This is a genomic window from Helicobacter sp. TUL, assembly GCF_002287135.1.
Lineage (GTDB): Bacteria > Campylobacterota > Campylobacteria > Campylobacterales > Helicobacteraceae > Helicobacter_F.
In genome coordinates, this window is sequence record NZ_NESU01000008.1 from 1 (window position 1) to 57,671 (window position 57,671).

Consider the following 57,671-nt stretch of genomic DNA (forward strand, 5'->3'; position numbering starts at 1 on the left):
TGTGCGGATACGCAGTGTTGGGATTGTAAGGCTTATAAGCTTTTTGCTTAGCTTTACACAAGCAAAGCTATATAATATACAAGCAAGCAAAATAAGTATCACAGGATAGTCTTGCCACATAATTTTTAGGACTGCTAGTGTATCATCATCTTTGAGACCAAAAATAAAAACATCAATTTTTGTATGATATGTCTTGTAATAATAAAAATTCCCAATAGCACTAAAACATACAAGGAAACTTATAAGCGCGATATAACCTAAGATAATGGTATGTCCTATATTTCTTTTAGTAGTATGAGACATATTGTGTTTGGAGCATTTTGTGTTTATAAACGATACAATTTGCACAGCATATATGAGTAGCAAAAGAGCAGCCATACCCATGCAGACTATACGAAAATCAAGTCTACTACCCATTTCATGCATAATCCATATATCTTGCATTACAGCTTGTGGGACAAAGACTACTTGCATGATTACACGCATAGCCAAAAAGCTAAGCATATAAATACACACAAGACCACAAACTACAAGAAGTGCATTACTTCCTTGCAATGTTTGGTGTGTGCTAGGTTTCATTGCACACATTCTTTGTATGTTTGCTTATCTGTAGGGTAGAGTATCCTACCACAATGTGGACATGTAATAATAGAATTTTCATCACAAAGCACTTCAGCATATGTGCGATCATTTAATCGTATAAAACAACCACCACACGCTTGTTTAAATACAGGCACTACACTTGTATTTTTTGCCCAACGACGAATCTTCTCATAAAAGGCAATGCTTTTCATATCTGATTGTGCAATGATGTTTTGTTTTTGTTTAAAGATTTCTTGTTGTTCTTGTTTGATAGATTCTATTGCACTTTTTGTAGATTGTTCTAATTCTGCAATAACAGAATCTAGTTTTATACTATCTTCTTGTAATTGTGCAATTTGTTCATGTTTTGCTTTTTGGATTGTTTGGAGTCGTTGGATTTGTTCATTGGCAAGTGTAAGATTTTCTTTTGCAATGTCTTCTTCTACACTTAATGCACGCAATTCTTTTTCATTACGCACTTCTTGTTGTTTTTTGCTAATATCTTCTAATCGTGTAGCATTATCATGAATAAGACGATCATTTTGTTGGATTTCATACTGAAGTTGTGTGCTTTCTTCTTGTAGTGTTTGTATGGTATGTAGTAGAGAATTCTTTTGTGCTATGTTAGCATCTAATTCTTTACGCACTTCTGTAATCTTTGGTTCTAAGCCATCAATTTGCTTATCAAGATTTGCGATTTGGATAAGTGATTGTAAATGTTTATTCATTGAAAGTCCTTTGTGTTAAATGTGTGCAATAGGATTTTTATAGTCTGTAATTATAGCTTGATATTGAGAGGATTTTAAGAGTGAATCAAGGATTTTAGTGAAATATTTTTCACTCTCATAATGTGGAATGTCTATGAGGCTAAGCCCAAGTGATTTGGCAATCATTGCATCATGGTATTTGAGATCGCCACTAATAAGCAGGCTATTTGGGAGGTTGAGACTTGCAATGTTGGAAATTTCGCTAAACCCACTGCCACAAATGACAAAAATATGTTCGATATATTCACTTGCTTGAGTTATGCGGAGGGTTTCTAAATGAAGCTTAGCTTTGATAGATTGAGCAAGGTCGCTAAAGCGTGTTTTTTGTATGCTACCAGAGCAGTATAAGTCGTGTTGGTTGAAATCTGAAAATCCTAGAATCTTTTGCGTAAAGTATTCATTAAGGTGGCTTTTATCAAAGTTTGTGTGCATAGCGATTAACGCACAATTTTTGGCAATAAGTTCTTGTGCAATATTGCAAGGATATGTAGCGACATTAAAATTTTTGATAGGCTTAAAAAAAAGTGGGTGGTGCGTGATGATAAGGCTATTGTTTTTCACAGATTGTGCAAGTTCAAGCGTTGCTTCAAGGGCGATGTAAATATCGCTAAATTCTTGTGAAAATGAGCCTAGATTTAGCCCAGAATTATCCCAAGATTCTTGTGTGTTAAATGGTGAGGTAAAATCGCACACATAATACAAATATGCCACGCTGTGTCTGTTGTGATTGGTGTTGTTTTGAGTTTGTGTGGTTGTATTCATATAAGTTCCTTTAGTGTTTTATTCGTGCTCTAAGTCATCAAGTATTTCTTCTTTATGCTCTGCGTTTTCTGCTTCTTGTTGGTTTTGCATAAGCCAAGAAATTTTATAGATTTTGCTTACTGCTTTGATGATCTCTTTGCCCATATTACTAGCAAATGCGATGTCATTGAGTAGTGAAGTAGCATAGTTTGCTGAAACTTTATCTTCTATGATGATTTTTTCTACCCTATTGAGTGCGCGTTTATCAAATTGCTTGAGGGCTTTTCGCTCTTGTTTTAGAATCTCAACAATCTTTTGATACTCAACAGATTCTAAAAATTTTAGCGATTCGATTTTTGCAAGAAGTTGGGCAATTTGGATTCGGATAAGGTTGTATTCTTGTGCGATATGAGGATTAGGACTTGTGGCATTTTTTTTGAGATTTTTTTCCAAAAGAATCATATTTTTGGTAGCTTCGGCGAGATTTCTTGCGCTGACATTGGCTTCATTGCTAATCTTTATAAAACTTTCTTGGTTTATATGTGTTTGGGCTTTGGTGCTAAAGTCAATGATTGCATCAAAGAGAACCTTTACTCTGTGGTGATACAAATCATTGACATTGCTTTGATCGCTATACCATTTTTTGGCTAGTAGCGTATCTTTTGGGAGATTGGCGCAAATATCTGATCGTGAAAATCCCAAAGAATGTGCAATAACACTAAAGACATTATCATAGAGGTGTTTTACTTCATTGATAAGTGCTTGGGTTGCTGTCATTGGGTAGTCGATGATATTTGGATTAAGGTAAATAGGTGCGTCCATATCCGCAGGTTTTTTGCTTTTTATAAATGTGTTGGCAAACTTTACAAACACTTGAATATAGGGCGTCATAATAAAAACCGCAAGGGCATTATAAAATGTATGAAAAACCGCAATTTTTAGGGCATAATCTTGATCGCTTATGCCACTAAGATCACTTATGAGATTCACAATGCTTTTGAAATAGGACAAAAAGATAAGCGAGATGAGTGCAATAATGAGATTAAAAATCGTATTGGTGATTGCAAGTTTTTTGCCCTCTAGATTCGAGCCAAAAGACGCAACAAGTGCTGTAACAACACCACCAACATTTGTGCCTATCACAAGTCCTAATGCATTATCGTATGTGATTGTCCCTGTGCTAAGGGCAGAGATGATGATAGTGAGTGTCGCAAAACTTGATTGCACAATAGAAGTGATAATAATCCCAGCCATAACAAAAATAAAGAGATCTTTTGGGCTACCACTTCCATATGCGCTTAGATCAAGTGCGTCTTTGTAGCCTTCAAAGCCACTTTTGATATACGCGATACCCAAGAAAAAAAAGCCAATCCCAGCAAAAATATGCCCTAAAGACTTGATATTTTTGTCCTTTTGAAAAACAAGCATAATGGCAAGAACAATAAGAGGCATAGCAATGGTTGCAATATCCATTTTCATACCAACCCCAGCAATGATCCAGCCACCTGTAGTCGTGCCTAGATTTGCCCCAAAGACAATGCCAATGGCTTGAGCAAGACTGATTAACCCAGCAGACAAAAATGAAATAGAAATGATTGTAACAAGTGTGGAGCTTTGCATAAGGATTGTTGTAACAATCCCAAAGAGTAGGGCTTTTATCTTGCTATTAGTCCATTTGGTAAGAATATTTTCTAAGATTCCACCGCTAAAGCCTTTAAAGCCATTTTCCAAAAAAATCATACCAAACAAAAACACCCCAATCCCTGCAAAAATCTCTGTCAAAGAGGGATCGAAACTCATCAAATAAATCGCGATGATACATACAATGGGTAGCCAGAGTTTTTTAAGTGTTTGCATAAATTTCCTTAGGGTTTTACACAGATTTTACGAAAGCTTTTGTATTATATTCTAAAAAACTTTAAATTCTCTAAGGTCGTTATATGCGCAAACTTTTTCATCTTTCTCACGCACCTATTGATTTTTATTTTCATCCAAGTATTCGGGATTTTGTTGTGCGTGAGATTCCATTGTATGAGGCGAGTGGTGTGGGGGAACATATCTTGGTGCTTGTGCGCAAAAAAGGACTAAGCACATTTGAAATGGTAGAGATTCTCAGTAATGTTTTGGGGATTAAGTCCGCACAGATTGGGTATGCTGGACTAAAGGACAAACACGCTACCACATATCAGTATATTTCAATTCCGCGGAGTTGTGAATCTAAGCTTCATAATCCAATACTTCAAGAGCGTGGATTAAAGGTGCTAGAGTGCAGAGCGCATACCAATAAATTGCGAGTGGGTCATCTCAAAGGCAATAGTTTTTTTATGAGGCTAAAAAAGATTACTCCCATTGAGGCGCAAAAGGCTATCAATGCACTTGAGATTCTAAAACTTAGCGGTTTTGCAAATTATTTTGGTGATCAGCGTTTTGGTAGAGATGGGGATAATTATCAGGAAGGTGAAAAAATCCTTGAAAATTTGCGTAATGTGCGCAACAAAAAAATTGCGCGTTTTTTGGTTTCGGCGTATCAAAGTCATTTGTTTAATCTGTGGCTTATAGAGCGTATGCGTCTTAATGCGATTATAGAATCTTGCACGCTTAAGGAGCTTGTGGGCAATACGCATAATTATGGTGTGCTAGATTCTGTGCTACATAACAAAGAAATGTTGCATATGCTAAAAGATCAAGCGCAGTTTTTTAAATTACTGCCCGGTGATGTGGGGTTGCATTATCCTTATGGCAAGACATTTGTTATTGATGATGTGATGCGTGAGAGTGAGCGTTTTTGTGCAAGACAAATCGCTCCAAGCGGTGCACTATATGGTAAGAAGCTTTTTGCCCCACAAGGAATGGCTTTAGAGATTGAGCAATCGTTTGTAGATTCACGACTACAAGAGACTGGAAGTAGGCGATATGCGTGGGTATGGGCGCAGGATATAAGCTATACATATAAGCCTGAAGTAGCGCAGTTTGAGCTTTATTTTACATTGCCAAAAGGGAGTTATGCCACGATTTTCTTAGAAACCCTAAAAAATGCCTAAACTCCCATATCTATGGGTAGTTTAGTGTTTTTGTTTTTTATGTGTGTCTAGGATATGCAATTCAGATTCTAAAAATTTACCCGTATAGCTTCCGCTTTTTTTGTGATTTTTTGCAATGGCTTTTGGTGTCCCACAATCCACGATTTTTCCACCTTTATCACCACCTTCTGGTCCTATGTCGATGATATAGTCTGCATTTTTGATAAGATCTAGGTTGTGTTCAATCACAATAACACTATTGCCAAGCTCCACAAAATGGTGCAAAACTTTCGTTAGTCGATCGACATCGGCAAAATGTAACCCTGTCGTTGGTTCATCAAGGATATAGAGTGTTTTACCTGTGTCTTTGCGACTAAGTTCTTTTGCAAGTTTGACGCGTTGGGCTTCCCCACCACTTAGGGTGAGTGCATTTTGTCCTAATGTGATATAGCCTAGTCCCACGGCTTTTAGAGTGGCGAGTTGGGAGGCAATTTTTGGGATTTTGGCAAAAAATTCTAACGCCTCATTAACATTCATCGCCAATACATCAGCGATATTTTTGTCTTTGTATGTGATTTCAAGCGTTTGAGGGTTATATTTTTTGCCATTACACGCATCACATTTGACCATAACATCAGGCAAAAAGTGCATTTCAATTTTGATTTCCCCTTCACCTTGGCATTTCTCACAACGCCCTCCCTTGACATTAAAGCTAAAGCGTCCCACATTATAACCGCGCAGTTTAGATTCTTTGACTTCACTAAAGAGTGTGCGGATATGATCCATAACGCCTGTGTATGTCGCGGGATTGCTTCTTGGGGTGCGTCCTATAGGCGTCTGGTCAAGGTATATGACTTTATCAAGCTGATCTAATCCTTGTATTTCCACGCCATCGCATTTGTGAATCTTTTTGGCATTATTGAGGATTTCTTGAGCCGTTGGGAGAAGCGTTTGGAGGATAAGAGAGCTTTTGCCACTGCCACTTACACCTGTTACACATACAAAATTTGCAAGCGGAATTTTGAGGCTTAAATTTTTGATATTATTAATATTTACATTTTTGATTTCAAGCCATTTTTCTTGGATTCTGTTGTGGCGATGATCAATGCAAATGTCGTTATTGAGGTAGCGAGCAGTGAGGCTTGTAGCTTTGAGCAGTGCGTTTTTATCGCCACTAAAGACAACTTCCCCACCTTGCACGCCTGCACCCGGACCTATATCCACAATAAAATCTGCATGTAAAATCGTTTCTTTATCATGTTCTACGACTATTACACTATTGCCTTTTTCTTGCAAGGATCGCAATGTCTTAATAAGGCGTAGTGTGTCGCGTTCGTGCAAACCAATACTTGGCTCATCAAGGACATACATCACACCTGTAAGCCCACTACCGATTTGACTTGCTATGCGTATGCGTTGGGATTCTCCCCCGCTTATTGTGCGTGCATCACGCCCCAAGCTTAAATATCCAAGCCCTACATCATCAAGAAAATACAAGCGTTCAAGAATTTCTTTGAGGATAGGCGCGGCGATGAGCTGTTGTTGGGCATTTAAATAGGTGAAATTTGTAGGTGTATTAAAGAATGCATAACTTTGCTCTATAGGCAAATCAATAATATCACCTATCCCTAATCCCGCAACCTTTACATGCAAAGATGGAGCGTTTAGACGATGTCCTTTGCATGCTGGACACACTTTTTCAGTCGTATAATCCGCAAGTTCTCGTTCATCTTTAAACATATCATAGGCAATTTGGACAATGCCTTTCCATGGGCGCTCTAGCTTACTATTTTTCCATGTGAAAGTAACTGGCGTTGGGCAACCATAGAGGATATAATTTTGCGCTTGTGAATCTAGCTCCTCAAAGCTTTGATTAGGGTCAATCTTTTGTGCTTGACAAAATCCATGAAAAAGCTCGGCATAGTAGCTACGATTGTAACCAAAGATTGCTTTTATACCACCTTTTTTGAGTGGCTGGGATTTATCAAGGATTTTTTTTAGATCAATGGTATATTTTACGCCTAATCCTAAGCATTCTGGACAAGCACCCTTAGGAGAGTTAAAGCTAAAGCTTAGGGGTTCGAGTTCTTCAAAGCTTACCTTGCATTTAAAGCACGCAAAATGTTCGCTGTAGTGAATATGGTGGATTTTTTCATCAATGAGCTGTTCTATTTCAACTTCACCATAGGATTCTTTAAGCGCTCTTTCTAGGGCTTGTGCGATACGCGTGTGATTTTTTTCTTCTAATCTTGCACGATCGATGACAACTTTTATAGTATGTTTTTTGTGTTTGGCAAGTTCAATATCTTCATCTAAACGCACCATAACACCATCAATCTGTGCGCGGACATAGCCTTTTTGTCGCAAAGTTTCTATCTTATCAGCAAAGCTTCCCTTTTTTTCCTTGATAATAGGAGCAAGGATTGTAAGCTGTGTATTTTCTGGTAACTGCAAGACTTGCGCGATAATATCAGTTTGACTCATATGCGAGATTGGCTCACCACACAAATGGCAGTGTTGTTTTCCCACACGCGCATACAAAAGGCGTAGATAATCATAAATTTCTGTGATTGTTCCAACCGTGGAGCGTGGGTTTTTTGATGTGGTTTTTTGATCGATAGCAATAGCTGGAGTTAGCCCCTCAATCTTATCAACATTTGGTTTTCCCACCTTATCAAGAAATTGTCGCGCATAACTTGAGAGAGATTCTATATAGCGTCTTTGTCCTTCTGCATAAAGTGTGTCAAAGGCGAGGGTGGATTTACCACTACCGCTCAAACCCGTGAAAACAACAAGTTGATTTTTTGGGACATCAAGATGAATATTTTTGAGATTATTTTCTCTAGCTCCTTGAATGTGGATAAAGTTTTTACTATCGTTATTCATTGATATGTCCTAAAAGAGAATTTTGGCGGCATTATAGCATTTGGATAGTAAAAAATGGGCTTTTGTGAATCTAGACTTGTTGTGTGAAGTGTGTGTGGGGTTTGGTATTAGCTTGAGAAAAGATCACAAAGGGTGGTTGTTTGCGTTGTGGTATTAGATTCTGAAGTATGTGTGTTGGTGTGTAAGATTCTCTGTGGGTGCGTGTAGATATTGCAAGCACCATTGCGTGCAAAGCCAACAAGCGTGATACCTAAAAGCTGTGCGGATTTAATCCCAAGTTCAGTTGTGGCAGATCGAGAAATAACAATCGCAATATCATGCATAGCTGCTTTGATAACCATTTCCATAGAAAGACGCCCACTTACGATAAGCACCGCCCTAGAAGTGTCGATATTTTGTAATCTTGCTTTGCCCACGACTTTATCAATCGCATTATGACGCCCAACATCTTGGCTAATGATGTCGCTTTCATCTTCTAAGACTAGCATTGCTTTGTGGACACAACCTGTAGATTCAAAAAGTTGGCTTGGTGCTTCAAATCTTGTGATGAGATTCCAAAGTCTTTTTATAGGCAATTGCACTTTGGTAGAAATAAACTTTTCGACAATCTTGCCCTCAAAATTTGCACTCACGCCCACGCAACAACCAGAAGTTAGTGTCTTTTCGTGAAAGAGGTTTTGTATATTTTGTTCGTTAATGTGTGCTTGTATATGCACACTCAAGCCATCTTGTGCAATTTCAACACTCTGTATATCATGTATAGATTCTATGACGCCTTCACTCATCAAAAAACCCACTGCATAGGCATCTTGATCTTGTGGTAGAGACATACTTGAGAGGAGTTTTTTGCCATTGAGATAAAGCGCGATTCGTTGTTCGCGTATGACGCAATCTTGTATATGTTCTTGCCTACCATCTTTATAGAGTCTTGTGATAGGTATTGTTTTGGTAAATTCTTGCACTCTATCTCCCTAAAAAATCAAAAGAATATTTGTAAGAATGAGGTAGTGAGTATGCTAGATTTTCTCTAGCATACTGCATTAATGTCCGGCTACACGCATAGAATCTAGCTTGCCCTTTGCTTTGAGCTCTTCATAATAATAACTATGAAGCATAGAGAGTTCTTCTTCGCCCATTTGACCATTTGTTATGGCTTCCATTGCACCTTCAATCGCAAAAGCAGCCATATAGATGTGCGTAATGAGGAGCGCTAACACCGCAAACCCAAGGACATTATGCACAATTGCCACAAGGCGTAATGTGTTTATATCGGTGCATTGAAAAAACATAACTCCACCGGTAAATGCCATCACACCACCACCAAGTGTCGCAATCCAAAACCACATTTTTTGTCCGGCATTGAATTTATGCGCAGGAATAATGCGATTTTGTTTATCGAGATAGCCACCCATAATTATAAGCCATTTGATGTCATAACTACGAGGTAGGCAGTCTTTTACCCACATCAAAAACATTAAAAACCCAAATACTATAAAAACAGGGGTGCTTAATCCATGCAAATCTCTTGCAAAGCGAATAAGCGTGCCACCACCGAGTTTATCACCAAAAATCATCATAAGTCCAGTGATACAAATAAGCACAAATGGCACGGCAGCAAACCAATGCGCGATAATGTTATATTTGCTAAAGACTTGTAATTTTGAGTGGTGGTTGTATTTGCGCGCACCTATGATTTTGTAATGCCCAAAAAATGCCAAAGGCACAAACAAAAGAATACACAAGAAAATAATGGCAAAATATTTTTCTTGTAAGGTTGTAAATAGCTCACCTAAGCCATTCCAGCCTCTAATACCTTGGATTGGTTGCCCCATAGTAAGAGGCTCTATACTACCGCCATTTCCCTCAATCACACTTCCTGAAATCACACCCGCAGTGTGTGTGCCAAGCCCCCAGTTTTTGATAGCTTCAATCTGTGGAGTGCCATAGATATGTTTATTATAAGACATATCAAGCGCACCTTTTTGCTCCATATCATACTTTTGGGAGGCAAGAAGACTTGCCAAACCAAAAACTACGATAAGCCCTAATCGTGATATTGCTTTCATAGTGCTTCCCCTTTTTTAATCCCCATAAGCTTTTTTCCAAGTATAAGGGATTTTTGGTGCACCCTTGCCTTTGTGTAATGCTCTCTCTCTAATAATCGCGCTTACATCATCACTACCACCAGCAAGCAACGCTTTTGTAGAGCACATAGCAGCACATGCAGGAACTTTGCCTTCAGCAATTCTATTTTGTCCATAAAGTCTCATTTCTTCCTCGCTATGTGTTTCCTCAGGACCACCAGCACAAAATGTGCATTTATCCATTGATCCTCTTGATCCAAACACATCAGATTTTGGGAATTGTGGCGCTCCAAAAGGACAAGCATAGAGGCAGTAGCCACAACCTATACAGGTTTTTTTATCATGAAGCACGATACCATCAGCGCGGATATAAAAACAATCCACAGGACACACCTTTGCACATGGTGCATCAGCGCAGTGCATACAAGCAATAGAGATTGATTTTTCTGCACCCTCTATGCCTTCATTGAGTGTTACGACTTTGCGGCGATTGATGCCTACAGGCAAGTGATGTGCTTCTTTGCACGCCACATCACAGCCATGACAATCAATACAACGCTCATCATCACAATAGAATTTAATACGCGCGTGTCCGGGAATATTTAGCCCTGTTGTTACTATAGATTCACTCATGATCTACCTCCTATGCTTTCTCTATGCGGCATAAACCACATTTTGTTTCCGGACAAGCCGTATTATAGTCATATCCATAGCTTGAAATCATATTTGCAGATTCACCTATTGCATAAGGCTTTGTGCCTTCAGGATATTTGTCTAAGCGGCTTACTCCTTGATCCATACCAGAGAAGTTTTGTGGCACCCATACGCTATTGACATCGACACGATAAGAAAGCTTTGCTTTAATGAGTGCACGTGTATCCATAGTGCCATATACCCATACCATATCGCCATCTTTGATACCAAGCTCAAAGGCTTTATCAGGGTGAATCTCTACAAACATTTCATTATAGACTTCAGCCAAATATTTCGCACTTCTTGTCTCTGTCCCTGTTCCCATATGTGAAACTACACGCCCACTAAGCATATTGATAGGGAATTCTTTTGTCCAATCTTTTTCTATCTGTCGTGAGCGATATTTGATATTGGCACGGAAATGGTTTGGCTTATCTGGGAATTGCGGATATTTGTTAATCAAATCCGGTCTAATAGAATGCACAGGTTCTCTATGCAATGGAATCTGATCATACCAATTCCATACTTTTGCGCGCGCCTTACCATTACCATAAGGACACAATCCTGCTTCAAGCGCTTTTTCTACCAAGATATTATTACCAAATCCAGTAGAATATGTTGTGCCTTCAACAAGTTTTTTCTCTTCTTCTGTAAGTTTGATGCCTAGAGATTCTGCATTAGCAGCGCTCACAGGACCATGACCACCTACACTTGCATTTGGCATTTTGCGCTGTGAAAACATACTTTTTCCATCAGGTGAAGTATCGCCCCAATTAACCCTAAAGCCCATACCACCTTCCATAACAGGAATAGTATCGTTATAAAAGACTGGTGTTCCAGGGTGTTTATCACTCCAACAAGGCCAAGGCAAACCATAATATTCACCTTTAAATGGACCTTTACCAGCGAGCGTTACTTTATCAAACATATGCCAATTTTCTTGATGAGCCTTAAGGCGTTTAGGACTCATGCCTTGCAATCCAATGCTTCGGATACTTTGTGTAAGCTCTGTTGTTGCATCATCTGGCCAAATAAATTCTGTTCTGCCATCTGCTTTGGCAATTTCATAGAGGCTTCTTTGATATTCTTCTAAGAATCCAAAACGCTTAGCAAAATCAAATAAAATTTCTTGATCTTCTCTACATTCAAAAAGCGGCTCCATTACTTTAGATCGCCATTGATAACTGCGGTTTGTTGCAGCCACCGTGCCTGAAGTTTCCATTTGAGAAGCGGCAGGAAGCAAGAATACATTATCTGTCTTATCGCTATAAATAGCCAAGTCATTGACATAAGGATCGATGAAGACAACAAGCTCAAGTTTATCCATTGCTTTTTTTTGCAAATCAAGCAATGAAACAGAAGTCATTCCTGTGCCTATGACTACCAATGCGCGTAGCATAGTATCGCCATTATTGACTGCGTTTTCTTCCTCAAGAACACCAAACTTCCAAGTAGAATGTGCAAAACCAGTAGCTTCCATCATTTTTTTATCTTTGAAACGAGAGAGCAACCAATCATATTCTACTCTCCAGTGTTTTGCAAAATGCTTCCATGAAGATTCTGTAAGTGGGTAGTAACCTGGCAATACATCAGGGTTAGCAGCCATATCTGATGAACCTTGAACATTGTCGTGTCCACGCAAGATATTAACACCACCACCATTTTTACCCATATTACCTAAAAACATTTGCAAGATAGGCATAATCCTTGTGTTGCTTGTCCCTACGGTATGTTGTGTAAGCCCTTGATTCCATATGAGACTTGCAGGTTTTGCTTTAGCCATATCTTCGGCAATGTGGCGGATTGTATCAGCCGGAATACCTGTAATATTACTTGCCTCTTCTGGTGTCATTTTCATCGCTTCTTGCATAACATCTTCATACCCATATACACGCTCTTCTAGGAACTTTTTGTCATAAAGGTTGTTTTTGATGATATGATGTAGCATACCATACACAAGCGCAATGTCTGTCCCACTTCGGATTCTATGGTATTCATCAGCCTTAGCAGCAGTTTTACTAAAGTGCGGATCTACCACTACAATTTTTGCACCAGATTCTTTGGCACGCAAAATATGCACCATTGATACAGGGTGATTCACCGCAGGGTTAGCACCGATGATGAAAATATATTTTGAGAAAGTCATATCTGCAATGTGATTTGACATTCCACCAAAACCAAATGTATTCGCCACACCGGCGACTGTTGGTGAGTGTCAAACGCGATTGCAGTGATCTATGTTATTTGTCCCAAAAAATGCCGAAAGTTTGCGCAAATAGTATGCTTGCTCATTTGAAAGTTTAGCACTTCCTATCCACATTACCGCATCAGGACCACTTTGTTCTCTAATTTGGCTAAGCTTATCACATATTTTGCTCATCGCACTATCCCAATTGGTGCGTTGCCATTCTCCATTGACTTTTTCAATTGGATAGCGCAATCGTGTTTCGCTTCTTGCTCTATCAATCAAATCCGCACCCTTGCAGCAATGTCCTCCAAGAGAGATTGGGTGATCTTGTGCTACTTCTTGTCGCACCCATACGCCGTCTTTGACTTCAGCAATAATGCCACAACCAACAGAGCAGTGTGTGCATATTGTTTTTATCCGTTTTGCATCAGGATATTGTTCTTTTAATTCCGCTTCACTTGCTTGGCGTAACACGCGTTGGCTATCATTCCCAAAAGCACTTCCTACACCCGCTACCGATGCGAGAGCTGAAAGCTTGAGGAAAGATCTACGCGCATTGCGTCTTAGATTTGCCTCGCTCATCATTTCTCCTTTTTAGTATTCATTGTTATCGAGCAACAGAAAAATATTCCTGCCAATATTTCGTATCACTACGATATAACACCTCTTGTTTCTTGCTCTTGCCCTTTATGACTTCTTTTTGTTCGTGTTCTCCAGAACACCCGCCTAAGGCGACAGAGCCTACTGCTACAATAGCACTTCCCAATGCCGCATTTTTCACAAACGACCTACGAGAATTGCCAATATCATCTTTTTGTGCATTAGACATATTTGCCTCCTTTAAGAATTTTGGGATACCCCCACACAAGGCTTACAGGAAGTCCTGTGTGCGAATATCTTAGGAGATAATATGTTGCTCAAGTGTTAAAAAACTCTCAAGTAACAATCCCACAAGATGATAGCATACTAAATCTTCTCTTGATCCAAGCGCTTTAGCGATAGGAAAACCCATAGGAGCTATGGCTTGGGTAAAAATCTCTTTGACAAGTGTATCTCTTTGCGCATTGTAGCGTTCATTTGTAGTATGCGTGTGTGAATCTTGTGAATCAGTAAGCATATGGCGCACAAGAAGAAGCAAAAAACCAAAATGCTCCTCTGTTTCTTTAAATTCTTGTGCATTCAAGCGAAAATGTGTTTTTTTGACAAGTGCTTTGGCTTTGAGGAGACTTTCACCATTGAGACAACCCTCTAAATAATGCGAGAGATATAAAAAAATCTGTGGATTTGGAATCTTGGGTCTTTTGGATTTTTTGCCATGTTTTGTCGATGATGTGTCTGCTTGAGGAAGAAAATGTGTGCTAAAAGGAAGATTAAAAGTTTGTGTGTATTCTCGCAAAAGTTCATTAGAATCTGCCTTGAGTAGATATGCTTTAAGCATAGCAAAAGATTCACTATCAGATTCAGTAATTGGTGAAGTGGCTAAAATATCAATTTGTTGCAAAAATAAATTTTTTCGCTCACCCACAAGTTCATATAAAAAAAATCCTGCAAAAAAATCATAATATAATGCGCGTGCTAGTGTGCTTGAATCTTGCATATAGCCTCCTTATATATGATCTTTTGGACCAAAGATAATTTTTATTTTACAATCGCTACAGCATTCTAATCCCCGTGCTTTTATAGGATCGCTGCCTATGGTAGGAAGTAAAATATTTTTTATTTTATTAATGGCTTTTGTGGTAGCAAAAATCTTGCCACATTCTACGCACTTAAAAGGTTCATCAAAGGCTTTTTGGACATATTCAAAGCTAGAAGATTTTGCATCTAGGATTTTAGGTTCTAGGGTGATGACTTTTTCTGCGCATGTATCTACGCAATATCCACAACCCGTGCAAAGCGATTGCTTAAATAATAAGCTAAAGCTTGAGCCTTCATTGACAAGTGCTTTGGTATTGCAAGAATCCACGCAACTAAGGCATAATGTGCATTTTTGTGGGTCTATTATGATATTGGCACTATGTTGCATACTCACGCGCCCAAAATCTCCATTTCTCACCCATGCAAAAGCCCTTTGTGAGAATATTTCTTTGAGATTTTCATCGGCACGAGGTGTGTATGTATAATATACAGAATCTAAGACTTGTGCTTGTTGCAAGGCTTGGTGTAGCTCTTGTTTTGTATGTGCGAGCAACACACATTTCACACCAAATATTGCTTCACATAAGGCATTGAGTGTATTTACGCCCTCTGTAACATACTGCGATGGTTCAGCATAAACAATCACCATTGCCCCGCTTTCTTGGACAACAGAGAGAAGATATGTAGCATTAAGGATATGAGATTGCCCTAACACAAAAGGCAATGCTTTTTGGTTTGGCACCTGTGTAAGGGCATCTATAATATCTTGGCTTTGCGTGTGAGTGTGCAAGATTGGTATAGCGCCTTTATACATTTTGGCTTGATATGTAAGGGATTCTAAACTCTCACTTTCACGCTGCAAAGCTCCCGTAGGACACACGCTCACGCAATCCCCACACGCTATACAATCCACGCTACTAAGCGCAATTTCGCTTTTTTTGTCATCTTTAAAAACTCCAAAACTCTGGCACACATCACTACATGCGTGGCAATATCCACTACCATCGCTTTTTGGGCGACGATGCCAAAAATCGCATAATGTTGAAGTAAAGGCAATAGGGGTGGTGTATGTGTATGTGCCTATAAAGCTTTGTAAAGATTGTAGCAATTCTTGGGGGCTGTGGTATTCATTGACCCAATGCACACCTTTAGAGTGCTGAATATGAGGGAAGTTTGTAAACAATACGACTTGCGCGATTTGTAGGGTTAGGGTTTGTGAATCTTGTGTATAAAGGAGTGTAAAATGTCCCAAGTTCCCATTAAGATTCACAAAACTTTCTGGCAATACCGAAAAAATTTCACAATTTTGGAGATTCTGGCAAGAGCGTGAGAGAGAATCCAAAAACTCCTCTACAATTTCTCCGCTTCCTACCACGGCAATTTTTGGTTCCAAAAACATAGTTTTGGTGCTTTGGATTGGTGTAAAATCTAGGCGTATCTCGCCCACTTCGTGTAAAATTTCTGATTGTGCTTGAGAAAAAAGTTGTGTATCAAGAAAATTTGTATAAATGTTTTGGGTCGTAATATCTAGTGCTGAATGAGACATCTATAAACCTTATAGTAATGTTGTCTTGTTATAAATTCTATTTGGGACGCATTATAGTTCTAAAACTTTGTGAAATACCAAAAAAAGTTAAAAATTTTTATCTCAATAAAAACAATATAGTAAAAAAGTAACAAAAAATTTATATTTTTAACATCCTTGCTATTTTTCTTCTAGCTCTGTAGAAAAACATATAGATCCAAGCAGTGAGAGCAGATGGCATAGTATTGTTTTTATGTGCCTTGTAATATTCTACAATTTCTCGAGCACCTGCAGTAGCTGGTGAAAGAGTCATTGCATTATATCTAATGTGACATTTTTTTATAAATAAATTTTTACGGTAGGCTTTGAGATCGAATGTAGTAGAAAATTCTTCAATTTTGCCCATGACATCAAGAATACACAATACTCTTGTACACTTGCTACACTGCCCACACAGAATCCCATTTTTTTTGCAACCAAAATTTAGATATTTTTTCATAATATGCCAATCTGATATGCGTTCTGTTTTTTGGGTGCGCGTATATTGACACCCATGGGTAATAAACTCGATATTTTCAGTTTGAAGGAGCGGCACTAGGTAGGATTCGCAAAATTTTGACAAATCATAACCTCTAGCATATTTACCACATTCTTTGATTTCTTCATATTCATAACTATTTGGGTAATAATACTTATTTATGCCCTCTTGAAGAGCAAATACACATGAAAATGTTGCAAGATAACCCCATGACCCGGAATTAAAAATGTTTCGTCCATGTAATTTATCAAGCTGGAAATCTTTTATGTTTCCCATGAAAGCATGAACATTTGATTTTACTTGATGGGCTGGTAATCCTAATTCATCGGCTGCTGGCCTATTATAAATATATTCTTGATTGTAAGCCTCATGAGATTTGGGATCTTGATAGTTTCCATAAGCTCCGCAATCACAAAGAAATAAAGCATTAAGCTTGTAATCTTCATCTTGTTCGTTGATATAACAATCATATATTGTGGTGAGCGAATCAATCCCACAAGAAAAACTTGTGCCTATTATCCCCCCATTCTTTATTTGATTTGTTGTATTACTAAAGCCGTCAACAAATATATTTACCTTAGAGAGTCTCTCAGAATATTCACACAAAATAGTCTGCACATATGTCATGATATTTTTATATAAGCGTTTAGAGACTTTGCCGCGAATATACAGATCTTGTTTGTAGGACATGGCGATATATAGTGGCACTAACAAGAATGCATCATAGCTTTCAGAGAGCATATGTTTATTTTTAGAAGGTGTTGAAAACCATATACCTTCACCATTATACAGATCATCCATTCCTTCAAAATTAACATCAACAGCGACGCGTGACCATCCATCACTGGTATCTTCTATTCTTAGATTCTTGATTTCTATCATTGATAATCTCCCTTTTAAATATTTTTTGTATTTAAATTTTCATGAATTATAGCCAAACTTCAAATATAAATACAATATTATGCAATGCCATTTTGGTGGAGCTTTATAAATTCTTTGGCAATGCGTGGATTTTTGCTACCTCGTTGCGTGGCGTAGTTGAGTGCTTTTTGGCGTAGCGTAGAATCTAGCTCATGAATCTTTAGATAATGTGCGATAAGCTGTAGGTATTGTTGGCTTCCTAATGTATAAAATCCTAGTGAAATGCCAAACCGATCACTAAGGGAGATGATTTCATCTTGCATATCGTTTATGTGCATTGTATCTTGCGCGTATTCTTCTAAGAGGAGGTGGCGCATATTGGAAGTGGCGTAAAATACAATATTGTTCGCTTGTGTTTCAAATCCCCCATCTAAGATACTTTTTAGCGCTTTGTAGCTTTCATCACTGCGTCCAAAGGAGAGATCATCGCACATAATGACAAATTTATAAGGCTCTGTGCGTAAATAATCCACCAAATGTGGCAAAATTGCTAGTGAAGTTTTGGGTATTTCTACGACACGCAAAAGTGTATCTTGTTGGTGCAAAAACTCACACAAAACCGCGCGCATACTTGAGCTTTTGCCACAGCCTCTAGCACCCCACAACAAGACATTACTTGCATATGTGTTGTGCAAAAATTGTTTTGTGTTCTCATACACTGCTTGGATAATCTCATCAATTCCCACAAAATATGATAATTGTATGTGTTCTAGCTCTTTAATTGGGCGTAAGATTCCGCCATAGCCTTCAAATTCTCCGCGATAGATACACGCTTTTGTTGTGCTAAAGTCTATGCTAAATTGCTTCATTAAATACCTTTAAAATTTTTAGCTTTATTCTAGCAAAGAATCTATTGTTTGTTTGTAAGATTTAGATTTTGTATGTGTGTGTTTTGGTTTGAAACAAGACATATAAAAACCTAGCAAGAAACTTGACAAGAAAACTTTGTTTGCTATAGAATGTGCGGGTTTAAAGCTTATATCTCTAAGGAGTTTTTCATGAAGGTTATGCAGTCTATTAGTGAGGGCATAGGCAATACCCCTCTTTTGTTTATCAAATCGCTTTCCAAAGAAAGTGGGGCTAATATTTATGGTAAGTGTGAGTTTTTTAACCCAAGTGGATCGGTTAAAGATCGGATTGCGCTTAATATGATTGAAAGTGCGATACGCGAGGGCAAGATCAATGAAAACACAATTCTAATCGAGCCAACAAGCGGGAACACAGGTATAGGTTTAGCCTCTGTGTGTGCAGCTAAGGGTATTAAGCTTATTCTTACAATGCCAGAATCTATGAGTATTGAGCGACGCAAGTTGCTTAGCGCATTTGGTGCAAAATTAGAGCTTACTCCAGCACCACAAGGTATGAAAGGCGCTGTGTCTCGTGCTTTGGAATTGCAAAAAGAGATTCCAAACTCTCTTGTATTACAGCAATTCCAAAATCAAGCAAATCCTGAAGTGCATCGTAAAACTACCGCGCTAGAGATTTTGGAGGCAATGGATGGTAAGATTGATGTATTTGTGAGTGCAGTTGGGACAGGTGGGACTTTAAGCGGTGTAGGATCTGTCTTAAAGCAAAAAAATCCCAATGTAAAGATTATTGCCGTTGAGCCAATAAATTCACCTGTTATTAGCGGTGGCGCCCCTGGACCTCACAAGATTCAAGGTATTGGAGCAGGGTTTATTCCTGAAACTTTGGATACAAGTTTGATTGATGAGGTTTTGCAAGTTGATGCAGAGTGGGCGGCACAAGAAGCAAGAAAAATTGCAAAAAATGAAGGTGTGTTGGTAGGGATTTCAAGTGGTGCAAATCTATGGGGCGCAAAAGAAATTGCTAAAAAATATCCTAATGCCAATATCGTAACGATTTTATGCGATACAGGTGAAAGATACCTTAGCACGGATTTATTTGAAGTATAATGCAGATTCTAAGATAGAGCAATCTATCTTAGAATCTAACCCCATTCTCCTAATGATGCCAAAATTTCTAGAATCTAAGCTTTTTGCTTACTTACAATATCAATGATAGTATCACCCACCATAAGAGCGATTTTTTCCATAAATTCTGCTGGAGAAGTAAAGCCTACGCATGAGCAATTAATTTCACCCAAGACATATTTATCCTTGCCTTGTGAATCCGTATCAAGAATAAAATCCGCTGTCCAAATGAGTGGTAAATCATAATTTCCTAGCTTGGATCGAATCTCTGGAAGTTGGGCTAAAAACCAATCAATAAGCGTTTGCCAATCTTTGGGTTCATCATAGCGATATTTTGCTCCACTAAAGAGTGTTGCAGAAAAGGCATCGCCACCTTCAGCTGGTTTTTTATGCACGACATATACAGGGGTTTTGTATAGCATAAGGATTCTAATCTCCCCTTCTTTGATACGCGGTAAAAATGTCATATCCACAAGCATACCATTATCGCCTACCAAATAATGCTCACAAAAATCCATAAATTCTCCCAATTTTCGCTCTTCTGTGTGGTTATCTTTGGCTTCTGTGCAGATTATTTTTGTATCAAGCGGTAGTGAATTAACCTTGCCATAATCATTTGGAGATTCTAAACGCACACGCCAAATTCCCTCGCCTGTAGATCCACGATTTTGCTTTAAGACACGCTCACCCTTAGCTAGAGTTTTTGGAAATGTTTTTTTGAAATCATGTATATCACTCCACGTTACCCCAATGCGTTTGGCTTCTGCTGGATCATAATACGCATAGGTATCGCTAGGCACAAGTTGTGTGTCTGCGAGTTTTGTGAGTGCATCTTTGGCTCCATAGCCTATCATTGCATCAGGATGAGGCATACCTACAAGCCCATCATCACAAAGTTTACGCAACACATCAAAATACAATTTTTCTTCCTTGAGATTCCCTGGATTGACGCGTGAGACATAGCCATCAGCAGTATTCTTGACATGCTCATAGATTTTGTTGCGCTCTGTTTGGTCTCGCAAAATATCATCAGTAAAAAAGATAACTTCCGCATTCCAACCCTTGGCTTTGAGTGCATTAACCATAGGCATAGTATCTTTTCTATAGCCATCAGGTCCTTTATCGCTTCCACCTCTTGCTTCAAAAAACACAATGTTCTTTTTCATACCCTCTCCTTTAATATAGATTACACTTTCATTGTATCCCATTTTTTTGGCAAGTTGTATAAAATCCCTTTATCTTGATATGAATCTAGCAAGCTAGTAACAAATATGAAGGTCTTGCAAAAATTAAGCAAGGATTATGTATTATCCGACGCACATTTTACCTATGACACTAAGGCTTTTGTTATGGATTATATACAAACATATCGCGATAAAGATTCTATTCTTGCTCTTGCGCACACGCTTAGCACATTAGCACCCAAGCTCCAAACACCACTTAGGATAATGGAAGTGTGCGGAGGACATACACATACCCTAATGAAATATGGATTATCAAAACTTTTGCCGCCAAACATTGAGTTTATCCATGGACCCGGCTGTCCTGTGTGTATTATGCCTCGTGGTCGCATAGATGAAGCATATCATATCGCTATGTGTCCTGATGTGATTTTGCTAACTCTTGGGGATATGATAAAAGTCCCAGGTAGCAATGGGAGTTTGCAAAATGCACGCGCAAAAGGCGCAGATGTGCGTTTTGTGTATTCGCCTATAGAGGTTATCAAAGTTGCGCAAGAAAACCCTCATAAAAAAGTTGTATTTTTTGCTATTGGTTTTGAAACGACAACACCTATGACGGCTGCACTTTTGGAGCAGTGCATAGCCTTAGGTCTTAATAATGTGTATTTTCATATTAATCATGTCCTTGTCCCACCACCACTAGAGCTTATACTTTCGCAACCAGATTGTCGGATCAATGCCCTTATTGCGCCATCTCATGTGAGTGTGATTAGTGGTGCAAAGATTTATGTCCCACTTTTAGAGCGCTTTGGGCTTCCTATTGTGGTGAGTGGCTTTGAACCTCTTGATATGATGCAAAGTATTCTCTCTATCACCAAACAAGCCTTAGAATCTATACCACGCCTTGAGATTCAGTATGCGCGAGTAGTCAATATGGAGGGCAATCTCAAGGCACAAGCAATGGTGGATCGTTATTTTTGTCCTAGAGATCATTTTGAATGGCGTGGTTTGGGCGATATTCCAAAATCTGCTTTATGCCTTAGAAAAGAGTTTGCGCAATATGACGCAGAAATAGCGTTTGCACAATATCTCCCAAAAGAACGCAAAGCAGATCATAAAGCGTGCTTGTGTGGAGAGATTCTTAAAGGTAATGCCAAGCCTATGGACTGCAAGGTTTTTGGCAAAGCTTGCACACCAAGCAATCCCATAGGAAGCTGTATGGTAAGTAGCGAGGGAGCGTGTGCGGCATATTATAAATATGGTTCTTTGTTGTAATGGATTTAGCAACAACACCAGAAGAGATTCTTATAGATTCAGCCAAGAGCTATTATACATATCTTGATGAACATAATTTGGGGCTAGAAGAGCTTAGAATCTTGAGTGCGAGTTTGGAGCAAGAGCGTCTTATTCTTACGCTTGGCACAAAGTTATTTTCGCAAGATGGTTTGGTGTTGGGGGTGGGTGAAACATTATTTGAACTTAGTGTTTATGGAGATATGCAATACAACCAAGAACACAGCATTTTAGAGGTTTCTCCAAATTATGAGCTGTTAGAATCTTTGGAGCAAATACGAGATTCTAAGATGCGTAAATCCACCAATGCTACATATAAACTTGTGCTAGAAAAACTAAAACTTTTTAGCGATCTTAAATTTTTAGTGCGCAATGTTGGGGAATTTGTCGCAAAGCATTCCCTCAAGCTTCCTAGTAAAAAACCTATAGCAGCCCCACAAATCCCTGCATATCTGAATGAATATCAAAAAAAGGCTTTGGATATGATTTTTTCTCAAAGCCTTAGCTATGTGTGGGGTGCGCCAGGCACAGGCAAGACACAAGTTGTGTTATTTGAGGCTGTGTATCATTATGCCAAGCAGGGCTTAAGAACGTGCGTGTTAGCACCGACAAATTCCGCACTAGAGCAGATTTTTATCACACTCATCGAGCATTTTAAAACAATGGATTTTGAGCTTAGCAATCTTTTGCGTCTTGGTATGCCTACGCAAAAATTTTTAAATCTGTATCCAGAATGTTGCGATCCAAACTTATTGATACAAAAAAATCAAATCTCACTTTTTGCCCAGCCAACTTCGCTCAAAAACCGCTTGAAAAATGCCCTTATCATCGGATTTACACTTGATGGATTCATTAAAAAAAGTGAAAGTCTTGAAATAGAATTTGCGCATTATTTTTTAGATGAATGCGCCTTTGCACCATTGGCAAAGGCGTGTGCGTTATGTGTAGATGATGTGCCTATCACGCTTTTTGGCGATCATAAACAGCTTATGCCAATTTGTGAGATGCCTCCAAAAGATCTAAAGGCACACCAAGAAGTCAATGTTTGGAATCTCTCCACCCTTTTTTTGGAAGAGTTTTTTACCAATCCCCAAGCAGTGCTACAAAAACAACCCACAGACACGCCCTTACTTAGCCATATAGCAGAGCTTAAATATACGCATCGATATGGCGATAATCTCGCACAGATCTTAGATTCTACGATTTATCATATAGGTTTGCAAGGACGCGATGAGGCGATGGAAGTGTATTGCATTGATAGTGGCACAAAGCGTGAAGCGCAAAATAATATTAGCCAAAATGAAGCTATTGCTATCCAAAAGCTTTATGCGTATCTTCACAAAAAATCTCTCACGCAAAGTCTTGGGATTATCACTCCTTTTGTCAATCAACGAAAACTTTTGCAAAAGACAATTACACATAGCGATATTAGCACCATACATAGTTCGCAAGGCAGAGAATGGGATAATGTGATCTTTTCACCTGTGGATTTGCACTACTATCTCACAGATTCAAGGCAAATTAGCGCACTTTTTGGGTTAAATGTCGCAATTAGTCGGCTGAAAAAACGCCTATTTATCGTGTGTGATTTGGGCTTTTGGCAACAGCAAGAGGGGCAATTTCTCCACGCTTTGCTTATGCGATCTACGCGTATTAATCTTTAACATATGGAGGCTGTATGAGAGATATTACTTTAGCACATGGTAGTGGCGGGATAGAATCCCAAGAACTTATACAAAGCGTTTTTCTAAAACACCTTGCACCACATATGCAAGGTAATGGAGAAGATGCGGGTATTGCGCGTGGATGCGCAGGCACATTTGCAATGAGCACGGACAGTTATGTGATTACTCCGTATACATTTCGGGGTGGCGATATTGGTAAATTAAGCGTGTGTGGTAGTAGCAATGATGTAGCAATGATGGGCGCGCGACCTATGTATATGAGTGCAGGATTTATCATCGAGGAAGGTTTTGATATACAGGAGCTAGAATCTCTTGTAAAATCTATGGCAGCTGAACTTATGCGCGGGAATCTAAAGCTTTTAAGCGCAGATACCAAAGTCGTGCCAAAAGGTAGTGTCGATAAAATTTTTATTAATACAACAGCGTATGGTGAAGTGATATATCAGAATCTTAGCGCATATAATCTCCAAAACGGGGATTGTATTATTGTGAGTGGTAATGTCGGCACACACGGAAGTATGGTATATTGTGAGCGTAATGAAATAGGATTGGTAAGTAGCTTGGAGAGTGATTGTGCGCAGTTATTTGGTATGCTAGAGACACTTTTTGTATCTGGTGTAGAAATTCACGCTTTGCGTGATGCGACGCGTGGAGGGATAGCGAGTGTGCTAAATGAATGGGCGCAAGCAAGCAATGTGGGTATTGATATAGAAGAATCGCATATACCGATTTTGGAGGAAGTGCGTGGTGTGTGCGAGATTTTGGGACTTGAGCCTTATGTGTTGGCTAATGAAGGAGTGTGTGTGCTCAGTGTGCCACAAAAAGATGTAGCAAAAACACTAGAGATTTTACACGCGCACCCTTTGGGAAAAAATGCGTGTGTGATTGGTAAAGTGCATACCAATATGCCACAAAAAGTGATTTTGCACAATCCCTATGGCACAAAAAGGTATTTAGAATATCCACAGGGTGAGATTCTGCCTAGAATCTGCTAGGTTTGGTGTATATGGGTTATGGTATTTTTGCATTAACAATGCTTTGTGTGTATATGCGCCCATTTAAGTTGCCTATATGGGTGTTTAGCACTCTTGGTGCGTTGTGTGTTTTTGTTTTTGGGGTGGTAAGTCTTGCTGATATTATGCTTGTGTGGGAGATTACAAAGCCTAGCACCTTTGCATTAATTGGGCTTATTTTGCTTAGTTTGGCATTTGAGAAACTTGGTTTTTTTACGCACCTTGCTTCGTGTATCACGCCACGCACACATTCTATACGCACTTGGAAATTTTTTGTTTTACTTATTGTTTTGGGTAGTGTTGTAAGTATTGTTTTTGCAAATGATGGGGCAATTTTGGTGCTAACACCTCTTGTTTTTGCACTTTTTTCCAACACGCACAATAAAGCAGCGCTAATCACTACCATATCGCCATTAGTAGTGTTTTTATTGCTTGTAAGCTTTGTGAGTGATTTTGCTTCCAATGCGCTTGTTATTTCAAATCTCACTAATATTATTACAGCACAAATGTTTAGTATCGAATTTTTGCATTTTGCATTGTCTTTGGCAATTCCCCAAATTTTTGGACTCTGTATGTTTGTGGGTGTAGCGTGGCTTTGTTTTAGGCGTTTTCTCCCACACACATTGCATTTTAGTCCAGAATCTAGCACCAAAGCCTATCCTTCTGCAATGACACTTGTTGTGTGTTATGTCATTGTTGTGATGTTGTTAGGGGGTATTGTTTTTGGCGAACGCTATGGAGTGAAATTGTATGTATTTTTGTTTGGTGCGAGTTTTGTAGCACTTGTGTATGCAAAAATCTTACAAGTTTTTAGCTTTAAATCCTTGGTGCAAGAAACACCTTTTTGTGTTATTGTTTTTAGTTTTGGACTTTTTGTTGTGGTATTTGGTGTGAAAAATGCGGGATTTTTAGAATCTATGCGTGAAATTTTTTCTCATGTAGATTCAGCACCACTTTTTGTGCAGATTTTTAGTGTAGGTATATTTTCAAGTCTTGGATCTAGCGTGATAAATAATCTTCCTATGGTGCTTTTAGGAAATTTGACGCTACAATCTTTCGGGTTAGATTCTCTTAGGGAGCAAGCGCTTGTTTTTGCGCATATATTGGGGTGCAATATCGGCTCTAAACTCACGCCTATAGGCTCACTTGCTACCTTGCTTTTTTTGCTAAAACTTCGAATCTATGGGATAAAGATTGCACTTTGGCAGTATATGGCTTTTGCCTTGATACTGAGTGTTTGTGTCTTGTTTGCCGCACTCTTTGGCTTGTGGATAAGCACACTTTTATTCATGTCTTAGTGCTTCGATTGGATTAAGTCTTGAGGCGCGTCTAGCAGGGAGATACCCAAATAGCACACCAATAAAGACAGAAAACAAAAAGGCTATAATTGCAGTAGGAATATCAAAAATAAAGGGCAAATCTTTGGCATACGCAAAGCCTAGCGATCCAAAAAATGCCAAAATAATTCCCATAATGCCCCCAAGCGCACTTAGCGTAACAGCCTCGATAAGAAATTGCAACAATACTTCACTCTGCAATGCACCAATCGCCATTCTTGTGCCAATTTCTTTGGTGCGTTCTGTGACAGATACAAGCATAATATTCATAATCCCTATGCCACCTACAAGCAAACTAACTCCTGCTACCAATCCTAAAAACATTGTTAGCACTTGGATATTGGAGGTAAAAGCTTGGGCGATTTGTTTGGTATCCATAATCTCAAAGGAATCGCGTTCTCCAGGTTTGACATTGCGAATCTTGCGTAGGGCATTTTGGAGTGCGAGATTGACTTCTAGTGAATCTTGATTATCTTGTGTGCGTATCATAATACGACTATAATTATTCATCGTGGTATTACCAGAAATAGAGCGCGAAAATGTTTTCATTGGTAACAAAAGCACATCATCTTGATCATTGCCCATACCACCTTGTCCCTTAGATTCAAGCACACCCACGCATTCACATACGATATTGCTTAGGCGGATTTTTGTCCCCAAGGGATTTTTTTCTCCAAAGAGATTTTTACGCACAGATTCACCAATCACACACACATTGCTTCCCATTTTATATTCATTGTCTTCAAAAACCCTACCTTGTGCGCTATCCCATTGTGTAACTTCAAAAAAATGCTTATCAACGCCTTGAACTTGTGTTGTTGTATTTTGAGATTGGAATTGCAAAAGCGTAGAGCTTTGTGATATAGGGGCGATTGCAGCGACATATCCACGCATACGCTCATTAAGCTCCTTGACTTCTTGGGCTGTGAAATTACGCCTAAGATTTGATCCACCTAGATTCATAGCGCGTGCTGGAAATACAAGAATGATATTTCGCCCAAGCGAGGTAAATGTATCACTAGTTTGCTTGGTAACACCATTGCCTAGACTTATCATTGTTACAACCGCACCCACACCAATAATCACCCCAAGCATTGTCAAAAAGGCACGCAAAAAATTGCGCCGAATCTGCCTAAGCGCAAGGACAAAAGCATTAAGTAGCATAATAAATCCCCTTATACAAGCTTGCCATCTAGGCAGTGAATTTCTCTACTAGCATATCGTGCCATATCTGGTTCGTGTGTTACCATAAGGATTGTTATGCCAAGCGTTGTATTAAGCTCACACAAAATCTCCATAATTTCTACGCTTCGCTTTGTGTCAAGATTACCCGTTGGTTCATCAGCAAGTAAAAAAAGAGGCTTTGAGGCGATAGCTCTTGCGATTGCTACGCGTTGTTGTTGTCCACCGCTAAGCTTTGCGCTTGTATGATCTGCCCACTCACGCAACCCCACGCGCTCTAAGGCTTGTAGGGCAATTTCTTTGCGTTTGTCTTTTTTGATACCACGATACATAAGTGGTAACTCTACATTTTCAAGGGCTGTTGTGCGTGCAAGAAGGTTAAATCCTTGAAAGATAAAGCCTATATAATTTCTGCGCAAAAGTGCTCGTTGATTTTGTGTGAGGGAAAATACATTGATTCCACAGAATCTATACACCCCTTTGGTGCCTACATCAAGTGTGCCAAGGATATTGGCAAGACTAGATTTTCCTGAACCACTTGGTCCCATAAGCGCGATAAATTCGCCCTGTTTGATTTCTAGGCTTATACCCTTTAGGGCTTCAAAGGCATTTTCGCCCTTGCCATAGGTTTTATGCACATCTTCTAGCACGATAAATTCTTCCATCACATTTTCCTATATGTTAGTCAGCCTTAATAGCTGTAATGATTATGCTTTGTGCGTCTATACCGCTAAGAATCTGTGTGTATTGTCCATCAGAGATTCCAACTTCTACATTCACTGCCTCTGGAATATTGTTTTTTAATACCCATAAAGTAGCATTCTTTTTTGTTTGCGATGTGCCTTGTATTTGTTGCTTGGGTGGTCTTGGTGGGGCAAAAAATGATCCTATGGATTGAGATTTTGTAGGTGTGGCTTTTTGGAGAGCTTTATTGAGATCAAAATATAGCGCGCTGCTTGGCACAAGCAAGGCATTGTCGGCTTTGGCAATGATAATATCAGCAGTCGCACTCATATTAGGACGCAAAAGTAAGTCTTTGTTATCTACTTCAATGCGTGCAATATAGCTTACAATTTCTGATGAAGAACTGCTAGATGAGCTACTTGAACTACTAGAGCTGCTAGAGCTTGAGCTTCCATCACCAGAGCCAAAATTAACCTTATTGACTTTTGCTGTGAATGTTTTGTTAGGGTAGGCATCAACGCTAAAATGCACTTCTTGTCCTTCTTGTATCTTGCCAATATCTGCCTCTGAAATATTGGCTTTTAGCACCATTTCTTCAAGTTTTTCTGCAACTTTAAAAAGCACTGGAGCTTGGAAACTTGCCGCGACACTTTGCCCCACCTCTACGCTTTTTGTTAAGATCACACCATCAATGGGCGTAACAATATTAGAATTTTTAAGATCAATACTTGCGCTTTGTATGCTTGTTTCTATTTCGACAATAGAGGCTTTTTTGATATCTACATCGGATTTTGCGGAGGTATAGGCAGTTTTGGCATTTTGGAGCTCAAGTTGTGAGGGGGCTTTGCCACCTGTGCTTTCATATACATCAAGTAACCTATCATAATTCCATTTTTTATCTATGAGTGTCTGCTCACTTGCCTTAAGTTGTGCTTTTGCAGAGTTTAGTTGGGCTTTGTAACGAGCAATTTCTTGGTTGATGGTTTCGGGATTTATGCGTGCTAAGACTTCTCCTTTTTGCACACGATCATTTTCTTCTACAAGCACTTCAAGCACGATACCAGAAATCACACTCCCAATTTCTACTTCATTGGTTGGGGAGAGCGATCCTGATGCAGAAACACTTGATTGGATTGGTCCTTGTGTGGGAGTGATTGTTTCATAATGTATGCTAGGAGTGTGAAATTTCCAAAAATACACTACCACGCCAAGTATGATAAGACATACAATGCTTATACTAGCAATCCATACACGATTAAGATACCTTTTTTTGGGATTGAGTGTGTCATAAATATTCATTGTTATTCTCCTTTGGGTGTTTGATCTATGTTTTGTGAAGGCTTATCATCTAATGCCTGTATATACAAAGCACCGCCAAAAGCCTTAAATAATGTAATAACAGATATGATTTCATTAACTTGGGCAGTAAAATATTGTGTTTGTGTAGAAAGATAGGTATTTGTGCTATTTAAAAATGTATTTGTATCTATGATTCCGCGTTGCCATTGCACATTATCAGTTTGATATGCTTGTTTACTTATCTCAAAGACAGCCTTATTGTTTTGGACTTGTCGTTGTTTAGAATCTTTATCAAAAAGGGCATTTTCTATTTCACTTACTGCCGTGTTTATAGTGTTTTGGAGTGTATAAAAAGCCTCTTTACTAAGTTCTTGTTGGATTTTATAATTCTCTCTTAGGCTCGTGCGATTTAAAAGCGGTGCGGCAAGAGAGTTTGCGATTTGAAAGACAAGGGAATTTGATGCTATATTGCTATAGAGTATCTGCCCAATCGATCCGCTAAGCGATATGCTAGGAAGTTGCGCTGCTTTGGCATTTGTGGCTTTGTAAAGTTGGGAATGCAAGGCAAATACACTTGCTTGCACATCAGGACGCTCTAATAACACATCAGCAGGAATGCTATGCACATCAAATGTCGCTATGCGTGGCAAGGTATTTGATGAATCTAAAAACTGCATAGGAGATTCTAGAGATTCTAGGCTTGTAAGATCTAATAAAACCAACAAGGCATTTTTATTTTGTTCGTATGTGTAGCGTAGAGATTCTAAAGTATTTTGTTGGGTAAGAAAGGCAGCCTTTATATCTTTGTAAGCGCTAAGTGTGATAAGTCCTTTTTGGTATTGTTGTTGGCTTATGCTATCAATTTCGCGGAGATTCTCTAGTATTTGGGTATTATGCACGATAGCATACGCATTATCTTTTAGTGTAAAATATAGAGTGCTTACTTCCGCAAGGAGTGAGATTTGAGCATTTTGTAGATTCGCTTGTGCAGCTTCTTGATCTTTTTTGCTTGATTGTCGCAGGGCATTGAGTTTGCCAAAAAGATCAACTTCCCAGCTTAATGAAAGATTTGCGCTTGTAGAATTCGTGCCAGGTCGGATTACAAGACTTTGGCTTTGAGTGCGCCTATCGGTGTAATTTGTGCCAACGTTACCATTTATGGTGGGAAACATTGATGCGGTGTTGATTTTGACTTGTGATTTTGCTTGATTGAGGCGTGAAGCCATAATAAGGACATTTGTATTACGCTCTAGCGCTATGTCTAGGAGTTTGTGTAATTGCACATCATCAAAAAGTTTATAGAATCTTGCAATAGGTGTGTCCAAAAGCTCCTGTGTAGATGTGTTTGTAGAAGATATATGATTGCGAAATGATGTGGGAATATGGGTTTGTTGTTGTAATTCTTGTGTGGTGGGGAGTTTGGTAGAACACGCACAAAGTATAAGTGTTATAGTAATGGATATTATTGTGTGCTTCAATGCCACTCCTTGTTTTGTTTTGGGTGTGTAATATTATGAAACAAAGGTGAAATAGATGTGAATTTTTCTCTATATAAAAATCTATACTTTTTAGGTAATTCTTAATATATTTTTTCTACAATTCTATCCTTAATTCCAAAATTCACATCAAAAGAGACTACTTATGCAAAATATACGAAATATCGCTGTTATCGCGCACGTTGACCATGGTAAAACGACTTTAGTAGATGGGCTGCTCACACAATCAGGCACTTTTAGTGAGCGTGAGCAAATCGATGAGCGGGTAATGGATTCTAATGATTTGGAGCGTGAGCGAGGGATTACTATCCTTTCAAAAAACACTGCTATCAATTATAAAGGCACAAAAATTAATATTATCGATACACCCGGACACGCCGATTTTGGCGGTGAGGTTGAGCGTGTGCTAAAAATGGTTGATGGCGTGTTACTTCTTGTTGATGCACAAGAAGGCGTAATGCCACAAACAAAGTTTGTTGTCAAAAAGGCTCTAAGCTTTGGAATCCGCCCTATTGTGGTGGTAAATAAAATCGATAAACCCGCAGCTGAACCAGATCGAGTGGTTGATGAAGTATTTGATTTATTTGTGGCAATGGAAGCTACAGATTATCAGCTTGATTTTCCTGTGATTTATGCTGCAGCACGCGATGGCTATGCGATGAAAAATCTTGAAGATGAAAAGAAAAATCTTGAGCCACTTTTTGAAGCGATTTTAGAATATGTCCCTGCTCCTAGCGGTAGCAGTGAAGAGCCATTGCAAATGCAAATTTTTACACTCGATTATGATAATTATGTAGGAAAAATTGGTATTGCTCGAGTGTTTAATGGCAAGGTGAAAAAGGGCGAAAATGTAATGCTTGCTAAAAGCGATGGCGAAAAAGAAACCGGCAGAATCACCAAGCTTATAGGGTTTTTGGGCTTAGCACGCACCGAAATAGAATCTGCTCAAGCAGGAGATATTGTAGCGGTAGCAGGTTTTAATACCATTGATGTTGGAGATTCTATCGTAGATCCTGCTAATCCTATGCCTTTGGATCCTATGCACTTAGAAGAGCCGACAATGAGTGTGTATTTTGCGGTTAATGATAGCCCATTGGCAGGATTAGAGGGCAAACATGTAACGGCTAACAAGCTTAAAGATAGATTGTTAAAAGAAATGCAAACAAACATCGCGATGAAATGCGAAGAAATGGGCGAGGGAAAATTCCGCGTTTCTGGGCGTGGAGAGCTACAAATCACTATTTTGGCAGAGAATTTGCGCCGCGAGGGGTTTGAGTTTAGTATATCGCGCCCTGAAGTGATTATCAAAGAAGAAAATGGCGTCAAACTTGAGCCTTTTGAACATCTTGTGATAGATACGCCACAGGATTTTAGTGGAGCGATTATTGAGCGCTTGGGCAAACGCAAGGCTGAAATGAAAGCTATGAATCCTATGGGTGATGGATATACACGTTTGGAGTTTGAGATTCCAGCGCGTGGGCTTATTGGATATAGAAGCGAGTTTTTGACTGACACAAAAGGCGAGGGTGTGATGAATCACAGCTTTTTGGAGTTTCGACCTTTTAGCGGTAGTGTAGAATCTCGCAAAAATGGCGCACTTGTTTCTATGGAAAATGGTGAGGCGACAGGATTCTCACTCTTTAATATCCAAGAACGAGGCGTGCTTTTTATCACTCCACAGACAAAAGTATATGTGGGTATGGTGATTGGTGAGCATAGCAGAGATAATGATCTTGATGTCAATCCTATTAAGGCGAAACATTTGACAAATATGCGCGCAAGTGGGAGTGATGATGCTATCAAGCTTGTGCCACCAAGGGATTTGACACTTGAGCGCGCATTAGAATGGATAGAAGATGATGAGATTTTGGAGGTTACGCCTCTTAACATTAGGGTGCGAAAAAAATATCTTGATCCTACCGAGCGTAGGCGTATGACAAGAAATAAATAAAAAGAAAGGAGCAGATAGTATGGACAAATTTTTAGAGGGCGTGGCTATGCGCCATGCGTGTAAGGTTTTTGATGAAAATAAACAAATCCCTAAAGAACAATTTGACAATATTTTGCAAGTAGGGTATGCAGCACCAAGCTCTTTTGGTATGGAGCCTACACGCTTGATTGTGTTGAGGGATAAAAAAGCAAGGCAAGAAGTCCGCGCATTGTGTTGGGATCAAAAACAAATTACTACTGCTTCAGAACTTGTGATTTTTAAAACACTAAAAACCGATTTACTTGCCCACACAAATTATGTGCAGCAAGCACTCCAGCGCAAACAAAAAACCCCAGAGGAAATTGCAGCATACAAAGAGCGCTATGGATCTTATCTTATTGCGCGTGGTTATGATGATTATAAGATAGGCTATTGGAGTGCATTACAGAGCTATATTATCGCTACTTCTATGATGGATTATGCGTCATATTTGGGTATTGATACCTGTATGCTTGAGGGCTTTGATAAAAAGGCTTTAGAATCTTATTTTGGACTTGATAAGGAAAAAGAGCAGATTACTTTGCTTTTGGCATTTGGATATAGGATTAATCCTCAATCCAAGCGTTATAGAATTGATTTTGATGAATTTGTGCAATACAAGTAAGGAGTAGCTATGCTAGATGTTATCACCGTTGTTAAGCGGAGTGGAAGAATCGAGACACTTGATATCTCAAAGATTCAAAAATACACAGCAAGTGCAGTCGAAGGACTAGAAGGTGTCAATCAAAGCGAACTAGAAGTTGATGCTAAGATTCACTTCAAAGACAAAATTACAACAGAGCAGATTCAAAAAACACTTATCCAAACAGCGGTAGATAAGATCGATATTGATGTGCCAAATTGGACTTTTGTCGCAGCTAGATTGTTTTTGTATGATTTGTATCACAAGGTTTCTGGCTACACAGGCTATAAAAAACTTCACGAATATTTTGAGCGCGGAGAGAGAGAGGGCAAGATTCTAAAGGGCTTAAAAGAAAAATTTGATTTAGATCTCTTAGATTCCAAAATCGATCCAAAGCGTGATTTGCAGTTTAATTATCTTGGGATTAAAACCCTTTATGATCGTTATTTGCTAAAAGATGCCAATAATCAACCCATAGAATTACCACAACATATGTTTATGGCAATTGCGATGTTTTTGGCGCAGAATGAAAAAGAACCAAATGAATGGGCGATTAAGTTTTATGATATGATTTCTAAATTTGAGGTTATTTGTGCCACGCCAACTCTTGCAAACGCACGCACTACACGCCACCAACTTAGCTCTTGTTATGTGGGTAGCACGCCAGATAATATTGAGGGTATTTTTGACGCCTATAAAGAAATGGCGCTTTTAAGCAAATATGGCGGAGGTATCGGCTGGGATGTAAGTCGTGTGCGAGGTTTGGGAAGTTTTATCGATGGACACAAAAATGCTGCTGGTGGTGTTGTGCCATTTTTAAAGATTGCCAATGATGTGGCAATTGCTGTCGATCAGCTAGGCACGAGAAAGGGTGCGATTGCTACATATTTAGAGATATGGCATACCGATGTGTCGGATTTTATCGATTTGCGTAAAAATTCTGGCGAAGAGAGACGACGCACACACGATCTTTTCCCTGCATTGTGGATTTGCGATCTTTTTATGAAGCGTGTTGAAGCCAATGAACATTGGACACTTTTTGATCCTTATCAATGCGGCGATCTCACAGAGCTTTATGGCGAAGCATTTGAGAAGCGCTATATAGAATACGAAAATGATTCAAGTATCCTAAAAGAACAAATCAATGCCAAAGAATTGTGGAAAAAGATTTTGACAAATTACTTTGAATCTGGATTGCCATTTTTGTGTTTCAAAGATAACGCCAATCGGTGCAACCCAAATGCACACGCAGGAATTATCAGAAGCTCAAACCTTTGCACAGAGATTTTTCAAAACACAAATCCTAATCATTATGTGGTGGAAGTGGAATTTGAAGATGGTAGCTTTATGGAATTTGAAGAAACCGATGAGGTGGTGACAGATTGTGGCGTGCGCAAAAAAGCAAATAAAATTACAAGCATAGATTCTATCAATGGCAAAAAAGTCTTTATTGCTTCACGCAAGGCACAAGATGGACAAACTGCCGTTTGTAACCTTGCAAGTGTGAATCTAAGTAAGATTCATACCAAAGAGGACATAGAGCGCGTTATTCCTATCGCAATACGTATGCTTGATAATGTTATTGATTTGAATTTTTATCCAAATAGAAAAGTCAAAGTAACCAATATGCTAAATCGCGCTATCGGATTAGGCATAATGGGTGAGGCAGAAATGCTTGCCACACAAAATATCGAGTGGGGATCTGATGAGCATTTAGCAAAGATTGATGAAATTATGGAGCTTATTAGTTTTAATGCCATTAATGCAAGTAGCGACCTAGCGCAACAAAAGGGCGTATATCCACAATTTGAAGGATCAAATTGGAGTAAGGGAATCTTCCCAATCGACCTTGCAAACAAAGAAGCCCTAAAGCTTGTAAATCGTAATTTGCTTGATCAATCTTGCGATTGGAGTGCCTTGAGGCAAAAAGTTATGTCACAAGGTATGCGCAATGGCTATCTTATGGCGATAGCACCGACAAGCTCAATTTCTATCCTTGTGGGGACTACACAAACTATTGAGCCTGTGTATAAACGCAAATGGTTTGAAGAGAATCTTAGCGGACTTATCCCTGTGGTTGTGCCAAATCTCACGCTTGAAACTTGGAATTACTATACTTCAGCCTATGATATTGATCAAACCAAAATCATCAAAGCCGCTGCTGTGCGACAAAAATGGATTGATCAAGGACAAAGCACAAATATTTTTATCCGCTTAGATCTTGCAGGTGGTAAATTGCTCAATGACATTTATACTCTAGCGTGGAAACTAGGGCTTAAATCTACATATTACCTCCGATCCCAAAGTCCAGATATAGAAGAAAAAATGGATCGTAGCATTGAATGCTATAACTGCCAATAAGCACCCACTTATCCTCGCACAGACCGATACAACTATCGGTTTTTTGTGTGAGCAACAAACTCCTATTAACAAAGCCAAAAACCGCCACAAACTTACCCTAAGAGAAGCTAGAGATTTTCAAATCTTGCGCCTTGTTGTGCGTGTCCCAAAGACACATAGACGCCTTGTGCGTAGAGCAAGGCATACAAGCTTTGTGTATCCAAATGGTTGTGGTGTGCGTGTCGTGGCGAGTGATAGCCCACACCAAAGCCTTTTGCATTATTATCCGCTCCTTTTTTCCTCATCGGCAAATGTGCATACTAAGCATTTTGATCCGCACTATGCGGTGCAAATGTGTGATATGTATGTGCTAGATTCTAGAGGTTGGCGCGAGTGCAAGCCCTCTAGTATCGTGCGACTTGGTAAGCACAAAAAGCAAAAAATTCGCTAAGTATCACAATGCTAAAATCGCAATTACAATGCGCAATATGACAAAGGAAGATTCTATGAGAGTTGATAAATTCTTAAATACTACCAATATTGTAAAACGCCGCTCCATTGCACAAGATATGTGTGATAGCGGTGTTGTGGCAGTCAATGACAAACCTGTCAAAAGCTCCAAAGAAGTCAAAAAAGGCGATATTATCACGCTTACTTATCTTGAATACACCAAAACATATGAGGTGCTTGAGATTCCCACAACTAAAAATGTGCCAAAAAATCAAAGCGCACTATATGTCAAGGCTGTGGATCAGTAAGCCTTAGCAATCTTTATAAAAATCCTCTGGGAAACTTTTTGGCGAGATTGTATCGCTAAGTGGGCTAAATTCTTTATGCGCATACGCCTCACACGCCAAACGACCAATCATAGCGGCATTATCAGCGCAAAACTCAAGCGGTGCTAAAAGTAGGGTTTTGTCAAACTCTTGGCATAAAGATTCTATCTTTGTGCGTAGCAATGTATTAGCACTTGCTCCACCAACTACCCCAAAATGCGTGAATCTATCGCTATATTGTTGAAAATAGATTCGCAATTTATGCAGGATATGCGTGCAAGCAGCTTCTTGAAAACTTGCGCATATTTGTTCTTTTGAGAGGTTATCTTGCGCCTTTGCTATCTCCAAACGCACCGCATTTTTAAGCCCCGAAAAGCTATAAGCAAGGCGCTTATCGTGCAAAAGCGGTATAGGCATGGGCAGGAGTGTGCCACTATAATTTTTTGCATAAGATTCTACGATAGGCCCCCCCGGATAGCCCAAAGAAAGCATTTTTGCCACCTTATCAAAACTCTCCCCAAAGCTATCATCAAGGCTTTGTGCTACAAGCATGATGTGATGATAATCTCGCATATGCAAAATTTGCGTGTGTCCGCCTGAAACAAGCAACACACCCAATCCCTCGCCAATTTGCGTGGGTTTGTCGATAAAAAGCGAGTAAATATGCCCCTTGAGATGATTAAGACAAAGCAGTGGGATTTCAAGGCTTAGGGCTAGGGCATTTGCCATACACATACCCTCACTAAGCGTCACGCTAAGCCCTGGGCGATTGGCAATAGCAATAGCTTTGAGCGGTGCAAATGGCGCGCGTGTGTCATATGTCGCACACAAGAAGTCTTTTACTTTTTCCAAAAGTATAGGGAGGTTTTGGGCGTGTAGGCGTGAGGCGATTTCTGGCACCACACCGCCAAATGGACTATGATATGAATCTTGAGAAAGCTTTGTGTGAAAGAGGAGCTTATGATCTGCAATGCGTGTGAGCGCCAAAGAGCTATCATCACAACTAGATTCTATGCTTAAAATCATACTAACGCGCTCCTTTACAAAACTTCCACAAAAGAGGCGTGATTATAGCATTTGTTTAGGTTTTAAAAAATAAAAGACTATAATTGACACATTACATTGCAAGGGGGTGGCTATGTTGCGCGCAGAATGGGAAAAGCAAAAGTCCGTGCTTGTGGGATTCCCACATAAAAAAAGTGATTGGAAGCCTATGCTTAGGGAAGCTCAAGAATGTATGATTACATTTATCAAACGCATAGCGGAGTTTGAATCTGTGTGGGTGTGCATAGATCCACGCGACAAAGATGCGAAAAAATTCGTGCTTTCATCGTGCAAAAAAGAAGTCAAAAATGGGACCCTACAAATCCTTAATGTGCGAAGCAATGATGTGTGGGCGCGAGATTTTGCCCCACTTACGATACGCCAAAACAATCAAAACATTTTGCTAAATTTTGGTTTTAATGGCTGGGGATTAAAGTTTGCTGCTAACTATGACAATGCCATAAATACCACACTTTCTGCAATGGGCGTTTTTGAGAATCTCCATACACAAGGACTTATCTTAGAGGGTGGGAGTATCGATAGCAATGGTGCTGGTATCGCACTCACCACAACCACTTGCCTTTTAGAAAAAAATCGCAACCCACATCTAAACAAACAAGAATTAGAATCTATCCTTTTACACACACTTGGGCTAAAAAAGCTCTTGTGGGTAGAAAATGGCTTTTTACTTGGCGATGATACCGATAGTCATATCGATATGTTGGCGCGATTTATCGATAAGCACACGATTGCGTATATACGATGTGAGGACAAAAACGATGTGCATTATAAGGCATTGTGCGCAATGGAGAGGGAATTACAAAGCTTTAGAGATTTAGAGGATAAGCCATTTAAACTTATCGCATTACCATTTCCTAAACCCATATATCACAAAAAAGAACGCTTACCTGCGAGCTATGCAAACTTTTTGTTTGTCAATGGTGGGCTACTTGTGCCAATCTATGGAGACAAAAAAAATGACAAAAAAGCCCTACAGATTCTCCAAGACGCACTACCACATCATCGCGTAATAGGAGTCCCTGCAAAGACCCTCATCAAATGGCATGGCAGTTTGCATTGCACAACTATGCAGATATACTAAGCTACACATTACATACCACAAAGGAGGCGTATGCGCTACATTTCTAAGCCATTGCAAGAGTTTTTACACACATATACATTACCAAACCCCACGACACAATCCCTAAACACATTTAAAGAACACTTAGAGCATTTTTTAGCCCAATGCCACAAACACACCGCGCAAGACACAAGCGAGAGTGAGGAATTTCAAAAGAACCTTATTGCAGATTTTTTAAAACAAGCATTTAGCTACCCAAAAATCAACACAAAACGCAAAATCGATCTTGCCATATACGAAGATGATGAAGTCAAGACATTTTTTGAAGTCAAATCCATAGCCAACAAAAGCGAATTCCCCAAAAGCACCCAATCCCTAGATTCCAAAGCCTTGTATGAAGCCCTGCTGTATTATATGAGAGAACAAAACGAGGGAAATAACAACCTCAAATATATCCTTTTATGCAATGTAGAATCTTTTTATCTCATCAGTGCCAAAGAGTTTGAGAAACTCTCCCAAAACAAAGAATTGCAACAAGCCTACAAAAATGTCGACAAAAAGCAAGGCAACGACACAAGCACAAAAAAATTTTATGAAAAAGCCCAAGAAATCCTAAGCACACTTGATATGGAGATGACTTTTACGCATTTTGGGATTAAAGACACCGAGCCTGTCTTGCTATATCAAGTCTTTAGCCCACATATGCTACTTGGCTACAAAACTCACATCGATAGCAATGTGCTAAACCAAAATTTCTATGAAGAGCTACTATATATCTTGGGATTAGAAGAAACAAAAGATGGCGCCAACAAACTCATCAAACTTAGCGACACGCCAAACACCCTAAGCTACGCGATAAGAGAAAATTTAGGGCTAGATTGTGTGCGAGATTTTGAGAGCATATTTGAGCTTATCATCACATGGAATAACCGCCTTTTATTCTTGCGTTTGTTAGAATCTATGCTGCTAAGTTTCAAACATATCCCAAAGCCCTTTTTGGATTCAAGCGTGATAGAAAGCTTTGCCAAGCTAAACACACTCTTTTTTGAGATTCTCGCACTTAGAGAAAATGTCCGCAAAAGCATACCAAAAGAGCTAGATTCTATCCCTTACCTGAACTCAAGCCTATTTGACAAAACCGAGCTTGAAAAGCAAGGCAAAGAAATCAAGCTTTTAGATTCAAAGCCATTAGCACTTTATAAAAAATCAATCCTCAAAGACACCAAAAAGCCCCTGCCACTTTTAGAATATCTCTTTGACTTCCTAAACGCTTATGACTTCACCACCACCCCAAAAGACATACAAGACAATGTCAAGATAAACCACGACAAACTTATCAACGCCGCCGTATTGGGGCTAGTCTTTGAAAAGTTAAATGGCTACAAAGAAGGGAGCTTTTATACCCCAAGCTTTATCACAAACTATATGTGTAAGCAATCCCTGCAGCAAGTCGTGATACAGAAGTTTAACACCGCCAAAAATTGGGATTGCAAAGATCTACAATCCCTAAAACTAAGGCTAGATAAACTCACAGATTCCAAAGAGGGCTACAAAGAAGCAAATGAGATATTTGATTCCATAAAAGTATGCGATCCAGCGGTGGGAAGCGGACATTTCCTCGTTTCTATGCTAAACAATATGATAGAGCTAAAATTCCACCTAAAAATCCTTTGTGATGAAAACTTTGAACGCCTAAAAGACATACAGCTACGCCTAGAAAACGATGAGATTGTGCTACAAGATTCTACAGGCAACCCACACATCTACCAAATCCCAAGCCACCAAAACATAGAATCCCACAAACTCCAAAAAGCCATATTCCACAACAAACGCACACTTATAGAATCTTGCCTTTTTGGCGTGGATATAAACCACAATTCTTGCGAAATCACAAAGCTAAGGCTTTGGATAGAGCTACTGAAATATAGCTACTATATCTTTGAAAATGGCAAAAACACAAACACCCTCCAAACCCTCCCAAACATAGACATCAACATAAAATGCGGCAATAGCCTTATAAGCTATTTTGACATCACCCAAAGCCTTAGTCATTATCCCAACATAAACACCAAGATAAAAGACTACAAACAAGCCGTGCAAAACTACAAAGAGGGCTTATACCAAGACAAACAAGCCCTAGATTCAAAGATAAAAGAACTCCACACAGCCTTTAAAAACTTTTGTTTCAAAGACAAATTCAAATCCCAAATCAAAGCCTTTGAAAAAGAGTGCGACAAATACAGCACTCAATATGGCAACTACCTAGCCAAAGATGACAAAAATCTCTCAATTTATGTCAAGGCAGGATTTTTCCTAGAGTTTGATGAAGCAGTAGCACAAAAAGACTTCGCCACACTCCAAGAATCCTATAACGCACTCTTTAATCTCGAATCAAACAAGCCTTTTGAATGGCGGTTTGCATTCCCAGAAGTGCTAGATAACAATGGTAATTTTAAAGGCTTTGACCTAGTCATCGGTAACCCACCTTATATCCGCCAAGAAGAGATAAAGCACCTAAAGCCACATCTCCAAAAAGCCTTTAGTATCTACAAAGGCACGAGCGATATTTACACCTACTTTTTTGAGCAAGGCTACAAGATTCTAAAGTCAAAGGCACTCCTATCTTTTATCACGAGCAACAAATACACGCGTGCAGGCTATGGCGAACCTTTGAGAGCATTTATCCTAGCAAACACACAGATTCTACATTACATTGACCTAAATGGCTTAAAAATCTTTGATTCTGCCACCGTGGATACAAGTATCATCACTTTTGCAAAGACACCGCCAAGCCTAGAATCTAGCTTTGACTACCTAGCACCTACACAGCCTAGCCTAGATACAGATGAGCTACACGCACAGCCCATACACCAAAGTAGCCTAAGCAAAGATTCTTTTATATTCCAAGACCAAGCAAACCAAGCCCTAAAGGCAAAGATAGAAAGCCTTGGCACACCACTAAAAGAATGGGACATCTCTATATATCGTGGAATCTTGACAGGCTACAATGAAGCCTTTATTATAGATAGTGCAAAAAGAGAGGAGATTCTAAACAACTGCAAGGATAAAAGCGAGAAAACACGCACAAGCAAACTTATCAAAAAAATGCTACGCGGTAGAGACATCAAACGCTATGGCTATGAATGGGCGGGATTGTGGCTTATATGCACTTTTCCAAGCTTGAATCTAGACATAGAAAAATATCCAAGTCTAAAGGCATATTTAGAATCTTTCCGCCCAAGAATCGACCAAAGCGGAGAAAAAGGGTGCAGAAAGAAAACAAGCAATAAATGGTTTGAAACGCAAGACAATATCGCTTATCACGAGGAATTTGAAAAAGAAAAGGTTGTATGGGCAGAAATGACAAATGCACCATCTTTTATATACGATAATAATAGTTTCTTTATTAATCAAACTTGTTATTTTTTGATTCACGAACACAATAAATATTTATTAGGAATCTTAAATAGTAACCTGATTCATAATTATATGAAAAGCATATCATCAAATTTAGGCGATGGTGCTTTTAGATGGATTAAACAATATATAGAAAAACTTCCTATTCCCAAAATAGATTCTACAAACAAAGCCCTAAGCGATGAGATAATAAGCCTAGTAGAGCAAATCTTAGATTCCAAAGCCAAAGACCCCACAAAAGACACCAAAGAGCTAGAATCTCGCATAGATTCTCTAGTCTATAAACTCTACAACCTAACCAACGATGAAATAAAAATCATAGAGGGGAAATAATGGAATTTCATTTTGTATTAATAAATGTTGGAATGTTGACAGGTGTAGGTGGTATCATTGTTTCTATAATAAGATCTATATTTCAGAGGTATTCTTTTATTAAATGCATAAAAAACAAACCAAATATTTTGTTGCTTGTCGCATTATGTAAGGCTGAAACAGAAAGGTATCGATTTATTAGAGTTGGTAAGGAAATAGTGCTAATAGGACACACTCAAAATAATAAATGGATAAAGCCCTATGAATGCATAATAGACCCCCATTCAAAAAGCCAATTTCTTAATGAGCAAGAAATTTATAACTACAAGATAGATTTATTTTTGTTGTTGATGATTAAAATCTTAAAGACTATAAAATATAAAGAGATTTTAAAATTAATAAACAAGATTCCAGAATTTGATGAAAATAATTCTAAAAAAGAACAATATTATAGGTTTGAATTTTTTAAGCACAAAAGTGAATTACCAAAAACTCCATAGTGCCAAACTAAAGGGATATAAAAATGCAAGGAATTAGCTATATGATAGATTCTACAAACAAAGCCCTAAGCGATGAGATAATAAGCCTAGTAAAGCAAATCTTAGATTCCAAAGCCAAAGACCCCACCACAGACACCAAAGAGCTAGAATCTCACATAGATTCTCTAGTCTATAAACTCTACCACCTAACCAAAGATGAAATAAAAATCATAGAGGGAAAATAAAATGGCTATCGATCAATGGAAGCTAAAATTTTATTTAGATTCACAAAAGGACTATACCTCAAAAAATTTTTGTATGTTTTTGAAATCTTTAGACTCTACTGAGATATTTACAAATGAACGAGGCGTAGAAACTATTGCGGTTAATGAGGAAATATACCTTAACTTCTCTAGCGATTTACTTGATGATTTTACTAGTTTTGAATTATCCAATATTGTATTTCACAAACGAGTTACGATTTCTAATAAAAATAATATAAGAATTACTTTTTACAACTCTGAAGCAAGGGATAGTTTTCATCTTTCAGAATGTAAAGGCGCGAATCTAGCCTTTAATGGAACAAATATCTTTAAGGCAAATTTTATGGTTTCTGGGAGTGAGTTTGAAAATGTTATCATAAATTCTTACTTACAAGTTGATAGTGAGATGTTTTTTATAGGTTGTGTTTTTAAAGACTTTAAGGTTACAAGATACCAAGCACCAAATATTGAACCTCAATTTACTTTAGAATTTTGTCATTTTGAAAATAAAGTTAATTTTATGAATTTTGTATTTGGTGATAAAATGAGATTTAAGCAATGCACTTTTAAAGACAATGTGTATTTTAACAACTCCATTTTTAAAGATTCTGCGGATTTTAGTCAATGTGAGTTTGAAAAAACAGCCAATTTTTATGGAGTGGAGTTTAAAAAAGTCCCTAATTTCTCACAAACACAATTCAAGGGAAGCCTTAATGTAGTAAATACAAATCTTGATTTTGACTTTGAAAGCCTAAAAGAGAAAATCAAGCAAGAGCATAGACAACAAAATACAAACAGCAAAAAATCCCTAGTGCATTTTGTAAACGATTTTAGGGATTCGTTTAGGGGTTTTAAAAACGCTTTGATAAAAGATAATAATTTACTAGACGCTTCAGAATTCCATAGGTGCGAACTCTATTGCAAAGAACTAGAGCTAGATTCTAAAGAAAATAAAACTATAAAAGACAAAGTAGAAAAATGGCAATTATGGTTTTATCACAAACTTTGCGACCATCACACAGATTTGGTGTTAAATCTCAAATGGCTTGTTTATACTATCGCCTTGTATGTTTTCCTTTTGGGAAAAATACCTTTTGTATATCCTGTAGCAATATTTATCTTTTGTGTTTATGGTTGTATGTGTAGTTTCAAAAATATATGGCTTGTTATCTCATCGGTAATAGTTTTTATAACGATTTTGAATAAACCAAAAATAATTCTTGGCATTTCAAATTTATTTGAAAAAGATTTGAATCTATGGCAAAACTTTATAACAACTCTATATGTTATAGCTATCGGTTTAGTGCTTTTCTCTCTCCAAAAAACCGCACGCAAAAACTCCATAGTGCCAAACTAGCCTTTGGCTAGGCAAACAAGCAAAAGCCACGCTATCACAAAGTAGATTCTAACAAATGAGATTTGCACTCATCACCACCACCAACCCCCACAAACAACGCTAGATGTATCGCCACAGATTTTCTTAGCACAGATTCTATCGCCACAGATTTTCTCAAGATTTTATCGCTACAGGCTTTATCGCCAAAAAGCGCAATCCACAATTGACAATCTAGGCTTAGATCCAAAGATAGAATAATAATGAGATATAGGGAATATTGAGAAAGGGCACACCGCCCAACGGAGGAGGGGTCATTGGAATTGAGCGGTGCTTAGCTTTATAAACATTAGCGTTATGAGATTGGAGGGAATCTCGGGGAAACACTAATCATACACAAACTTACCTTATCCCCATATTTTTAAGTTTGCGAGGTGGATTCTACACAACATAGAGAAACAAATTTTAAATTTTAGTAATTTTTTTTGAAACTTTTTAATTAATCCATTATTAATACTTACTCTTTATAGTTTCGCCAAAAAATTATAAGGAGTTTGTATGTTGCACACGCAAATCACACACGAATCTATCGCAAAGCTTATGGATATTTTTTATACCAAGGTGCGTTATCACGAAAATTTAGGACCTATCTTTAATGCCAAAATTACAGAATCTGATGAGCGTTGGGAAGCACACAAAGAGCATATCGGGCGATTTTGGCGACAAATGTTGTTGGGTGAGATGGTGTTTGATGGGCAGCCACTCAAAAAGCACCTTGAGTTGCCACCATTCCCACGAGAATTTTTTAATGATTGGTTGAAGTTGTTTGAAGATTCACTGCACAAAGTCTATGAACCTGCGATTGCACAAGATATTTTAGCAAGAGCTATGGGTATCGCACAAAGATTCCAAATGATGATTTATGAAATGCCACACTAACGCTTAGCGATTGTCTATCTTTTCAGGATAGAGATCGTGGTTTAGTAGGCGGTGTTGCGCCATTTGCTCGTATTTAGTTCCGATTTTGCCATAATTGACATAAGGATCGATACTAATCCCACCGCGTGGCGTAAATTTACCCCACACTTCGAGATACCTTGGATCCATAAGAGCGATAAGATCCTTGGCTATCACATTGATACAATCCTCGTGAAACCCTCCGTGATTGCGAAACGAAAATAAATACAGCTTAAGAGATTTGGATTCTACCATTTTGAGTTGAGGGATATAGCTTATATAAATCGTTGCAAAGTCCGGTTGTCCTGTGATAGGGCATAGCGAGGTAAATTCTGGGCAGTTAAATTTCACGAAATACTCTACATCAGGGTGCTTGTTTTCAAAAGTTTCCAAAAGCGATGGATCGTAATTGGTGGGATATGTGGTGTGTGCGCCCAAAGATTTGAGTGATTGCATATTTACTCCTTATAAACATTAAGTGCTGCTGGAGCTTGAGTGGTGGGCATAATCTCGATTGTATTGACATTGACATGACTAGGCAATGTCGCCACCCAAAATATCGCTTCAGCAATATCTTCTGGCAAAAGTGGCTTAGTGCCTGCATATACAGCATTTGCAAGATTCTCATCACCCTTAAAACGCACAAGCGAAAATTCACTCCCACCCGATAAACCCGGCTCGATATTGCTCACGCGGATATGTTTGTCATACAAATCCGCGCGTAAATTAAGGGAAAATTGTCGCACAAAGGCTTTGGTAGCACCATAGACATTGCCTCCGGGATATGGGTATCGCCCTGCAATAGAGCCTATGTTGATGATATGCCCTTTTTTGCGCGTTACCATTTGGGGCAATACCAAACGCGTTAATCGCACAAGCGCAAGGACATTTGTTGCAATCATTTCTTCCCAATCTGTGATATTTGCTTTATCCGCACTTTGTAGCCCTAGCGCAAGTCCGGCGTTATTGACAAGCACATCAATATCTTGAAAATCCTTTGGGAGATTGTGCAAGGCAGATTCTATGTGTGCGATATCACGCACATCACAGGCGATAATCTGTGCATTTTTCTCACCACCTAATGCTTCTTGCAAAGCCTTAAGCTTTTGGATTCTGCGCGCTAGTAAGATGACTTTATGCCCATTTTGGACAAACTTTTTTGCACTTGCTTCCCCAAACCCTACTGAAGCCCCTGTAATAAATACTACCATTGCTAAACTCCCTATAAGAATTGCATATGAAATTTTAGCATAGATTGTAGCACTTACATTAAAGGAAATGTAACCTTTTAATGTTACAATGTCCAAGCTTTTTAAGCAACAATTATAAGCAAGGAGAAAATATGTTTACTTTACGCACATTACCTTATAGCGACAAAGATTTCGGAGATTTTTTGAGTCCAGAGGCGTTTAGCTATCATTATGGCAAACATCATCAAACTTATGTAAATAACCTTAACAATCTTATCGCTAACACAGAGTTTGCCTCTAAAGGTTTGGTAGATATTATTTTAGGTTCAAATGGTGGTGTATTTAACAACGCAGCACAAGTATATAATCACGATTTTTATTGGGATTGTATAGCGCCAAAAGGTGGCAATGCAAGTGCTGAATTAAAAGCAGCAATTGATGCAGAGTTTGGATCACTTGATGGATTCAAAGAAAAATTTATTGCTTCTAGCACAACGCTTTTTGGTTCTGGTTGGAATTGGCTTGTGTATAACACAGCAAACAAAAAACTTGAGATTGTGCAAACAAGCAACGCTCAAACTCCAATCACAGAATCTAAAATCCCTCTACTTGTAGTTGATGTGTGGGAACACGCTTACTACATTGATCACAGAAATGCACGCCCTGCATATTTGGAGAAATTCTGGAATCACATTAATTGGGAATTTGTATCTAAGGCATATGAGTGGGCAACTAAAGAGGGCATAAGCTCTGTGTCATTTTATGCAAATGAGTTACACCCTGTAAAATAAGTATGCGGCATTGCATAGCCCATACTCTAGCGGTGATTGCCCTTTGGGCATCGCCTTTAGTCGCTAAACCTACATTTTCTGACGCCAAAAGAGAATTAAAATACCTCTATTTTTTCTTAGATTCTTCATTTCAAAAAGATTTTTATTGTCATATCCCTTTTAGTGTGCGCTTAAAAAATGGAAAACCACATTTACAACCAAAACCCTCTGGTATCAAAGACGCCAAGGCGATAGAATGGGAACACATTATGCCTGCTCATACCTTTGGCAAACATCTTGCGTGTTGGGCGCGTGGTGGTCGCAAGAATTGTCGCAGGGATCCATTTTTTCAAAAAATGGAATCTGATGTGCAAAATATTGTCCCAACATTGGCAAAAATCAATCGTGATAGGGGCAATTACGCATATGCCAATGCACCAAAATCTTTGCGTTTTACACAATATGGATCGTGTCAAGTATATGTGGATACAAAAGCACAAAGATTCTATCCGGCGATGTATTCTAAAGGCTATATAGCGCGTAGTTATTTGTATATGGCAAAAATGTATAACATTCCGCTAGATTCTAAGACTTTGGCGCAAATGCAAGAATGGAATACAGCCTATCCTATGACAAAACAAGAGCAATATTTACGCGCCCAACTTGATATGATTAACCAAAAGCTTATATTACAAGCACTCCCTTTTGGGCGTTTGTTGCGCTAAGATTCACACAAGCATTGTTGCAATTTTTTCGACAACAAGAAACAAACTCATACTAAAGCCAAGAATATTGCCTACTATCATAATCCAAAAGCCTATATTATACACACCCGCATACATAAGGCAAAAGATACTGATAGGAAAAAGCACGATACCAAGTCCGACAAATATATATCCTAGCACACACGCTGCCAAACCAAAATAAAAAAGCCAAAGCCTCATTTGTGTGAATCTCGCATTGTGGGATTTATAGAGGTTGTATCATTCGTGCGCAAGGACTTTTTATTATGTTTTTTGCTAAGCCAAAGGTTTATACATTCTACACCAAGAGAAAAAGCAATGGCAAAATACAAATACCCCTTTGGTATATGAAAATGCAATCCATCAGCCACAAGCGCCACGCCAATGAGAATTAAAAACGCTAAAGCAAGAATTTTTATGGTGGGGTTTTGTTCTACAAATTCTGAAATGCTTTTGGAGGCTAACATCATCACGCCCACCGCTATGATAATTGCAAGCACCATTACTGGAAGATTTTCTGCCATACCCACTGCCGTAATCACAGAATCTAGAGAAAACACAATATCAAGCAAGGCAATTTGTATAAGCACTAAGCCAAAGGCATTTGTGTATGTGATATTTTGAGTTTGTTCATCGCCTTGTGCCATTTGGTGAATCTCGATAGTGGCTTTGTAGATGAGAAAAAGCCCACCCAAAAATAGCACCAAATCACGCCCCGAAATAGCAAACTCTCCGATACTAAAAAGTGGCGCAGTGAGTTTAGAGAGGACAAAAATAAGGCTAAGTAATGCTATGCGTGTAATCATCGCAAGAGCCAAGCCCAAGATACGCGCTTTTTGTCGCAAATGTTCTGGAAGTTTTGAGACAAGCACCGCAATAAAAATGATATTATCAATGCCTAAAACAATCTCCATAATACTTAATGTAAGCAATGCCATCCACGCGCTAGGATCAAAAATCCAAGCAAAAATCTCCATTTATAACCACCCTTTTTTCTTAAAATACACAATAGGAAAGATTGTTGAGAGAATCATAATGACAAGCACCACAGGATAGGCATATTCTAAGTGTGTCTCTGGCATATGATCGAAGTTCATGCCATAAATCGTGCCAATGAGTGTGGGAGGCATCATAGCCACGGTTACCACGGTAAAGAGTTTGATAGTTTTGTTTTGTTCAATATTAATTTGGTTGGTAAGAATGGTTTGGATATTATCAAGTGCGTGCATATTGACGGTGTTAAATTCCACAAGAGAGTTAAGGTCTTTTAGCACAATGGTTAGGTTTTGCTTGATTTCTGAATCTGGCTTGTTGCTTCTAAGCATTGCAGTAATTGCGCGGCGTTTATCAAAGAGTGAATCTCGCACACTCATATTGAGTTCTTGGAGATTAGAGAGGGCTTCTAGCATTTGTTTATAATCTATAAGTTCCTCATTAAAGACATTTTTACGCAAGATTCTTGTTTCTTTGGCTACAGATTCTAATAAGTCCGCGTCCTTTTCCACGCGCGCTTCAAACATCTTGCTCACCAAATCAAATCCATCTTCAAAAATTTTGGGACTAGCAAGCACAATTTGTTGAATCTCCTCAAAAACCTTAAGTTCGCTATATCGAATGGTAAAAAGAATATTTTTATGCAAGATAAAGGTAATGGTTTCATTGACGAGATTTTGTTGTGTGCGCACCAAAAAGTAAGTATTAATCGTAATAGATCCGCTATCCTCCCAATATCGTGCGGATTGCTCGATCTCCTCGCGCTCTTCTTTGGTTGGAATATCAAGATGATAAGTGTTGGCAATATAATCCACTTCAACACTTGTAGGCTCAAATAAGTCAATCCACAGAATCTGCTCGGAAATATGTTTGGTTGTATCAAGTTCTTGGCGCACAACAAGCCCATTTCGTTTCAAAAATACATTCATGCTACCTCCTTGCATACATCACGATATATTATTCTTGGTATTGTAGCAAATAAAATATGTGTTTGTGCTTATTACTTTAGGCGCTTAGGCTTTGTTATAGGGTTTTAGGTGATAGTGTGGCAAGTGTAATGCACTCTTACTCATCACGCTTCCGCTACGCACTAGCTTATCTTTGTGCGTGCAATCATAGACCAAAAATCCACACGCAAGGGCATTTTTCCGTATGCTAGAGCTTTGGGAATAGGTAGTGAGTATGCCATTTGGGCGCAAGATTCTATATAATTGCGCAAAAAATTCTTTGCTCCAAAGTGCAGGATTTTTGCTAGGGCTAAAGGCATCTTGATAAATCACATCAATACTATGTGTTGTTATAGTGTGTATGTATTCACACGCATCGATAATGCGCACTTCTATATATGTGTTTGTGTCTTGGTATGTGTCTGTGTTTGTGAGTGCTGTAAGGATTTTTTGGATAGGTAGCACATCAAATTCCTTTGGATAAGGGAAGTTTTTGAGATTGTGTATGAGTGTATGATCAATCTCTGGAGAATATATCACTAAGCGTGTAGGTAGAGCGTGTATTTGTCGATAATAAAGGCTTGTAAGGGTATTGTAGCCAAGTCCAAAGCAAATATCTAAAATTGTTATTTCTTGTAGATCCTCACACGCACTAAAAGCTGGTATGATGTGCTTATATAGGCTTTCTTGCAAGGCGCCATCTTTAAGACTATGATAGCATTCATCAAATGCCTCATTATATGCGCTAAAGCTCCCATCAGCGCTTGATTTTAGCATAAGATTTGAGGGGGTTTGGAAGTTAGGATTCATATAGAATCCCACGCATTAAATTCCCGTTTTCATAATATATTTTTTCCACACACCCACTTATTTTATCTTGCTCGCTTTTGCACTCTTGTAACTCTCGCGTTTGTGTAAATACAAAATAATACACAACACAAAGCACTATAACCACACAACCTATACTATATAAAAGAATCTTTTTCATACAAACTCCTTGATTATTTTTTGCAAGTTTTGGAGATTTGCTTCCCAATGTTCCAATATCCTAATCCTTGTATATTTGGAATCTCTTTGCCATCACCACATACACCAGAGACTGCGCTACCATTGTCATAGGTTACTTGTGCTTGTAAGTTTCCATTTTCATAATACCTTTCTTCCACACCATGTCGCTTATCATTTTCATATGGAATCTCATATTTTAGTTTCCCATTTTCATAATATGCTTTTGCAACACCATGTTTCTTGCCATTGTCAAATGGAATCTCATATTCTAAATTCCCATTTTCATAATACCACTTTTCTGCGCCATGTGGCTCACCATTTTCAAATGGAATCTCATATTTTATATTTCTATTTTCATAATATCCCTTTGCAGTACCATGTGATATATTGCTTTCAAATGGAATCTCATATTTTAGATTTCTATTTTCATAATATCCTTTTTCCACGCCATGTTTTTTATCATTTTCGTATGGAATCTCACGCTCTAAATTCCCATTTCCATCATACCACTTTTCCACGCCATGTTGCTTATCATTTTCATATGGAGTCTCATACTTTAGATTCCCATTCTTATAATATTCTTTTTCTACACCATGTTGCATATCGTTTTTATATGGTATCTCATACATTAGATTCCCATTTCCATAATATTCTTTTGCAACACCATGTCGCTCACCATTTTTATACGGAAATTCAGATTCTAGATTTCCATTTTCATCATATTCTTTTTCCACACACCCACTTATTTTATCTCGCTCACTTTTGCACTCTTGTAACTCTCGCGTTTGTGTAAATGCAAAATAACACACAACACAAAGTGCTATAACCACACAACCCACAGCATATAAAAGAATCTTTTTCATACAAACTCCTTGATCACTCTTTGCAACTTTTGGAGATTTGCTCCCCAATGTCTTCCCATTCTTCTAGCCCCTGTATATTTGGAATCTTTTTTCCATCACCACACACACCAGAGACTGCGCTACCATTTTCATATGGATCCCTTGTGTGCCAAGTCAGCACAAACGCACTTCCTATGCGCGTGTCACCCTCTGTGATACTCTCCACATGAATCTGGATATTATATTCTTTGCATATTTCACGCACAAGGCTTAATCCTATGCCAAATCCTCCAACGCTTCTATCAAATCGTGCAAAGCGATCAAAAATCATTGCTTGGTGTTTGGAATCTATCCCACTGCCACTATCTTTAATTACAAAGCGATTATTATGGAGCGTGATGTGAATCTCTCCATTATGTTTGTTGTATTTAATCGCATTACTTATGAGATTGTCAAAAAGTGTGATGATTTTTTCGCGATTTGCTTGAAAAGATACTGGTGTGATATCGCTTTGGAGTTTGAGATTTTTTTGTGTAAAAAATGGCGTGAAAAATTCTATGCGTTCTTGCAAAAGGATATCTAAGCGCAGTCTTTCTGTGTGTTGTGGCAGACTATGTGGAAAATTATATGCTACAAGCGAGCGGTAAATATGCTCTAATTGCAGCGAGGCAAGTTTTATGCGTGTGATTTTTTTGGCATCATCTGGGTTATAATGCTTATTATGTAGCATTTCTATGCTCATAAGAATAATGCTAATTGGTGTGTTAATCTCGTGCGTTGTGTCTTTGATAAAAGTATCAAGCCGTTGTATGTGGTCATTAATGGGCTTGAGAAATAATCGCACCAAAATATACGCCACAATGCCCATAGCCACAAGGATTGCTGCAAAATACACGCCAAGCTTGATGTTGTTTTTGATAACTAGTGAATCTACGCTATCATCTTGCAAAAAAATCCTCAATCGAACATGTGGGGGTTTTTGGTGACGATGCACAAAGGTTTGTGGATCTATGATGACTTTATCTCCCACCTTATAAAATCCCTCTAAAAACTCTTCTTGTGTGGGATCGCGCACGAGATTAGAAAATATAGCATGCCCTTTTTTATCAAAGATTCCAAAGGCAATATCTTGTTTAGATTCTCTAATTTCTGTAATGGCTGCATTGAGGGTATCTGGGGGATATTTTTTGAGAATCTCAAGGATTTCTAGGGATATTTCCCGTAAGGCGATGACTTGTTCATAATAAATATTGCGCGATTCTTTTTTATAAACAAAATAAAAAAGCCCACACAAAAGCACAAGCGTTGTGCCTAAATACAAAGATAGAATCTTAGCGATAGTGCGTTTTGTGGAGTTAGCGGACATAGCAATATCCCTTGTTGTGTTGATTTAAGATTTTATCTTTGCCAATAAGTTTGCGTAGGTTTTTGATATATGCGCGCAATGAAAGCTCACTTGGCTCTTGTCCCATATCCCAAAGCTCTTCAAAAATCCGATCTTGTGAGATATAGGTATTTGGGTATTGCAAAAGGAGATTAAGCAAGGCGGTTTCTTTGTTGGTTATGGAGAGAATCTTGCCATCTTTATAGAGTGTTTTGGTGATGATATCAAAGCTCACACCATTACCAAAATCCTCCATTTGTGTATTGCGATGCGCAAAAGATCGTTTTAGTAGTGTATGGATACGAAGTCTTAGCTCCACAAGTTCAAAGGGTTTGCGTAAAAAATCATCACAACCCACATCATAACCTATTTGCAAATCTTGCATGCTATTAAGGGAAGTGAGAAAAATACAAGGCGTATTTTTATTTGCTTGGCGTAAGGTTTTTAGCACTTCAAAACCCGGAAGTTCCTTGGAAGCACCCAAATCATCTCCTAGCGGCACCTTCACATCAAGCAGCCAAATATCAAAACTCTTTTCGTATGCGAGGTTTAGCGCACTTGAGGCATCTTGACACCATTCTACGCTAAATCCCTCGCTTTCCAAAAATTCACACAAGATTTCAGCCAATACGCTATCATCTTCTAAAAGCAAGACCTTCGCACCAGTGGTGCTTTTTTTGGTGTTGTGTGTCAAAGACATAGCGCGATATAGGCGTTATTTTCTAGGTGGTTTTGGAGGTTTTGGCTTATCATCACGATCATCGTGTAATTCGTGTGGTTTTGGCGGATGAATAAGCTTGCATTCCTCTTTGTTTTTGCGACAAAACTCTTCTACTGCCTTATGTGCTTCGTGTCTGTAATCACGAAATTCTTTGACTTTCATACCATCATAGACTTTTTGGGCTTGTTCGCGTATGCTTTCTTCAAACTCACGCGCCTCTTTGACACTCATATCTTCAATGCGTTTAGCAATCTCTAATCTATACTCTGGAACATCTTTGGGCTTTACTTTTCCAGCGAGATTTATGAGATCTTTATTGCTTTTTTTTGCAAAATCCTCTCCCACGAGCAAACCGCTCACAAGAAAACTTCCTGCCAAACTTAGTGCTAGTATTTTTTTCATAAACTACTCCTTATGTAATGAGATACACCTAAAAGTGTAGAGGAATTGTAGGTATAAATTGTGGTTGTGTGTGAAATTTAGCGCGCAATTTCAATTTCAAAAACTTTTTCTCCATTGTCTTGTAAGTTTATTTTTCCGTTATGTGCTATGACAATTTGTTGGCTAAGTGCTAAACCTAAGCCATTACCCTTTAGCTTAGTGCTTTTAAAGGGTTCAAAAAGCACATTTTTATCCTCGATAGCCTTACCATTATCGCGAATATAAAAGACACTTTTTTGAGAATCTTGGCTAAACCATATCTCCACAATTCCTTGCTCTTCATCGCTTTCTTCAATCGCATCAATCGCGTTAAAGACAAAATTTTGCAACACAATGCTAAATAAATCAAAGTCTATTAGCACTTCAGATTGTGCATTAAGTCTAAAGATAAATTCAATATCTTTGGCATATGTGTAATACGCGATACATTCTTTTAATTCTTGTTCTATGGCGTGGAGTGTGTGGAGTTTTTTATTTACGCTTATGCCTTTTGAAAAAAGAAGGGTCGCGTTGATAAGTCGCTCAATACGCCAAATAGATTTTTTAATTTCAGTGGCGATAGGTTGGATTGTTGAATCACCGCGTTTAAGCAGTGTAGAAGTAAGAATAGAGATAGATCCCACTGGATTGCGAATCTCATGGGCTAAATGTGCCGAGACTTGTCCCATAGATGCGAGGCGTTCTTGGCGTTTTTGGTTTGTGATATTAAATGCCGTGATGATGGTTTTATCACTTAAGAGGCTAATTTTAAACATATAGGCGTTGTTATTGTATTCTAACTCACTTTCATAGATCTCTCCTATCTTGATAGAAGAGAGACTAAGGCTTGTTTGAATCAGTGTAAGAATCTCTGGCATTGCGTAGGCTTGATTGTTTTGATAAAATAAATTACCATCTTTTTCAAGCACCCAAATAGCTTGAGGGAGGAGCTCTAAGACATTGTTATAGAGGTTTTTTAGGCTTTTAAATTCCTCTTCTAGTTGGTAAGTGCCTTTGATAAGCTCTAGGAGTGAATCTAGCACCTTTTGTTTATCATTGGTATCAAGACTTTCTATGAGGTTATGGCTTAACAAACTCTCTTTGAGTGATGTTTCTTGCAAATCTTTTGGCATTATTTTTGTAAATCTTTGAGGTAATTAGATAAAAGTTCACTATACCCAAAACTTCCGCTAAGATTTTGTGCGAGATTTTCAATATACATAGAGTGGTAAATGTCGCTTCCAGGTTGTTTTGGATAGAGTGGATTCTCGTTTTTGATAGCGTCTTTTAGCATAATTTGCAAAAACAAGGCTTCAAAATTATCTGTTTGCTCCCTAAGTTTTTTATCTTCTTCGTGTTGGAGTTTTTGGATTGAAGATGACTTGGCTCGATGTTTTAGATTCTCTAAGAGTGCATCGCCTTTTAGATTCTCATAGGCATTAAGACCATTTTGTGTTGTTATATTCATTGCTACTCCTTAAATCTAGCTACATAACCACAATGTCTGCGGTAATTGCGCCACTTTTTTTCATTGTCTCAAGAATAGAGATGATATTTTTAGGACTCGCACCAATTTTTTGCAATGCACGCACCACATTAGCGATTGTAGGCTTTTTGCCATTGGTGGCAAGGACATTTTGTGCTTTGGAAATACTCACATCATCACCGATATTGAGTGCTTCTGGATCGCTTTGAATCTCATCAGAAATTTTGAGTGTCAAATCCCCATGCGTTACCACAATAGGTTCTATGGTAATCCCTAATCCTGCTACGATTGTGCCACTTTTTTCATCAATAATCACTTTTTGTTTTTGTATATAATCAATCTCAACTTCCTCTACGAGTGCGAGAAATTCCACCATGCTCATAGGTTGTGGTTTTTGGAGTTTGATAGTGCGTGAATCTAGCGCAAGAGCAACATTGGCATTAAAGGTTTCATTGAGGGTTTGTTGGATTTTTACGGCATTTTGGAGATCGGATTTTTTGAGGCTAAGCGTGGCAGAATCTTGCGCAGAGATATTGTAGCTTACTTCACGCTCAATTGTTGCACCATTTATGAGTGTGCCAGAGAGCGCGTTATTGCTCTCACCAAGAGTGATAGCGCCTTGGGCAAGGGCATAAATATTACCATCAACTGCACTTAGAGGTGTGAGCACCAAAGTTCCACCATTGATAGACTTTGCATCACCAATAGATGAAACTTGTATATCAATTTTATCTCCCGCTCTTGCAAAAGCCGGCATATTTGCTGTTACCATTACTGCTGCGACATTTTTTGATTTAATGTCATTTGCCGAAACCTTGACATTCATACTCTCTAGCATATTTGCCATACTTTGCATGGTAAATTTTGAGCCGTTTTTATCCCCTGTGCCATTTAGTCCTATCACAAGCCCATAGCCCACAAGTGAGTTTTCTCGAATACCCACGATTTGAGCGAGATCAGAAACTTTTTGTGCCCATACAAAACTTAGACAACTTATGCTAAAGCCAAATATACATATCGCAAGATATTTTTTCATACTATCTCCTTAAGATGTTCCCCTGTCCTTTGGGTATGTGCGCATTGTGAGGGAAAAAGCAAAAAAGATTCCAAAAGTTTGTAAGCTTATGTTTTGTGCTATTGGAGAGTTTTTAGAATCTCGCAAGATTGGTGATTGTTATGCAAAAAGCATTCATCGGTGAGTTTTTCAAATTGCGCTTTGGCTTGTTGTTGTGCTTTTTCTTGGGCTTTTTGTGCGCGGTATTGTTTCATTTCAAAGTGATTAAACACATACAAAATGACACAAATTAGCACGATGAGTAAAACATTGATCCCATTTAATGGCATTTTGCCACAAAATCCACATCGCCTTTTTTTTGTATTCATTTTTTTGCCTTTTGTTTTGTTGTATATTTGGCATTGTAACGCGTTTGTATTTTTGGTGCAAGGGAATACTTACTAAAACTTTAAGCATTTTCATTTTATGATTGCATTTTCTTTTTTTGACTGCTAGTGGTAAAAATACTATTGAATCTAAATTCTGTGTAAGGATAGACAATGTTAATTGTGCAAAAATATGGTGGCACAAGTATGGGTGGGTGTGAAAGGATAGAGAATGTCGCGCAACGCGTGATTCAAACCCTAGATCATCATAAATGTGGTTTGGTCGTAGTTGTGTCTGCTATGAGTGGGCAGACAGATACGCTTTTAGAATATGCACATTTTTTTTCCTCTCTGCCAAATACGCGCGAAGTGGATATGCTTCTTAGTTCTGGAGAGCGAGTAAGTAGTGCGCTTTTAGCGATAGCTTTAGAATCTAAAGGGATAAAAGCGATTTCTTTGAGTGGGCGTGGTGCAGGGATTGTTACA

Annotated in this window: 55 protein-coding genes and 1 pseudogene (1 of these 56 running past the window's edge); 20 read left to right on the forward strand and 36 right to left on the reverse strand. The window is 38.6% G+C overall.

Annotation, left to right across the window (positions count from 1 at the left end):
- From B9T66_RS04935 to B9T66_RS04950, 4 genes and pseudogenes are all read right to left on the reverse strand, one after another.
- Positions 1-579, reverse strand: a pseudogene (locus tag B9T66_RS04935) (hypothetical protein); the annotation flags it as partial.
- Complete coding sequence (locus B9T66_RS04940) at positions 576-1,310, reverse strand: zinc ribbon domain-containing protein (protein ID WP_095627882.1); 735 nt, start codon at positions 1,308-1,310, stop codon at positions 576-578. The pseudogene B9T66_RS04935 and the gene B9T66_RS04940, both read right to left, overlap by 4 nt.
- Positions 1,311-1,325: 15 nt before the next feature.
- Positions 1,326-2,111 (reverse strand): Nif3-like dinuclear metal center hexameric protein, encoded by a 786-nt coding sequence (locus tag B9T66_RS04945; RefSeq protein WP_095627883.1) that lies wholly within the window; start codon positions 2,109-2,111, stop codon positions 1,326-1,328.
- A gap of 18 nt (positions 2,112-2,129) precedes the next feature.
- Positions 2,130-3,947, reverse strand: a complete 1,818-nt coding sequence (locus tag B9T66_RS04950; protein ID WP_095627884.1) for a Na/Pi cotransporter family protein — start codon at positions 3,945-3,947, stop codon at positions 2,130-2,132.
- Between the two features lie 83 nt (positions 3,948-4,030).
- Between B9T66_RS04950 and truD the strand changes: the two genes are divergently transcribed.
- Positions 4,031-5,131 carry a tRNA pseudouridine(13) synthase TruD gene (truD, locus tag B9T66_RS04955; protein ID WP_095627885.1) on the forward strand — a complete coding sequence of 367 codons (1,101 nt, stop codon included), beginning with the start codon at positions 4,031-4,033 and terminating at the stop codon, positions 5,129-5,131.
- 21 nt (positions 5,132-5,152) lie between these two features.
- On the opposite strand, the gene uvrA is transcribed toward truD, so the two are convergent.
- From uvrA to B9T66_RS05005, 10 genes are all read right to left on the reverse strand, one after another.
- Positions 5,153-7,996 (reverse strand): excinuclease ABC subunit UvrA, encoded by a 2,844-nt coding sequence (uvrA, locus tag B9T66_RS04960; protein WP_095627886.1) that lies wholly within the window; start codon positions 7,994-7,996, stop codon positions 5,153-5,155.
- A gap of 107 nt (positions 7,997-8,103) precedes the next feature.
- Positions 8,104-8,958 (reverse strand): formate dehydrogenase accessory sulfurtransferase FdhD, encoded by an 855-nt coding sequence (gene fdhD / locus B9T66_RS04965; protein WP_095627887.1) that lies wholly within the window; start codon positions 8,956-8,958, stop codon positions 8,104-8,106.
- Positions 8,959-9,036: 78 nt separating this feature from the next.
- Entirely contained in the window at positions 9,037-9,987 is a 951-nt protein-coding gene (locus B9T66_RS04970; RefSeq protein ID WP_257874616.1) for a formate dehydrogenase subunit gamma, read from the reverse strand.
- Positions 9,988-10,077: 90 nt separating this feature from the next.
- Positions 10,078-10,713: a formate dehydrogenase FDH3 subunit beta gene (gene fdh3B, locus B9T66_RS04975; RefSeq protein ID WP_095627889.1), complete on the reverse strand. Its 636-nt coding sequence runs from the start codon at positions 10,711-10,713 to the stop codon at positions 10,078-10,080.
- A gap of 10 nt (positions 10,714-10,723) precedes the next feature.
- Complete coding sequence (locus tag B9T66_RS04980) at positions 10,724-13,543, reverse strand: molybdopterin-dependent oxidoreductase (RefSeq protein ID WP_095627890.1); 2,820 nt, start codon at positions 13,541-13,543, stop codon at positions 10,724-10,726.
- Positions 13,544-13,568: 25 nt separating this feature from the next.
- Entirely contained in the window at positions 13,569-13,790 is a 222-nt protein-coding gene (locus tag B9T66_RS04985) for a twin-arginine translocation signal domain-containing protein (protein WP_095627891.1), read from the reverse strand.
- Between the two features lie 69 nt (positions 13,791-13,859).
- Positions 13,860-14,558 (reverse strand): molecular chaperone TorD family protein, encoded by a 699-nt coding sequence (locus B9T66_RS04990; protein ID WP_095627892.1) that lies wholly within the window; start codon positions 14,556-14,558, stop codon positions 13,860-13,862.
- Between the two features lie 9 nt (positions 14,559-14,567).
- A complete protein-coding gene (locus tag B9T66_RS04995; RefSeq protein WP_095627893.1) occupies positions 14,568-16,145 on the reverse strand; it encodes a 4Fe-4S binding protein in 1,578 nt (525 codons plus the stop codon).
- Positions 16,146-16,284: 139 nt separating this feature from the next.
- Complete coding sequence (locus tag B9T66_RS05000) at positions 16,285-17,544, reverse strand: hypothetical protein (RefSeq protein ID WP_095627894.1); 1,260 nt, start codon at positions 17,542-17,544, stop codon at positions 16,285-16,287.
- A 77-nt stretch (positions 17,545-17,621) separates the two neighbouring features.
- Positions 17,622-18,392 (reverse strand): DUF815 domain-containing protein, encoded by a 771-nt coding sequence (locus B9T66_RS05005; RefSeq protein WP_095627895.1) that lies wholly within the window; start codon positions 18,390-18,392, stop codon positions 17,622-17,624.
- Positions 18,393-18,581: 189 nt separating this feature from the next.
- Between B9T66_RS05005 and cysK the strand changes: the two genes are divergently transcribed.
- Positions 18,582-19,499 carry a cysteine synthase A gene (gene cysK / locus B9T66_RS05010; protein WP_095627896.1) on the forward strand — a complete coding sequence of 306 codons (918 nt, stop codon included), beginning with the start codon at positions 18,582-18,584 and terminating at the stop codon, positions 19,497-19,499.
- A 74-nt stretch (positions 19,500-19,573) separates the two neighbouring features.
- Here the strand turns inward: cysK and B9T66_RS05015 are convergent, their stop codons facing one another.
- Positions 19,574-20,683: a Cj0069 family protein gene (locus B9T66_RS05015; protein WP_095627897.1), complete on the reverse strand. Its 1,110-nt coding sequence runs from the start codon at positions 20,681-20,683 to the stop codon at positions 19,574-19,576.
- Between the two features lie 183 nt (positions 20,684-20,866).
- Here B9T66_RS05015 and hypD point away from each other — a divergent pair, with 183 nt between their 5' ends.
- From hypD to B9T66_RS05035, 4 genes are read left to right on the forward strand one after another with little or no spacing between them, the layout of a single operon-like run.
- Complete coding sequence (hypD, locus tag B9T66_RS05020) at positions 20,867-21,973, forward strand: hydrogenase formation protein HypD (RefSeq protein WP_095627898.1); 1,107 nt, start codon at positions 20,867-20,869, stop codon at positions 21,971-21,973.
- Positions 21,973-23,655, forward strand: a complete 1,683-nt coding sequence (locus B9T66_RS05025; protein WP_095627899.1) for an AAA domain-containing protein — start codon at positions 21,973-21,975, stop codon at positions 23,653-23,655. The genes hypD and B9T66_RS05025 overlap by 1 nt, the downstream gene beginning before the upstream one ends.
- A 14-nt stretch (positions 23,656-23,669) precedes the next feature.
- Positions 23,670-24,671: a hydrogenase expression/formation protein HypE gene (gene hypE, locus B9T66_RS05030; RefSeq protein ID WP_095627900.1), complete on the forward strand. Its 1,002-nt coding sequence runs from the start codon at positions 23,670-23,672 to the stop codon at positions 24,669-24,671.
- An 11-nt stretch (positions 24,672-24,682) separates the two neighbouring features.
- Positions 24,683-25,987 (forward strand): ArsB/NhaD family transporter, encoded by a 1,305-nt coding sequence (locus B9T66_RS05035; protein ID WP_095627901.1) that lies wholly within the window; start codon positions 24,683-24,685, stop codon positions 25,985-25,987.
- Here the strand turns inward: B9T66_RS05035 and B9T66_RS05040 are convergent.
- Genes B9T66_RS05040 through B9T66_RS05055 form a run of 4 tightly spaced genes read right to left on the reverse strand, consistent with a single transcriptional unit; the run spans position 25,973 to position 30,675 of the window.
- Positions 25,973-27,190 carry an ABC transporter permease gene (locus tag B9T66_RS05040; RefSeq protein ID WP_095627902.1) on the reverse strand — a complete coding sequence of 406 codons (1,218 nt, stop codon included), beginning with the start codon at positions 27,188-27,190 and terminating at the stop codon, positions 25,973-25,975. The genes B9T66_RS05035 and B9T66_RS05040 overlap by 15 nt on opposite strands.
- 11 nt (positions 27,191-27,201) lie before the next feature.
- On the reverse strand, positions 27,202-27,873 hold the full coding sequence (locus tag B9T66_RS05045) for an ABC transporter ATP-binding protein (protein WP_095627903.1): 672 nt from the start codon (positions 27,871-27,873) through the stop codon (positions 27,202-27,204).
- A 16-nt stretch (positions 27,874-27,889) separates the two neighbouring features.
- Complete coding sequence (locus B9T66_RS05050) at positions 27,890-29,191, reverse strand: efflux RND transporter periplasmic adaptor subunit (RefSeq protein ID WP_095627904.1); 1,302 nt, start codon at positions 29,189-29,191, stop codon at positions 27,890-27,892.
- Between the two features lie 2 nt (positions 29,192-29,193).
- Positions 29,194-30,675 (reverse strand): TolC family protein, encoded by a 1,482-nt coding sequence (locus B9T66_RS05055; RefSeq protein ID WP_374220125.1) that lies wholly within the window; start codon positions 30,673-30,675, stop codon positions 29,194-29,196.
- Positions 30,676-30,832: 157 nt separating this feature from the next.
- Between B9T66_RS05055 and typA the strand changes: the two genes are divergently transcribed.
- The 5 genes from typA to B9T66_RS05080 are packed head-to-tail and all read left to right on the forward strand — an operon-like array spanning position 30,833 to position 36,397.
- Entirely contained in the window at positions 30,833-32,638 is a 1,806-nt protein-coding gene (gene typA / locus B9T66_RS05060; RefSeq protein WP_095627905.1) for a translational GTPase TypA, read from the forward strand.
- A gap of 19 nt (positions 32,639-32,657) precedes the next feature.
- Positions 32,658-33,281, forward strand: coding sequence for an NAD(P)H-dependent oxidoreductase (locus B9T66_RS05065; RefSeq protein ID WP_095627906.1), 624 nt, complete (start codon positions 32,658-32,660; stop codon positions 33,279-33,281).
- Positions 33,282-33,290: 9 nt separating this feature from the next.
- On the forward strand, positions 33,291-35,660 hold the full coding sequence (locus B9T66_RS05070) for a ribonucleoside-diphosphate reductase subunit alpha (RefSeq protein WP_095627907.1): 2,370 nt from the start codon (positions 33,291-33,293) through the stop codon (positions 35,658-35,660).
- Positions 35,638-36,090, forward strand: a complete 453-nt coding sequence (locus B9T66_RS05075; protein WP_095627908.1) for a Sua5 YciO YrdC YwlC family protein — start codon at positions 35,638-35,640, stop codon at positions 36,088-36,090. Before B9T66_RS05070 ends, B9T66_RS05075 begins: the two co-directional genes overlap by 23 nt.
- 55 nt (positions 36,091-36,145) lie before the next feature.
- Entirely contained in the window at positions 36,146-36,397 is a 252-nt protein-coding gene (locus B9T66_RS05080) for an RNA-binding S4 domain-containing protein (RefSeq protein ID WP_095627943.1), read from the forward strand.
- A 3-nt stretch (positions 36,398-36,400) separates the two neighbouring features.
- On the opposite strand, the gene tsaD is transcribed toward B9T66_RS05080, so the two are convergent.
- A complete protein-coding gene (tsaD, locus tag B9T66_RS05085; protein ID WP_095627909.1) occupies positions 36,401-37,441 on the reverse strand; it encodes a tRNA (adenosine(37)-N6)-threonylcarbamoyltransferase complex transferase subunit TsaD in 1,041 nt (346 codons plus the stop codon).
- A gap of 112 nt (positions 37,442-37,553) precedes the next feature.
- On the opposite strand from tsaD, the gene B9T66_RS05090 reads away from it, so the two are divergent.
- Genes B9T66_RS05090 through B9T66_RS05110 form a run of 5 tightly spaced genes read left to right on the forward strand, consistent with a single transcriptional unit; the run spans position 37,554 to position 44,368 of the window.
- Positions 37,554-38,561, forward strand: coding sequence for an agmatine deiminase family protein (locus B9T66_RS05090; protein ID WP_095627910.1), 1,008 nt, complete (start codon positions 37,554-37,556; stop codon positions 38,559-38,561).
- A gap of 30 nt (positions 38,562-38,591) precedes the next feature.
- Positions 38,592-42,290, forward strand: coding sequence for a type IIG restriction enzyme/methyltransferase (locus B9T66_RS05095; RefSeq protein ID WP_095627911.1), 3,699 nt, complete (start codon positions 38,592-38,594; stop codon positions 42,288-42,290).
- Positions 42,290-42,769: a hypothetical protein gene (locus tag B9T66_RS05100; protein WP_095627912.1), complete on the forward strand. Its 480-nt coding sequence runs from the start codon at positions 42,290-42,292 to the stop codon at positions 42,767-42,769. The genes B9T66_RS05095 and B9T66_RS05100 overlap by 1 nt, the downstream gene beginning before the upstream one ends.
- A 23-nt stretch (positions 42,770-42,792) precedes the next feature.
- Entirely contained in the window at positions 42,793-42,993 is a 201-nt protein-coding gene (locus B9T66_RS05105) for a hypothetical protein (protein WP_095627913.1), read from the forward strand.
- Between the two features lies 1 nt (position 42,994).
- On the forward strand, positions 42,995-44,368 hold the full coding sequence (locus tag B9T66_RS05110; RefSeq protein ID WP_095627914.1) for a pentapeptide repeat-containing protein: 1,374 nt from the start codon (positions 42,995-42,997) through the stop codon (positions 44,366-44,368).
- 34 nt (positions 44,369-44,402) lie between these two features.
- On the opposite strand, the gene B9T66_RS08865 is transcribed toward B9T66_RS05110, so the two are convergent.
- Positions 44,403-44,570 carry a hypothetical protein gene (locus tag B9T66_RS08865; RefSeq protein WP_180763339.1) on the reverse strand — a complete coding sequence of 56 codons (168 nt, stop codon included), beginning with the start codon at positions 44,568-44,570 and terminating at the stop codon, positions 44,403-44,405.
- Between the two features lie 332 nt (positions 44,571-44,902).
- Here B9T66_RS08865 and B9T66_RS05115 point away from each other — a divergent pair, with 332 nt between their 5' ends.
- The gene (locus B9T66_RS05115) at positions 44,903-45,283 is read left to right on the forward strand and encodes a group III truncated hemoglobin (RefSeq protein WP_095627915.1); all 381 of its coding nucleotides are present in this window, start codon (positions 44,903-44,905) and stop codon (positions 45,281-45,283) included.
- A gap of 3 nt (positions 45,284-45,286) precedes the next feature.
- Here the strand turns inward: B9T66_RS05115 and queF are convergent, their stop codons facing one another.
- Together queF and B9T66_RS05125 are read right to left on the reverse strand one after the other, a co-directional pair.
- A complete protein-coding gene (gene queF / locus B9T66_RS05120) occupies positions 45,287-45,757 on the reverse strand; it encodes a preQ(1) synthase (protein WP_095627916.1) in 471 nt (156 codons plus the stop codon).
- Positions 45,758-45,759: 2 nt separating this feature from the next.
- Positions 45,760-46,512 (reverse strand): SDR family NAD(P)-dependent oxidoreductase, encoded by a 753-nt coding sequence (locus tag B9T66_RS05125; protein WP_095627917.1) that lies wholly within the window; start codon positions 46,510-46,512, stop codon positions 45,760-45,762.
- 131 nt (positions 46,513-46,643) lie between these two features.
- On the opposite strand from B9T66_RS05125, the gene sodB reads away from it, so the two are divergent.
- Both sodB and B9T66_RS05135 read left to right on the forward strand, forming a co-directional pair.
- On the forward strand, positions 46,644-47,282 hold the full coding sequence (gene sodB, locus B9T66_RS05130; RefSeq protein WP_095627918.1) for a superoxide dismutase [Fe]: 639 nt from the start codon (positions 46,644-46,646) through the stop codon (positions 47,280-47,282).
- A 2-nt stretch (positions 47,283-47,284) separates the two neighbouring features.
- Positions 47,285-47,986 carry an endonuclease gene (locus B9T66_RS05135; RefSeq protein WP_257874612.1) on the forward strand — a complete coding sequence of 234 codons (702 nt, stop codon included), beginning with the start codon at positions 47,285-47,287 and terminating at the stop codon, positions 47,984-47,986.
- 3 nt (positions 47,987-47,989) lie between these two features.
- On the opposite strand, the gene B9T66_RS05140 is transcribed toward B9T66_RS05135, so the two are convergent.
- From B9T66_RS05140 to B9T66_RS05200, 13 genes are all read right to left on the reverse strand, one after another.
- Positions 47,990-48,205, reverse strand: a complete 216-nt coding sequence (locus tag B9T66_RS05140) for a hypothetical protein (protein ID WP_095627919.1) — start codon at positions 48,203-48,205, stop codon at positions 47,990-47,992.
- Positions 48,202-48,975: a TerC family protein gene (locus tag B9T66_RS05145; protein ID WP_180763340.1), complete on the reverse strand. Its 774-nt coding sequence runs from the start codon at positions 48,973-48,975 to the stop codon at positions 48,202-48,204. Before B9T66_RS05145 ends, B9T66_RS05140 begins: the two co-directional genes overlap by 4 nt.
- A 6-nt stretch (positions 48,976-48,981) precedes the next feature.
- Positions 48,982-49,941, reverse strand: a complete 960-nt coding sequence (gene corA / locus B9T66_RS05150; protein ID WP_374220126.1) for a magnesium/cobalt transporter CorA — start codon at positions 49,939-49,941, stop codon at positions 48,982-48,984.
- Between the two features lie 69 nt (positions 49,942-50,010).
- The gene (locus tag B9T66_RS05155; protein ID WP_257874613.1) at positions 50,011-50,754 is read right to left on the reverse strand and encodes a tRNA (5-methylaminomethyl-2-thiouridine)(34)-methyltransferase MnmD; all 744 of its coding nucleotides are present in this window, start codon (positions 50,752-50,754) and stop codon (positions 50,011-50,013) included.
- Entirely contained in the window at positions 50,744-50,932 is a 189-nt protein-coding gene (locus B9T66_RS05160; RefSeq protein WP_095627922.1) for a hypothetical protein, read from the reverse strand. The genes B9T66_RS05155 and B9T66_RS05160 overlap by 11 nt, the downstream gene beginning before the upstream one ends.
- Before the next feature lie 13 nt (positions 50,933-50,945).
- On the reverse strand, positions 50,946-51,815 hold the full coding sequence (locus B9T66_RS05165; protein ID WP_095627923.1) for a toxin-antitoxin system YwqK family antitoxin: 870 nt from the start codon (positions 51,813-51,815) through the stop codon (positions 50,946-50,948).
- Positions 51,816-51,828: 13 nt separating this feature from the next.
- The gene (locus B9T66_RS05170; protein ID WP_095627924.1) at positions 51,829-53,160 is read right to left on the reverse strand and encodes a sensor histidine kinase; all 1,332 of its coding nucleotides are present in this window, start codon (positions 53,158-53,160) and stop codon (positions 51,829-51,831) included.
- Positions 53,150-53,878 carry a response regulator transcription factor gene (locus B9T66_RS05175; protein WP_095627925.1) on the reverse strand — a complete coding sequence of 243 codons (729 nt, stop codon included), beginning with the start codon at positions 53,876-53,878 and terminating at the stop codon, positions 53,150-53,152. The genes B9T66_RS05170 and B9T66_RS05175 overlap by 11 nt, the downstream gene beginning before the upstream one ends.
- Positions 53,879-53,893: 15 nt before the next feature.
- The gene (locus tag B9T66_RS05180) at positions 53,894-54,301 is read right to left on the reverse strand and encodes a DUF1104 domain-containing protein (RefSeq protein ID WP_095627926.1); all 408 of its coding nucleotides are present in this window, start codon (positions 54,299-54,301) and stop codon (positions 53,894-53,896) included.
- Between the two features lie 77 nt (positions 54,302-54,378).
- Positions 54,379-55,452, reverse strand: coding sequence for a sensor histidine kinase (locus B9T66_RS05185; RefSeq protein ID WP_095627927.1), 1,074 nt, complete (start codon positions 55,450-55,452; stop codon positions 54,379-54,381).
- Positions 55,452-55,787, reverse strand: a complete 336-nt coding sequence (locus B9T66_RS05190) for a hypothetical protein (RefSeq protein ID WP_095627928.1) — start codon at positions 55,785-55,787, stop codon at positions 55,452-55,454. Before B9T66_RS05190 ends, B9T66_RS05185 begins: the two co-directional genes overlap by 1 nt.
- A gap of 19 nt (positions 55,788-55,806) precedes the next feature.
- Positions 55,807-56,841 carry a flagellar basal body P-ring protein FlgI gene (locus B9T66_RS05195; RefSeq protein WP_095627929.1) on the reverse strand — a complete coding sequence of 345 codons (1,035 nt, stop codon included), beginning with the start codon at positions 56,839-56,841 and terminating at the stop codon, positions 55,807-55,809.
- 98 nt (positions 56,842-56,939) lie between these two features.
- A complete protein-coding gene (locus B9T66_RS05200; protein ID WP_095627930.1) occupies positions 56,940-57,188 on the reverse strand; it encodes a hypothetical protein in 249 nt (82 codons plus the stop codon).
- 171 nt (positions 57,189-57,359) lie between these two features.
- Between B9T66_RS05200 and B9T66_RS05205 the strand changes: the two genes are divergently transcribed.
- Positions 57,360-57,671: the start of an aspartate kinase gene (locus B9T66_RS05205; protein WP_095627931.1), read on the forward strand. Its footprint extends 897 nt past the window's final position; the window shows 312 of its 1,209 coding nt (coding positions 1-312); its start codon is at positions 57,360-57,362; its stop codon lies off the right edge, out of view.

What these genes read in the sequence shown, in the direction of transcription:
- B9T66_RS04940 (WP_095627882.1), bottom strand. Translation starts at nt 1,310, where the DNA reads ATGAATAAACATTTACAATCACTTATCCAAATCGCAAATCTTGATAAG.
- B9T66_RS04945 (WP_095627883.1), bottom strand. Translation starts at nt 2,111, where the DNA reads ATGAATACAACCACACAAACTCAAAACAACACCAATCACAACAGACAC.
- B9T66_RS04950 (WP_095627884.1), bottom strand. Translation starts at nt 3,947, where the DNA reads ATGCAAACACTTAAAAAACTCTGGCTACCCATTGTATGTATCATCGCG.
- truD (WP_095627885.1), top strand. Translation starts at nt 4,031, where the DNA reads ATGCGCAAACTTTTTCATCTTTCTCACGCACCTATTGATTTTTATTTT.
- uvrA (WP_095627886.1), bottom strand. Translation starts at nt 7,996, where the DNA reads ATGAATAACGATAGTAAAAACTTTATCCACATTCAAGGAGCTAGAGAA.
- B9T66_RS04970 (WP_257874616.1), bottom strand. Translation starts at nt 9,987, where the DNA reads ATGGAGCAAAAAGGTGCGCTTGATATGTCTTATAATAAACATATCTAT.
- fdh3B (WP_095627889.1), bottom strand. Translation starts at nt 10,713, where the DNA reads ATGAGTGAATCTATAGTAACAACAGGGCTAAATATTCCCGGACACGCG.
- B9T66_RS04985 (WP_095627891.1), bottom strand. Translation starts at nt 13,790, where the DNA reads ATGTCTAATGCACAAAAAGATGATATTGGCAATTCTCGTAGGTCGTTT.
- B9T66_RS04990 (WP_095627892.1), bottom strand. Translation starts at nt 14,558, where the DNA reads ATGCAAGATTCAAGCACACTAGCACGCGCATTATATTATGATTTTTTT.
- B9T66_RS04995 (WP_095627893.1), bottom strand. Translation starts at nt 16,145, where the DNA reads ATGTCTCATTCAGCACTAGATATTACGACCCAAAACATTTATACAAAT.
- B9T66_RS05000 (WP_095627894.1), bottom strand. Translation starts at nt 17,544, where the DNA reads ATGATAGAAATCAAGAATCTAAGAATAGAAGATACCAGTGATGGATGG.
- B9T66_RS05005 (WP_095627895.1), bottom strand. Translation starts at nt 18,392, where the DNA reads ATGAAGCAATTTAGCATAGACTTTAGCACAACAAAAGCGTGTATCTAT.
- cysK (WP_095627896.1), top strand. Translation starts at nt 18,582, where the DNA reads ATGAAGGTTATGCAGTCTATTAGTGAGGGCATAGGCAATACCCCTCTT.
- B9T66_RS05015 (WP_095627897.1), bottom strand. Translation starts at nt 20,683, where the DNA reads ATGAAAAAGAACATTGTGTTTTTTGAAGCAAGAGGTGGAAGCGATAAA.
- hypD (WP_095627898.1), top strand. Translation starts at nt 20,867, where the DNA reads ATGGATTATATACAAACATATCGCGATAAAGATTCTATTCTTGCTCTT.
- B9T66_RS05025 (WP_095627899.1), top strand. Translation starts at nt 21,973, where the DNA reads ATGGATTTAGCAACAACACCAGAAGAGATTCTTATAGATTCAGCCAAG.
- hypE (WP_095627900.1), top strand. Translation starts at nt 23,670, where the DNA reads ATGAGAGATATTACTTTAGCACATGGTAGTGGCGGGATAGAATCCCAA.
- B9T66_RS05035 (WP_095627901.1), top strand. Translation starts at nt 24,683, where the DNA reads ATGGGTTATGGTATTTTTGCATTAACAATGCTTTGTGTGTATATGCGC.
- B9T66_RS05040 (WP_095627902.1), bottom strand. Translation starts at nt 27,190, where the DNA reads ATGCTACTTAATGCTTTTGTCCTTGCGCTTAGGCAGATTCGGCGCAAT.
- B9T66_RS05045 (WP_095627903.1), bottom strand. Translation starts at nt 27,873, where the DNA reads ATGGAAGAATTTATCGTGCTAGAAGATGTGCATAAAACCTATGGCAAG.
- B9T66_RS05050 (WP_095627904.1), bottom strand. Translation starts at nt 29,191, where the DNA reads ATGAATATTTATGACACACTCAATCCCAAAAAAAGGTATCTTAATCGT.
- typA (WP_095627905.1), top strand. Translation starts at nt 30,833, where the DNA reads ATGCAAAATATACGAAATATCGCTGTTATCGCGCACGTTGACCATGGT.
- B9T66_RS05065 (WP_095627906.1), top strand. Translation starts at nt 32,658, where the DNA reads ATGGACAAATTTTTAGAGGGCGTGGCTATGCGCCATGCGTGTAAGGTT.
- B9T66_RS05070 (WP_095627907.1), top strand. Translation starts at nt 33,291, where the DNA reads ATGCTAGATGTTATCACCGTTGTTAAGCGGAGTGGAAGAATCGAGACA.
- B9T66_RS05080 (WP_095627943.1), top strand. Translation starts at nt 36,146, where the DNA reads ATGAGAGTTGATAAATTCTTAAATACTACCAATATTGTAAAACGCCGC.
- tsaD (WP_095627909.1), bottom strand. Translation starts at nt 37,441, where the DNA reads ATGATTTTAAGCATAGAATCTAGTTGTGATGATAGCTCTTTGGCGCTC.
- B9T66_RS05090 (WP_095627910.1), top strand. Translation starts at nt 37,554, where the DNA reads ATGTTGCGCGCAGAATGGGAAAAGCAAAAGTCCGTGCTTGTGGGATTC.
- B9T66_RS05095 (WP_095627911.1), top strand. Translation starts at nt 38,592, where the DNA reads ATGCGCTACATTTCTAAGCCATTGCAAGAGTTTTTACACACATATACA.
- B9T66_RS05100 (WP_095627912.1), top strand. Translation starts at nt 42,290, where the DNA reads ATGGAATTTCATTTTGTATTAATAAATGTTGGAATGTTGACAGGTGTA.
- B9T66_RS05105 (WP_095627913.1), top strand. Translation starts at nt 42,793, where the DNA reads ATGCAAGGAATTAGCTATATGATAGATTCTACAAACAAAGCCCTAAGC.
- B9T66_RS05110 (WP_095627914.1), top strand. Translation starts at nt 42,995, where the DNA reads ATGGCTATCGATCAATGGAAGCTAAAATTTTATTTAGATTCACAAAAG.
- B9T66_RS05115 (WP_095627915.1), top strand. Translation starts at nt 44,903, where the DNA reads ATGTTGCACACGCAAATCACACACGAATCTATCGCAAAGCTTATGGAT.
- queF (WP_095627916.1), bottom strand. Translation starts at nt 45,757, where the DNA reads ATGCAATCACTCAAATCTTTGGGCGCACACACCACATATCCCACCAAT.
- B9T66_RS05125 (WP_095627917.1), bottom strand. Translation starts at nt 46,512, where the DNA reads ATGGTAGTATTTATTACAGGGGCTTCAGTAGGGTTTGGGGAAGCAAGT.
- sodB (WP_095627918.1), top strand. Translation starts at nt 46,644, where the DNA reads ATGTTTACTTTACGCACATTACCTTATAGCGACAAAGATTTCGGAGAT.
- B9T66_RS05135 (WP_257874612.1), top strand. Translation starts at nt 47,285, where the DNA reads ATGCGGCATTGCATAGCCCATACTCTAGCGGTGATTGCCCTTTGGGCA.
- B9T66_RS05140 (WP_095627919.1), bottom strand. Translation starts at nt 48,205, where the DNA reads ATGAGGCTTTGGCTTTTTTATTTTGGTTTGGCAGCGTGTGTGCTAGGA.
- corA (WP_374220126.1), bottom strand. Translation starts at nt 49,941, where the DNA reads ATGCAAGGAGGTAGCATGAATGTATTTTTGAAACGAAATGGGCTTGTT.
- B9T66_RS05155 (WP_257874613.1), bottom strand. Translation starts at nt 50,754, where the DNA reads ATGAATCCTAACTTCCAAACCCCCTCAAATCTTATGCTAAAATCAAGC.
- B9T66_RS05160 (WP_095627922.1), bottom strand. Translation starts at nt 50,932, where the DNA reads ATGAAAAAGATTCTTTTATATAGTATAGGTTGTGTGGTTATAGTGCTT.
- B9T66_RS05165 (WP_095627923.1), bottom strand. Translation starts at nt 51,815, where the DNA reads ATGAAAAAGATTCTTTTATATGCTGTGGGTTGTGTGGTTATAGCACTT.
- B9T66_RS05170 (WP_095627924.1), bottom strand. Translation starts at nt 53,160, where the DNA reads ATGTCCGCTAACTCCACAAAACGCACTATCGCTAAGATTCTATCTTTG.
- B9T66_RS05175 (WP_095627925.1), bottom strand. Translation starts at nt 53,878, where the DNA reads ATGTCTTTGACACACAACACCAAAAAAAGCACCACTGGTGCGAAGGTC.
- B9T66_RS05180 (WP_095627926.1), bottom strand. Translation starts at nt 54,301, where the DNA reads ATGAAAAAAATACTAGCACTAAGTTTGGCAGGAAGTTTTCTTGTGAGC.
- B9T66_RS05185 (WP_095627927.1), bottom strand. Translation starts at nt 55,452, where the DNA reads ATGCCAAAAGATTTGCAAGAAACATCACTCAAAGAGAGTTTGTTAAGC.
- B9T66_RS05190 (WP_095627928.1), bottom strand. Translation starts at nt 55,787, where the DNA reads ATGAATATAACAACACAAAATGGTCTTAATGCCTATGAGAATCTAAAA.
- B9T66_RS05195 (WP_095627929.1), bottom strand. Translation starts at nt 56,841, where the DNA reads ATGAAAAAATATCTTGCGATATGTATATTTGGCTTTAGCATAAGTTGT.
- B9T66_RS05200 (WP_095627930.1), bottom strand. Translation starts at nt 57,188, where the DNA reads ATGAATACAAAAAAAAGGCGATGTGGATTTTGTGGCAAAATGCCATTA.